Genomic DNA, 56,039 nt, shown 5'->3' on the forward strand with positions numbered 1-56,039 from the left:
TTTCCTGTGGGAGCGAGCTTGCTCGCGATAGCGGTGTAACACTTGATGTAAATGTCGAATGTGAGTCCGTCATCGCGAGCAAGCTCGCTCCCACAGGGGGCTGAGGTGCCCAAACAGGCAGGCATATTCATATGCTCTTTCGATCTAGTTAGCGTCCTGATTAGAAGAGGTCGCTGTGCTAGGATCCCCGCTCGAACACGGCCCGCTGGCCGTTCATAAGAAAGCTTTCGTGAGTAGCCATGGTCGACAAACTGACGCATCTGAAACAGCTGGAGGCGGAAAGCATCCACATCATCCGCGAGGTGGCCGCCGAGTTCGATAACCCGGTGATGCTGTACTCCATCGGTAAAGACTCCGCCGTGATGCTGCATCTGGCACGCAAGGCGTTCTTCCCGGGCAAGCTGCCGTTTCCGGTGATGCATGTCGACACTCGCTGGAAATTCAAGGAGATGTACAGCTTCCGCGACAAGATGGTCGCCGATCTGGGCCTCGACCTGATCACCCACGTCAACCCGGACGGCGTGGCGCAGGACATCAACCCGTTCACCCACGGCAGCGCCAAGCACACCGACATCATGAAGACCGAGGGCCTCAAGCAGGCACTCGACAAGTATGGTTTCGACGCAGCATTCGGCGGCGCCCGTCGCGATGAAGAGAAATCCCGCGCGAAAGAGCGTGTGTACTCGTTCCGCGACAGCAAGCACCGCTGGGATCCGAAAAACCAGCGTCCCGAGCTGTGGAACGTCTACAACGGCAAGGTCAACAAGGGCGAGTCGATCCGCGTCTTCCCGCTGTCGAACTGGACCGAGCTGGACATCTGGCAGTACATCTACCTTGAAGGCATCCCGATCGTTCCGCTGTACTTCGCCGCCGAGCGTGAAGTCATCGAGAAGAACGGCACGCTGATCATGATCGACGACGAGCGCATCCTCGAGCACCTGAGCGATGAAGACAAAGCGCGCATCGTCAAAAAGAAAGTGCGTTTCCGTACCCTTGGTTGCTACCCGTTGACGGGCGCGGTGGAGTCCGAGGCCGAAAGCCTCACGGACATCATTCAGGAAATGCTCCTGACGCGAACTTCCGAGCGCCAGGGCCGTGTCATCGACCACGATGGCGCCGGCTCGATGGAAGACAAAAAACGTCAGGGTTATTTCTAAGAAGCAGTTGCAAGCTTCAAGCGGCAAGCTGCAAGCGAATCAAAAGCGGGTTTCGAAATGGATTTCGAGAAACTGATTGTTTGGCAAAGAGCCAAAGCATTGGCAGTCAACCTCTACAAGGAAATGGCTGAGTGCAGTGATCTGGCCTTTAGAAGTCAGATCACTCGTTCAGGGCTTTCGATTCCCAGCAATATTGCCGAGGGAATGGAACGTTTCACTGCAGAAGAAAAATGTCGGTTTCTGTCGATAGCTAAGGCCTCCTGCGGGGAGCTGCGGACACAGATAATCATTGGCAGTGAAATTGGTTACATCAGAGAACCGTTGGCGGCACTTTGGATTTCAGAATCTCGCGAGCTTTCAAAAATGCTTAGCGGGTTGATCAATAAAATTTCTGACTAGCTGTACGCCGACAAGCTTGCCGCTTGAAGCTTACAGCTTGGAGCTTGAATGCAATGAGCCACCAATCTGATTTGATCAGCGAGGACATCCTCGCCTACCTGGGCCAGCACGAACGTAAAGAGCTGCTGCGCTTTCTGACCTGCGGTAACGTCGACGACGGCAAGAGCACCCTGATCGGGCGCCTGCTGCACGACTCCAAGATGATCTACGAAGATCACCTGGAAGCCATTACCCGCGACTCGAAAAAAGTCGGCACCACCGGTGAAGACATCGACCTGGCATTGCTGGTCGACGGCCTGCAGGCCGAGCGTGAGCAAGGCATCACCATCGATGTCGCGTACCGCTATTTCTCCACCGCCAAGCGCAAATTCATCATCGCCGACACCCCGGGCCATGAGCAGTACACCCGCAACATGGCCACCGGTGCCTCCACCTGTGACCTGGCGATCATCCTGGTCGACGCCCGTTACGGTGTGCAGACCCAGACTCGTCGCCACAGCTTCATCGCCTCGCTGCTGGGCATCAAGCACATCGTTGTTGCCATCAACAAGATGGACCTCAAGGACTTCGACCAGGGCGTGTTCGAGTCGATCAAGGCCGACTACCTGCAGTTCGCTGAAGGCCTGAAGCTCAAGCCGACCAGCATGCACTTCGTGCCGATGTCGGCTTTGAAGGGCGACAACGTGGTGAACAAGTCCGAGCGTTCGCCGTGGTACACCGGCCAGTCGCTGATGGAAATCCTCGAGACCGTGGAAGTGGCGGGCGATCGCAACTTCACCGACCTGCGTTTCCCGGTGCAGTACGTCAACCGTCCGAACCTGAACTTCCGTGGCTTCGCCGGTACGCTGGCCAGCGGCATCGTCAAGAAAGGCGACGAAGTCGTCGTGCTGCCGTCGGGCAAGAGCAGCCGGGTGAAGTCCATCGTCACCTTCGAAGGTGAACTGGAGCACGCGGGTCCTGGTCAGGCAGTCACGCTGACCATGGAAGACGAAATCGACATCTCCCGTGGCGATCTGTTGGTTCACGCCGACAACGTGCCGCCGGTGACCGACAGCTTCGAAGCGATGCTGGTATGGATGGCTGAAGAGCCGATGCTGCCGGGCAAGAAATACGACATCAAACGCGCCACCAGTTACGTGCCGGGCTCCATCGCCAGCATCGTCAACAAGGTCGACGTGAACACCCTGGAAGAGGGTCCGGCCAGCGCGTTGCAGCTGAACGAAATCGGCAAGGTCAAGATCGCGCTCGATGCGCCGATTGCCCTCGACGGTTACGACAGCAACCGCACCACCGGCGCCTTCATCATCATCGACCGCTTGACCAACGGCACCGTTGGCGCGGGCATGATCGTCGCCCAGCCTTTGGCCCATGGCACCAGCACGCACCACGGCAAACTGGCTCACGTCGCCACCGAAGAACGCGCACAGCGCTTCGGCCAGCAACCTGCCACCGTGTTGTTCAGCGGCTTGTCGGGCGCGGGCAAAAGCACCCTGGCGTATGCGGTTGAACGCAAGTTGTTCGACCTGGGTCGCGCGGTGTTCGTACTCGATGGCCAGAACCTGCGTCACGATCTGAACAAAGGTCTGCCACAGGATCGCGCCGGGCGTACCGAGAACTGGCGTCGTGCCGCCCACGTCGCGCGTCAGTTCAACGAGGCCGGTCTGCTGACCCTCGCTGCGTTCGTTGCCCCGAATGCCGAAGGCCGTGAACAAGCCCGGGAACTGATCGGCAAGGAGCGTCTGCTGACGGTCTACGTCCAGGCTTCGCCGACGGTCTGCGCCGAGCGTGATCCGCAAGGTTTGTACGCGGCGGCCGGGGATAACATCCCGGGCGAGTCCTTCCCGTACGACGTGCCGCTGGATGCCGACCTGGTGATCGACACCCAGTCCGTGTCGCTGGAGGAAAGCGTCAAGCAAGTGCTGGGTCTGCTGCGTGAGCGTGGGGCGATCTAAGGCAATAGCAGCGACAAGCTTCTAGCTTCAAGCTGCAAGGAAAAGCCCGCAGACAAGTGATTGTCTGCGGGCTTTTTTGTGTCTGTTCCGACGCTTTCGCGGGCAAGTCGGATCGCCGCACCGCCGCTCCCACAGTTTTTGGGTTGTTCATGCCATTTGTATACGACGCGAATCCTGTGGGAGCGGGCTTGCCCGCGAAGAGGCCGGTACAGGCACCTCAAGACTTCGCTGGATACTCGCGATGCATCTGTTCCAGCAACGCATCCTTGTCCTGCCACAACTGGTTGATCCAGCCCTGAAACTGCAGGCGGTATTCGCCGTCCTGGTCGTAGTTCTTGCCAATGAACTGCGGCGGAATCTTCAGCTCTTCAAGGTGCACCACGACGTCCGCAACATTCCCGCACAACAAATCCCAAAAACCAGGACGCCCGGCTGGGTAGTGGATGGTCACGTTGACCAGGGATTCAAGCTGCTCGCCCATCGCATCCAGCACAAAGGCAATGCCGCCTGCCTTGGGCTTGAGCAGGTACTTGAAGGGTGACTGTTGTTGCTTGTGCTTGCCCTCGGTGAAGCGTGTGCCTTCGACGAAGTTGAAAATACCCACCGGGTTGTCGCGGAATTTCGCACAGGTCTTGCGGGTGGTTTCCAGGTCCTTGCCTTTCTTCTCCGGGTGCTTCTCCAGATAGGCCTTGGAGTAGCGTTTCATGAATGGAAAGCCCAGTGCCCACCAGGCCAGACCGATCACCGGGACCCAGATCAGCTCCTGCTTGAGAAAGAACTTCAGCGGTTGAATGCGCCGGTTGAGCACATATTGCAGTACCAAGATGTCGACCCAGCTCTGGTGGTTGCTGGTGATCAGGTACGAGTGCTGATAGTCGAGACCTTGCAGGCCGCTGATGTGCCAGCGCGTGCGGCGCACCAGGTTCATCCAGCCTTTGTTGAGGCTGATCCAGGCTTCGTGGGTATGACTCATCAGCCAGCCCGCGAGGCGCTGGGTGAGGGCGAACGGCAGTACCTTGACGAGCGCCACGCAGAACAGGAACGAGCAGAGAAGAATCGTGTTCAGTGCCAACAGCAGCGAGGCGATCACGCCCCGCAGCGGAGCAGGTAGGAAGTCCAGCATTTACACATCCATAGGTCGGTTGGCAGCTTGAATCGCGGTCAACGCGATGGTGTAGACGATGTCATCGACCTGCGCGCCGCGCGGTAAATCATTCACCGGTTTGCGCAAGCCTTGCAGCATCGGCCCGAGGCTGACGCAGTCGGCGCTGCGCTGTACGGCCTTGTGCGTGGTGTTGCCGGTGTTGAGGTCGGGGAACACGTACACCGTGGCACGACCGGCCACCTGACTGTTCGGCGCCAATTGCCGGGCCACGCTTTCGTTGGCGGCGGCGTCGTACTGCAAGGGGCCGTCGATCAGCAGCGAGTGCTGTTGTTCATGGGCGAGCAGGGTCGCCTCGCGGACCTTCTCGACTTCTTCGCCGCTGGCCGACTCGCCGCTGGAGTAGCTGATCATCGCCACCCGTGGCGTGATGCCGAAGGCGGAGGCCGAATCAGCGCTTTGCAGGGCGATCTCGGCCAGTTCGCTGGCACTCGGGTGCGGGTTCATCACGCAGTCGCCGTAGACGAGCACCTCTTCCGGGAACAGCATGAAGAACACCGACGACACCAGGGTGCAGCCCGGCGCGGTTTTAATCAGCTGCAGGGCCGGGCGGATGGTGTTGGCGGTGGTGTTGATCACGCCCGACACGAGGCCGTCGACTTCATCCAGGGCCAGCATCATGGTGCCGATCACCACGGTGTCTTCCAGTTGTTGCTCGGCCATCGGCGCGTTAAGGCTTTTGCTTTTGCGTAGCGCGACCATGGGCTCGACATAGCGTTCGCGGATCAAGTCCGGATCGATGATTTCCAGGCCCGGTGGCAACTCGATGCCCTGGGCGCGGGCGACGGCTTGCACGTCCTCGGGCTTGGCCAGCAACACACAGCGAGCGATGCCTCGGGCCTGGCAGATCGCGGCGGCCTGCACGGTCAGCGGCTCGCTGCCTTCGGGCAGGACGATGCGCTTGTTGGCCGCCTGGGCGCGCTGGATCAATTGATAGCGGAAAACCGCTGGCGACAGGCGCATCTCCCGTGGCGTGCCGCAGCGCTGATGCAACCAGTTGGCGTCGAGATGACCGGCGATGAAATCGGTGATGATTTCTGCGCGCTCGCGGTCGTCGATGGGGATTTCCTTGTTCAGGCCATTGAGCAGGTTGGCGGTGTCATAGGAGCCGGTGCTCACCGACAGCACCGGCAACCCGGCCTGCAGGGCGCCGCGGCACAGGTCCATGATGCGTGGGTCGGGCAGGGTGTCGCTGGTCAGCAGCAGGCCGGCCAGCGGCACGCCGTTCAAAGCCGCGAGGCTGACGGCGAGGATGATGTCGTCGCGGTCGCCGGGGGTCACCACCAGCACGCCGGGCTTGAGCAGCTCCACGGTGTTGCGCATGGTGCGGGCGCAAATGATGATTTTGGTCATGCGCCGGGTTTCGTAATCACCGGCGTTGAGCACTTGCGCGCCCATCAGGTCGGCGACGTCGCGGGTGCGCGGGGCGTTCAGTTCCGGCTGGAACGGAATGCAGCCGAGCAAGCGGAAATCACCGCTGCGCAGCAACGGCGAATGTTCCTTCAGGCGCGTGGCGAAGGCCTCCATGCTTTCCTCGGTCTTGACCTTGTTGAGGATCACACCGAGGACTTTCGGGTCTTTCGGGCCGCCGAACAATTGCGCCTGCAATTCGACGCGGCCGGAGAGTTCAGTCAGCACTTCGTTTTCCGGCGCCGAGACCAGGATCACCTCGGCGTCGAGGCTCTTGGCCAGGTGCAGGTTGACCCGCGCGGCGTAACTGGCGCTGCGGGTCGGCACCATGCCTTCGACGATCAGCACGTCCTTGCCGATGGCCGCCTGCTGATAAAGGGCGATGATTTCTTCGAGCAGCTCATCGAGCTGACCATCGCCGAGCATACGCTCGACATGGGCCAGGCCCAGTGGCTGGGGCGGTTTCAAACCGTGGGTACGCGCCACCAGCTCGGTGGAACGTTCCGGGCCCGTGTCGCCTGGATGCGGCTGGGCAATCGGTTTGAAGAAACCGACCTTGAGCCCGGCCCGCTCAAGGGTACGCACCAGCCCGAGGCTGATGGAGGTCAGACCCACACCAAAATCGGTGGGCGCGATAAAAAAAGTTTGCATGCGGATTCTCTAAAGGTGCATGGCAATGGTGAAAGCCTATATCTGGCCAACTACCGAAATTCAGTCGCCAAGGTTATCGCTAACCGAGCCTTGTGCGCACCAACCGCAGGCAAAGGGTTGGCCTATTTTTTCCTGGCGCTGCGCAGGGTCCATGACCCAAGCGCGGGATTGCCAGGGCGGCTGGTGCCGCAGGTGCTGGGTGTGGCCGCAGGAAAGCTCGGCCACCCAGTGTCCGTCCTCGTCCTGGTGGAAGCCTGTGACCGTCGAATCCCGTCTGTCCGGGTTGTGTTCGCTTTCGGACGATTGCTTCGCTAAACTTGGCCTTTCAATCTTCTTATGCAAAAGGTCTCGCCCCATGCTGATCGCCGCCAATAAGGCTGTCTCCATCGACTATACCCTGACCAACGACGCTGGTGAGGTCATCGACAGCTCCGCCGGCGGCGCGCCGCTGGTCTACCTGCAAGGCGCAGGCAACATCATCCCGGGCCTGGAAAAGGCTCTGGAAGGCAAGGCTGTCGGCGACGAGCTGACTGTTGCCGTAGAACCTGAAGACGCTTACGGCGAATACGCTGCAGAACTGGTCAGCACCCTGAGCCGCAGCATGTTCGAAGGCGTCGACGAACTGGAAGTGGGCATGCAGTTCCACGCTTCCGCTCCGGACGGCCAGATGCAGATCGTGACCATCCGTGATCTGGACGGCGACGACGTGACCGTTGACGGCAACCACCCGTTGGCTGGTCAACGCTTGAATTTCCAGGTCAAGATCATCGACATCCGTGACGCCAGCCAGGAAGAAATCGCTCATGGCCACGTCCATGGCGAAGGTGGCCATCACCACTGATTTCTGCGCTAAGCTCAGATAACTGGAGAGGCGCCCTGTGGGCGCCTTTTTAGTCTGCGGCCGTCCCTGACGACACCGCCAAGTGGCTGTTTCGAGAAGAACACGGGAATCTGGAGTACGCCATGAGTGCTTTTCACGACCTTAAATTGACAGCCCTGGATGGACAGGAGCTACCTCTGGCGCCTTTCAAAGGCCAAGTCGTACTGGTGGTCAACGTCGCCTCCAAATGCGGCCTGACCCCGCAGTACGCGGCGCTGGAAAGCCTCTACCAGCAATTCAAGGCCAAGGGCTTCAGCGTCCTGGGCTTGCCGTGCAACCAGTTTGCGGGGCAGGAACCGGGCACCGAACAAGAGATCAAGGATTTCTGCAGCCTCAACTATGGCGTGACCTTTCCGTTGTCCAGCAAGCTGGAAGTCAACGGGCATGACCGTCATCAGTTGTACCGCTTGCTGGCGGGCGAGGGCGCGGAATTTCCCGGCGACATCACCTGGAACTTCGAGAAGTTCCTGCTGGGCAAGGACGGCCGTGTACTGGCTCGGTTCTCGCCACGTACGGCGCCGGATGATCCGACCATCGTTCATGCGATTGAAAAAGCGCTGAGCTGATTCCCCCCTGTAGGAGCGAGCCTGCTCGCGATGAACCTGAGAGCGCCGCGGTGTGTCTGGCTTGCTACGTTATCGTTGACGAACATCGCGAGCAGTCGAGCGTCGACCGGCTGCTCCTACAGTACTCCTGCCTTTTGACCCTTAATCACGCTGATCAATAATGCTGTTCAAGGCGTCAGACTCTCCATATTATCGCCGTCATAAAATTACTTCCCGTGGAGCGTCCCATGCCCGTCAAAGCCCTGTTCAAACCGTTCCACCTCGGCACCCTCGAACTGCCGACCCGCGTTGTCATGGCGCCGATGACCCGTTCCTTTTCCCCGGGCGGCGTGCCTAATTCCAAAGTGATCGAATACTACCGTCGTCGCGCCGCTGCGGGCGTTGGCCTGATCATCACCGAAGGCACCACCGTCGGTCACAAGGCATCCAACGGCTATCCGAACGTTCCGCATTTCTACGGTGAAGCGGCCCTGGCCGGCTGGAAGAAAGTCGTCGACGCCGTTCACGCCGAAGGCGGCAAGATCGTTCCGCAGCTGTGGCACGTGGGCAGCGTGCGCCGTATCGGCACCGAGCCAGACGCCAGCGTGCCGGGTTATGGCCCGTCGGAAAAAGTGAAGGAAGGTCAGGTCGTGGTGCACGGCATGAGCAGACAAGACATCCAGGACGTGATCGCCGCATTCGCCCAGGCCGCCAAGGATGCCCAGAGCATCGGCATGGACGGCGTGGAAATTCACGGCGCCCACGGTTACCTGGTGGACCAGTTCTTCTGGGAAGGCAGCAACCAGCGTACCGACGAATACGGCGGCAGCCTGGCCAATCGTTCGCGCTTCGCCATTGAATTGATTCAGGCCGTGCGTGCCGCGGTCGGTGAAGGTTTCCCGATCATCTTCCGTTTCTCCCAGTGGAAGCAGCAGGACTACACCGCACGTCTGGTGCAAACCCCGGAAGCCTTGGGCGAGTTCCTCAAGCCGTTGGCCGACGCGGGCGTGGATATTTTCCACTGCTCGACCCGCCGCTTCTGGGAGCCGGAGTTCGATGGTTCCGAGTTGAACCTGGCCGGCTGGACCCGCCAACTCACCGGCAAGCCAACCATCACCGTGGGCAGCGTCGGCCTGGATGGCGAGTTCCTGCAGTTCATGGTTAATACCGACAAGGTCGCGCAGCCCGCCAGCCTGGAGAGACTGCTGGAGCGCTTGAACAACGATGAGTTCGACCTGGTGGCGGTCGGTCGTGCCTTGCTGGTGGACCCGGACTGGGCGCAAAAAGTGCGCGACGGCCGTGAGGAAGACATTCTGCCGTTCAGCCGTGAGGCGTTGATGACGCTGGTTTAAGCGGCGTCTGCATCGACGCCATCGCCGGCTTGCCGGCGATGGCAATCTCAATGACACCAAGGATTCAAGGTACGGTGGGTGCATTCGGCACCACCATCTCCCCGGCACACGCCCCGCGCAACTGCCCCTCGAACTGTTCGATGATCGTCGCCCAGCCCTGGCGACTTGCATGCTGGCGCGCATTGAGCCGCACATTGCGCAAGGCTTCCCTTTCCTCCAGCAGCCATGCCGCTGCATCGCAAAACGCTTCTTCATCCCCCGGCATCGCCAGCACGCCGTTGTAGCCATGACGAATATGCTGGGCGGCTGCCGCCTGGTCGTAGGCCACCACGCCAAGCCCCGAAGCGAGTGCTTCAAGCACCACATTGCCGAAGGTTTCAGTCAGGCTCGGAAACAGAAACACGTCGCCCGAGGCATAGTGACAGGCCAGGGCTTCACCCCGTTGCGCGCCGCAGAAAATCGCCTCGGGCATTTCGTTTTCCAGTTCCTGGCGCTGCGGGCCATCGCCGACCACGATCAGTTTCAGCGTGCGCTGGGGATAACTCGCCTTGAGGGTATTGAAAGTGCGTTTGAGCAGGCCAAGGTTTTTTTCCGGGGCCAGGCGCCCGACATGAATGACGGCGATGTCTACCTCGGCCAGTCCCCATTGCTCGCGCAGGGCATTCAAGCGTTTGGTCGGGTGAAACAATTCGCTGTCGACCCCACGGGACAGCAACGCCAGCCGCTCGAAATGACGTCGCTCCAGTTCCAGGCGCTGGCTGACGCTGGGCACCAGGGTCATGGTCGAACGATTGTGGAACCAGCGCAGGTAGTGAGTCAGCAGGCGCGTGAGCAAACCAAGCCCGTACTGGTTGGAGTACTGCTGGAAATTGGTGTGGAAACCGCTGACCACGGAAATTCCCAGTCGCCGTGCCGCACGCAACGCAGAGAGGCCCAGCGGGCCCTCGGTGGCGATGTAGAGCACATCCGGGCGGTGACGCGTCCAGCGCCGCAGCAGTTTGTGCATCGACGACTGACCCCATTGCAGGCCGGGATAGCCCGGCAGTGGCCAGCCGCGGCACAGCAGCAATTCATCGTCGCTGCCCAACTGCTGGTCGCAGCCCTGACGCGGTCGCACCAGCTCCACTTGATGCCCGCGTGCGCGCAATCCATCGCACAAGCGACCCAGGGTATTGGCCACGCCGTTGATTTCCGGTGGGAAGGTTTCGGTGATCAGGGTGATATGCAGAGCTGTCGTCATGACCCCAGTGTCGGCTGGGGCCATGTCGTCAGTGTGACGTCAGGATGATGGATTTGTGACTTAGCGCTGGGTCACCAGGTTTTCCGCCCCACGTTCACGCACCCAAAACAACGTCGCGCCAGCCACGGCCGCCGGCATCATCAGGATGTTGACCACCGGGATCAGCAGCACCAGGTACACGCTGCCGCCGAAGCTCATGCTCTGCCAGCGCTTCTGTCGCAGCCAGGCGAGCATTTCGTTCCAGCCCAGCTTGTGGTTGTCCGCCGGGTAGTCGATGTACTGGATTGCCATCATCCACACCCCGAACAACAGCCACAGCGGCGCGGCGATGATGTTCACCACCGGGATGAACGAGAGGATGAACAGCCCGATTGCCCGGGGCAGAAAGTAGCCGAGCTTGCGCATTTCCCGGGCCAGGGTGCGCGGGATCATCGCAATCAGCTCGCCCCAGCTGAAGGCCGGGAAGTCATCGGTGCCGCGCACCACCACTTCGACTTTTTCCGCGAGGAAGCCATTGAACGGCGCGGCAATGACGTTGGCGAGCATGGTGAAGGTGAAGAACACCATCAGCACGACGAGCACCACGAACAGCGGCCAGAGGATGTAGCTGAGAAAACCCAGCCAGTCGGGCAGGGACGGCATCAAGGTGTCGACCCACAGGCTGAATTGATGGCCGGCCAGGTAGATCAATCCGACGAACAGCACCAGGTTGATTGCCAGCGGCAACAGCACAAACAAACGCAGGCTGGGGCTCAGCACCAGCTTGAGGCCTTCGCGCAGGTATTGCGGGCCGGACAGAACAGGGGCGGGCATAAGAGGCTCCGTGCAGAGGGAAAACGCGCCGACCTTACCGGCTTTGCTTCACAGGCGAAAGCGCGATGGTGGTATCGACATTCACTGTAACAAAGACGTCGATATCATCGGCGAGATGGCATAGAGACCACCTATGAGCTGGATTGTTAAACCGTATTTCCTTAATCTTCGCCCCCTCGATACGCTGCACCCAATCTTTTTACAGGACGGTCGGGTTCAAGCCTTCCCCAAGTGCTTTCAACCGTTCTTTTTTATTCCAGCCGGCAATCCGGCGTTCCGCGCCAGGGATTCCGGGCCGGTCAACAGGAGCAGGTCATGTCTGAAGTCCGTCATTCGCGAGTGATTATTCTCGGTTCCGGCCCTGCCGGTTACAGCGCCGCGGTCTATGCCGCCCGTGCCAACCTCAAGCCACTGCTGATCACCGGCATGCAGGCCGGCGGTCAATTGACCACCACCACCGAAGTCGACAACTGGCCGGGCGACGTCCACGGCCTGACCGGCCCGGCGCTGATGGAGCGGATGCGCGAGCACGCCGAGCGCTTTGAAACCGAGATCGTTTTCGATCACATCAATGCCGTGGACTTCGCTGCCAAGCCTTACACCCTGACCGGCGACAGCGCGACTTACACCTGCGACGCACTGATCATCGCCACCGGCGCCAGCGCTCGTTACCTGGGCCTGCCATCGGAAGAAACCTTCATGGGCAAAGGCGTTTCGGCCTGCGCGACCTGCGACGGTTTCTTCTACCGCAACAAGCCTGTGGCTGTGGTCGGCGGCGGCAACACCGCTGTTGAAGAAGCCCTGTACCTGGCCAACATCGCCAGCAAGGTCACCCTGATCCACCGTCGCGAGACCTTCCGCGCCGAGAAGATCCTGATCGACAAGCTGAATGCCCGTGTTGCCGAAGGCAAGATCGAGCTGAAGCTGAACGCGACCCTGGACGAAGTGCTGGGTGACAACATGGGCGTGACCGGTGCCCGCCTGAAGAACAACGACGGCAGCTTCGACGAAGTAAAAGTCGACGGCGTGTTCATCGCCATCGGCCACACCCCGAACACTTCGCTGTTCGAAGGCCAACTGACCCTGAAAGACGGTTATCTGGTTGTGCAGGGCGGCCGTGACGGCAACGCCACTGCGACCAACCTCGAAGGTATCTTCGCCGCCGGTGACGTGGCTGATCACGTGTACCGTCAGGCCATCACCTCCGCTGGCGCCGGTTGCATGGCGGCACTGGATGCCGAGCGTTACCTCGACAATCTGCAGAACGCTTGATTCTGCTTTCGTCGAAATGAAAAAACCGGCTTCGGCCGGTTTTTTTGTGCCTTCGAAAAATGCGATGACCTTGTAGGAGCGAGCCTGCTCGCGATTGCGGTGATTCAGTCGACATCAATCTTGAATGAAAAATCGCTATCGCGAGCAGGCTCGCTCCTACAGGGATTGTGCGTTCAAATCAGTTTTGCCAGGCACGCCTCAAGGATATCCAGGCCTTCCTCCAGTACCGCAGCCTCGATGGTCAACGGCGCCAGCAAGCGAATGATGTGCCGCGATTTTCCGCTGGGCATCAGTAGCAGGCCCGCATCCCGCGCCAGAGCCAGCAGTTGGGTCAATTGTGCCGGTGCGGGCGAGCCATCGGCGTTGATCAACTCGATACCCCGCATGGCGCCGACGCCGGTCAGGCGTCCCAGGTATGGCGTCAGGTTGTTCGCGCGCCAGGTTGCATGGCGGCCGACAATCGCTTCTTCCTGTTGGGTGCCCCAGGCATGCAGGTTGGCATCGGTCATTTCGTCCAGGGTTGCCAGTGCCGCTGCGCAGGCGATGGGGTTGCCGGAGTAAGTGCCACCGAGTCCGCCCTTGGGCAAGTTGTCCAGCAGCGACTTGCGCCCGACCACCGCACCCAGCGGCACACCGCCGGCGATGCTTTTGCCGAGCAGGATCAGGTCCGGCTCGATGCCCAGTCGCGAGAACGCGAAGCGCTGGCCGGTACGGCCGAAACCGGACTGGATTTCATCGGCAATCAGCACAATGCCCTTGTCGTCGCAGAACTTGCGCAGCGCCTGGGCGAACTCGACCTCCATGGCCAGGAAGCCCGCTTCGCCCTGCACCGGTTCGACGATAAAACAGGCGACGTCTTCGACATCAATCTCGACGCTGAACAGGCGCTCCATGGCTTTGAGGGCCTCGGCACAGGTGACGCCGTTGTCCTGGCTAGGGAAGGGCAGGTGAAACACCGGCCCCGGCAGCACGCCGACTTTCTGTTTGTACGGCGCGACTTTGCCATTGAGGTTGAGGGTGGCCAGTGTGCGACCGTGGAAAGCGCCGTCGAAGGCGATGACCGCGCTACGGCCGGTGGCGCCACGGACGATCTTCAGGGCGTTTTCCGCCGCTTCCGCGCCGCTGTTGGTGAGCATGCCGCTGACCGGGTAATCCACCGGGATGAACGTGCTCAGGCGATCCATCAGCTCGAGGTAAGGCACATGGGGAGCAGCGTTGAACGCGTAGTGGGTCAGTCGGGTGGCTTGTTCGCGAATGGCCTCGACGATGCGCGGATGGCAATGGCCGAGGTTGAGTACGCCGATGCCACCGACGAAGTCGATGTAGCGTTTTCCATCGGTGTCCCAGACCTCGGCGTTTTTGCCGTGGCTGAGCGTGACAGGGTGAACGATGTTGATCGACTGGCTGATGGTTTCGCTGCGCATGAATGACCGGCTCGGAAGAAGGAGGGCTTCTTTTTATCTAAGCCGTGAGCGGCGCTACGGGGCAAACGAAATAAAGTTGCCGGGTCAATCTTAAAAGTCGGGTTGTGTTTCTGATCAGTTCCGCGCCGTGAACGCAGAACCTGTAGGAGCGAGCCTGCTCGCGATGGTGGTGAACGATTACGCGTAAACCAGAGGCCCAGCAGTGCTCTTGAGTTTTTCGCGAGCAGGCTCGCTCCTACAATTTGAATCAGCGGCGGGTCAGCGGCGGCTGAGCGAACTTCACACCAGCCAGTCCATGGGCAATCAACGCCCGGATGTTGCCGTGATCGCTGCCTTCAGGCGTCGCCAGCACCGAACGGTAATGCTCGCCAAAAGCCAGCAGCGCTTCTTCATCGCTCAAGCCTTCGAGCAGCGCCAGACCCAATGTCTTGCACGAGCCTTCGTTCTGCCCGGCCGCGTTTTCGACTCCACCGTTGTTGAAGGCCTGGGGCTGGTAGTCGTAACCGGCGGCGATGAAGGCCAAAGTGTCGGCGAAGGCATGTTCGCCGGTCTTGAGGCTGGCGCGCAGGGTGTTCAAATCACTCATTGGGTTTTCCTTTGGCGAACGCCGCTTGCTGGTCGGCGCTGGCTTCTTGCTGATATTGGGCTTTCCATTCGGCGTACGGCATGCCGTAAACCACTTCGCGGGCTTCGTCGAGGCTGACCTCGATCTGGCGGTCGTCGGCCGCCGCCTTGTACCACTTGGACAGGCAGTTGCGGCAAAAACCCGAGAGGTTCATCAGGTCGATGTTCTGCACATCCTTGCGGCTGTCCAGGTGGGCCACCAGCCGGCGAAAGGCGGCGGCTTCGAGTTCCAGGCGTTGTTGATCGGTCATGGGGGCTCTCGCACGCTATGAGGCAAAGTTATTGAAAGGACGGGACTATAAAGGCGCGGGGTCGGCGTCGGTAAAGATGTTCACCGAGTTGCGTTCGGCAGTCCGGATGAACGACTGCGTCATCATTGCGATGTCCTGAATGATGAACAGTTTCTTATCCGGACTGTTGAGCAGGTCAGTGGAAATGTTAGTGCCATCCTGCATACCTGGCCATGTGCACCAGATGGACAGCACTTGCTCGCCGGAGTTTTTGATAGTGGCTTGCTCGAAATTGACTTTGTAACCCACCGACTCTGCACCGCCGAAGGTGTACTGGAAGATGTCCTTGATGGTCTCTACCGACTCAGTGGTTTTCAGGAAGTAGGCAACGATGATCCGGTCAACATTGAAACCGACCCACATTTTGGTTTTGGTATTTTTGTTGTGCAGACGATAGTTGGCACCAAAGATGTTGTTGATCGCAGATACCGCGACTTCAAGTTTTTGCCCATGCGAATCTTCGATGTTAGCCAGGGTTTTCGGCATGTTTTTGAGCAGCAGCGTTTCGGTCTTGCTGATCAGGTAGTGCAGGTTGGCCTCGCGCTCGCCAAAAATCAGTATCAGGCTGATGACCAGTGCGGTGGCTGCCAGTTGTGCCAGCGACAAGGACAACAGGATCCAGTCGCTGTGATCGGGAACACCGACAAAGGACAAAGACACATAAACCGCGGCCAACAGACACAGCGTCAACGCTGAAACAATGATCATTTTTATCCAGCGCGGCAGATAGATCAGCTTTTTCGAGTCAATCATTGATGATTCCTTTCTTGATGTGGCGCCCGCCATTAATGACGACGCTGGTTCCAGTGCTGTAGTTGGTGTTGAGCAAGAACATGACGGCGTCGATCAACGGTTGTGCGCCGGGCTCAAACTCGAGAAGGGCTTTCTTCAAGGTCCGCTGGGAGTATTCCTGAGTGCTGTTTTCCTTGAGGATGAGCAGGCCGGGAAGAATGGCGTTCACCCTGATCGTGGGGGCGTATTTCTCTGCGAAAGACAACACCATGTTTTGCAGTGCCGACTTGGTGGCCGCATATCCGATATGGCTCTTGCTACCCCGTGTTGAGGTTTCGTCGCAGATATGGATGATGTCGGATCTTTCCAGCCGCAGCAGATGCTCGCCAAGTTCCAGGTTCAAATGATAGGGCGCCTCGACATGAAGCTTGAACATGCTGTTCAGATTTTCCAGGCCATCGTCGAGCCACAGAGACGCGTTGTGGATCACCGCCCGCAAACTGTCGAAATTGGTTTTGATGTATGCGATCAGCGCCTCGCGATCGCTCTGGAGCTCAAGGTTTGCTTGGAACGGCAACATGTTCGGGTGCGGTGTCACTGGGTTTAAGGAGCGGCTGACGCAGATAACGGTATTGCCGGCCTCCGCCAGAGTAGTGGCAAGTTGGAGGCCGACGCGCTTGCTGGTACCGGTGACAAGTATTGGACTATTCATAGTTGTGCGATCAGCTTCAGTAGGTCTATGCACGGGCTAAATGCGTGCAGCATAACTGAAGTTTTCCCGCTAGCGGCCAGCTTCTCCCGCCCGTTGCGATCCCGATGTTATCGGTCTGTAGATCGATGAACGAAAGAAACGCTAGTGATCGCTGACCGAATTGACCGTCAATGAGGGTGATTGGGTTTTTTTATGCAGCCAGTCTGCAAGCGCATGGGTCGACAGGGGGATGAAGAAATACACCATCAACGGCGTCAGGCACAGGGTGCTGACGAACACGCGGGGCAGCAGCGCCATCTCGCTCATCAGCGGCCCCAGCACAAAGTTGAACAGCAGCGAGACCGGAAAGAACGCCAGCCAGATTGCCACGGCCTGTTTCCAGCGCGGCGGGCGTTGACCGACGGCACCGAACCAACCCTCGATGCCGCTGACCCGATGTTCTGTCGGGTGGGCGAACAGGTCGCTGCCACGTGCCAGCCAGGTAGTGCGCGAGGCCGAATGCTCCCAGGCGTGCAGGGTCTGTTCGTCGGCGAAGCGGAAAATGATCTGGAATTCGTCGTCCTCGGGCGGCGGAGCGAGCACACCGGAGCCGAGATAACCGGGAAAATCGGTGGCCAGTTGTTCGCCTTCGCGCAGCCAGGCAATCAGGTCCTGGTAACGTCCATTGGCAACGCGGCGTGCAACCATCAGCGTGACGGGAGGGGTAGACATTGTGTATCTCCGTGAGGCATTTGCGTCGCTCCGGATAGGAACTTCGCCAGGCACAGCGCCGGGGTGGTGGGCTGCGACTCGAAACAAGCAAGGATTATTCCTGATTCCGCCCGTGGCGTCTGCGACGTTTATCCGCTCATTCATTGCATCGATTTTTTACGGAAACTTTACGGGGCAGGGGCGTTAAAATAACGCTCGGACGATACAGAGATGTTTCAACAGGATGCCCATACTTACAGACGTTGCTTCAGGCTCCACGCAGGCCGTCGCTCTTGAACAGGAAGAACTCTTCCCTATTCGCGAGGTGGCGCGACTGACAGGTGTCAACCCGGTCACGCTTCGAGCCTGGGAACGACGATATGGCCTGATTGTTCCAACACGCACCGATAGCGGGCATCGACTCTATTCGATGTCCGATATCGAGCGTGTCCACAGCATCCTCGGCTGGATCGAGCGCGGGGTTGCCGTCAGCAAGATCGGCAAGATCCTGGCCAGGACCGAGCCGCTCCAGCCGTTGTCGCACATCATCCCCAACAGTCTTGTGGAAGCCGATTACGCGCAGTGGCGGCAGCAGGTGCTTGCTGCGGTCAACGGGTTTGACGACATTCGGCTGGAGCAGGTCTACGGTCAGATCTTTTCCAGTTACTCCCTGCCGGTGGTGTTTCAGGACATTCTGATGCCCATCTGGAAGCAGTTATTGCAACGCCAGGACCAGTTCGGTGGAACCAGCGAGTGGCTGTTCCTGGATGGCTTTCTGCGTTCCCGGGTGGTGCAGCGTTTGTTGTTGATTCGCGAAAAACAGCCGCGTCGCGTGGTCATCTGTGCCCTGGTTGGCCAGTGCCGGGAACTGGAACTGCTGGTCGCCGCCCTGTTCCTGAGTTCCGGGCCAGTGGCCGTTCGCGTGCTGAACATGGGCCAGCCATTCGAGGAACTGGCGCTGATGTGTGAAAGGATCAAACCCTTGGCGCTGGTGCTGTTTTCCAATCATGTGCCGGCTCCCGAGTTGCCGCGGCGCCTGAATCGCCTGGCCACGAGTCTGGAGTGCCGATTGTTGTTGGCCGGCGATGCTTGCGACCTGGTACAGGAAAGCCTGGCCGGGTCATCGATCGGTTGCCTGGGCAATGAAGGGGAGGTTATGAGCCAGCGTCTGAAGCAGTTCCTGGCGGGTACTCTGGATACTTGAGGTTCAGAGATGCAGCGCAGGATGAGTCAAACGATGCTGTTGCAGGATGAACTGGCGCAGGCGCTCGGTTTCGTCCGTATCGCTCTGGCTCAGTTGATAGGCGTAGAAGCCCTTTTCGTTTTCTTTCTCGAAGGTGCCGCGCAAGGCAATCCGCTCGTAGCCTGAGGGGCTGAACCACAAGGCGAAATGCTTCGGCGGTTTGGTCTTGTTGCGAGCTTCCAGCAAAACCCCTTTACACGACACTTCGTGTACCCACAGGGTGCCGGGTTGACCCTTGGCGTTTTCCAGGGCTACCGGTTCGTCCAGCACCAGGCGCCAAGGCCGGACCATCGGCCCGTCTTCATAGATGCTTGGCACGCCGAGACGCAAATGCAGCGCATGGAACTCGTCTTCCACCAGGTGCAGGGGGAAGGTCATTTGCTGGTTTTCGAAGCTGGCTTGAATGGTGACCTGCTCATGGGCCGCCAGGCGGGTGAGCAGGTCACGGATTTGCGAACCACCGTTGACGAGCAGGCTCGACGTCGCGTCCCGCACATTGAGTTGCGGGTTGTGTTGCATGGTCTGGATGAAATCCAGCTCATCCTGGGTCAGGAGCGCGTCGCGTTGCATGGCCAGCTCGAAAGATATAGTTACAAAGTCATTGGTGATTGTAGTTACTGACCATTAATTCTGAATTTCGTTTGCGCCGTTCGTCGCCTTGAGCGCGGCAAGCTCGGCCTGAAGTTCAGCCAACTGCCCCTCCAGCTGTGCCACGCGCTGTTGCGCCTTGACCTGCGCGGTGACGTCTTTCTGCACACCGACAAAATAGGTTTGCCCGTCCGCCGGATTTTTCACCGTTGAAAGGGACAATTCGTTCCAGAACGGTGTGCCGTCCTTGCGGTAGTTGCGCAGTATTTCCCGGCAGGATCCTTCACGGTTCAATGCATCGCGAATCAGCGGCAGGGCTTCCTGATCGCGGTCCCCCGACTGCAGGAAGCGACAATCCTGATAGAGGATTTCTTCACTGGAGTACCCCGTCAGGCGTTCGAACGCGGGGTTGACGTAAATGAGGATTTTGTCCTGATCGCCTTCCTTTTCGGCAATCACGATACCGTCATTGGAGGCATTGATCACCATTTGCAGCAGCTGTGCATTAATCATCGGAGTATCCTTTCCTGATTGATTGTCGATTGCATTCTAAAAGAACTATCACGACCGTGCTGTTAATATCCGGGTCTTTTACTCGGATTCAGGATCAGATTGATGAAAGTCGCCATCATTTCCGGCTCGGTGTACGGCACGGCCGAAGAAGTTGCCCGCCACGCCGCCAGCCTGTTGAAAGCCGCCGGTTTCGAAACCTGGCACAACCCCCGAGCGACCCTCGCCGACGTCCAGGCGTTTGGCCCCGAAGCCTTTCTGGCGGTGACCTCCACTACCGGCATGGGTGAGCTGCCGGACAACCTGCAACCGCTGTATTCGAGCATTCGTGACCAATTGCCAGCAGCCTGGCGCGGTTTGCCGGGCGCGGTGATCGGGTTGGGCGATGCGAGCTATGGCGATACTTTTTGTGGCGGCGGCGAGCAGATGCGCGAATTGTTCGGTGAACTGGGCATTCGCGAAGTACTGCCGATGCTGCGCCTGGATGCCAGTGAAAGCGTGACCCCTGAGACGGACGCCGAGCCTTGGCTGGCGGACCTGATCAGCGCACTGCGCGACTGAGCGTTGCCCCGGTACCAACGGCAGTCAGGGATCTGACAGTGCGCTGAAAGCTGCCTGTCAGACCTTTGCTGACGCCGGTCATTTGACATGGATCCAGGGCAGCAGGGCGGCTGACCCGCTGGGCCATCAAGCTGGCTGCCAACGCAACTACACGAACCTCAAGGGCTGACTAGACTCGGTAAACATAGGAAACACTCCATAATAAAAACATCGAGGCTTCTTGCCGTGACCGTCGCTCCCGTCCAATCGCCACCCAGTGTCAAAGACCAGGTCAGTGCTGCCGAGTGGCAGACCCGCGTCGATCTGGCGGCCTGTTATCGCCTGGTCGCCCAACATGGCTGGGATGACCTGATCTTCACCCATATCTCCGCCAAGGTGCCCGGCACCGAAGATTTCCTGATCAACCCGTTCGGGTTGATGTTTCACGAAATTACCGCGTCGAGCCTGGTCAAGGTAGATCAGGCCGGCAACAAGCTGATGGACAGTCCTTACGAGATCAATCCGGCGGGCTACACCATCCACAGCGCGGTGCATGAAGTTCGTCACGATGTCGTCTGCGTGCTCCATACCCACACGGCTTCGGGGGTGGCGGTGTCCGCACAGAAGCAGGGCGTTCTGCCGATAAGCCAACAGTCGTTGTTCGTGCTTTCCAGCCTGGCCTACCATGCCTACGAAGGCGTGGCGCTCAACCATGAAGAGAAAGTGCGTCTGCAGGCCGACCTCGGTGAAAACAATTTCCTGATGTTGCACAACCACGGTCTGCTGACCTGCGGCAGCACCATCGCCGATACGTTCCTGATGATGTTCACCTTTCAGCGTGCCTGCGACATTCAGGTCATGGCGCAAAACGGTGCCGCTGAACTGATCGCCATCGAACCGCAGATTCTGGCCGGCGCCAAAGCCATGATCGCGGGTGTCACCCGAAGTGCTCAAGGAATGGGCGGAGCGCTGGCCTGGCCGGCGCTGCTGCGCAAACTCGATAAACTGGACCCGGGTTATAAACTCTAATGGAACTCGCCGAGATCCCCCTGTGTGTCTGGCGCAAACGCAGCCAGACGTTCGTGTTCCGTGGCCAGAGCATCCGTTACTGGACAGCAGGACAGGGCGAGCCGCTGTTGCTCATTCACGGCTTTCCTTCCGCCAGTTGGGACTGGCATTACCTGTGGCAGCCATTGACCCAGCGTTTTCGCGTGATCGCTTGCGACATGCTGGGCTTCGGCGATTCGTCCAAACCGGTGAATCACGAATACAGCCTGCTGGAGCAAGCGGATCTGCAACAGGCACTGCTTGAACACCTGAATGTCGAACAGCCAGTGCACCTGCTCACCCACGATTATGGCGACAGCGTGGCCCAGGAACTGCTGGCCCGGCATTACGAATCGCGGTTGGAACTGGCCAGTTGCGTGTTTCTCAACGGCGGGCTGTTTCCGGAAACCCACCACCCGCTACTGATGCAAAAACTCTTGCTCAGTCCTTTGGGCTGGATGATTGGCCGCGCCTTCAGTCGTGAAGGCTTGGTGAGAAGCTTTCGGCAGATTTTCGGTCCGCAAACCCGTCCCAGTGAAAGCCAGATGGATGATTTCTGGAGTCTGGTCGAAAGCCAGCGTGGGCCACGGATCATGCACAAATTGATCGCCTACATCCCGGAGCGACGCGTCTGGCGCAACCGCTGGGTGAGCGCGATGCAACGCGGTGAAGTGCCGCTGCGAGTGATCGATGGCGGGGTCGATCCGGTCTCCGGCGTGCACATGGTCGAGCGTTACCGGGAGCTGATCCCGGATGCGGACACAGTGGTGTTGCCCGACATTGGCCACTACCCGCAGATCGAGGCCCCCGGCGAGGTGCTTAAGCACTACCTGGCGTTTCGCGATCAATTGCTCTTGCCGCCGCGCAAGGTGGCATGTTCCTGAACCTTAAAGTGAACTGTTGTGGCGAGGGGGCTTGTCGGATCGCCGCACCGCCCCGTTCGGCTGCGAAGCAGTCGTAAACCTGCTAAACGCGTTATACCTGAATCACTGCGCTGTATGGTTTGGGGCCGCTGCGCAGCCCAACGGGGGCAAGCCCCCTCGCCACAGGGTTTCGTGTCCATTTTCTCTATCAATCATCCCCCAGCCTTATCGCGCACCATTCAGCCTCCCCCGTGTTCATTGTGACCCGCTGCGCCGTGCCTGAAACTCGGACTCACTGTCCATTGGCCTGCTGGAGTCCCCCCATGAATGAGTCTGTGCGCTTCGAAGATAAAGTCGTGATCATCACCGGAGCCGGTGGCGGTCTGGGACGGACGCATGCACTTCTGTTCGCCAGGCAGGGCGCCAAGGTACTGGTCAACGATCTTGGCGGCTCGGCCCAGGGCGAAGGCGCCAATGCCTCGGCCGCTGACCGCGTGGTCGCGGAGATCCGCGAGGCTGGCGGCATTGCCGAAGCCAACCATGACTCGGTCACTGACGGTGACAAACTGGTCCAGCACGCCCTGGACGTCTTCGGTCGCGTCGACGTGGTGGTCAACAACGCCGGGATCCTGCGTGACAAGACCTTCCACAAAATGGATGACGCCGACTGGGACCTGGTTTACCGCGTCCACGTCGAAGGTGCCTACAAAGTCAGCCGTGCCGCCTGGCCGCACATGCGCGAGCAGAACTACGGCCGGGTGATTTTCACTGCGTCGACCTCGGGCATCTATGGCAACTTCGGCCAGTCCAACTACGGCATGGCCAAGCTCGGTCTCTACGGCCTGACGCGCACCCTGGCCATCGAAGGCCGCAAGAACAACATCCTGGTCAACGCCATCGCCCCCACCGGTGGCACGCGCATGACCGAAGGCCTGATCCCGCCGCAGGTCTTCGAGCAGCTCAAGCCGGAACTGGTCAGCCCGCTGGTGGTGTACCTGGCCAGCGAGAACTGCGAGGAAACCTCCGGTTTGTTTGAAGTCGGCGGCGGCTGGATGGGCAAGGTCCGCTGGGAGCGCAGCCTCGGCATCGGCTTCGATCCACGGGCCGGTTTCTCCCCGGAAGACGTGGCGGCGCACTGGCAGCAGATTTGCGACTTCGAAGGCGCGGCGCATCCGAAGGACAACATCGAAGCGCTGAAGGAAATGATGGGGAATTTGCAGAAGTATTCGCTCTGATAGCGCCGGCAAGGCCACATTGACTGACCTTGCCGGTTGTTGCATTGTCGGCTGCAAAGCCGTTTGCCAAGGGTCAGCCGGGGAAGTATTTGACAACCAACGCCTTCAAATTGGCGGCTGTCTGTGCATCCATTTTTCCATCGAAGTTTTCCGGGCGAAAATGCATCTGGAATGCCCGCACCAACTGTTGAAAGCCGCCGTCCGTTGACGCGCCCGAAACATCGTATCCATAGGATTTGAACAGCCCCAGCAATTCACTTCGGGCTGGAACCCCCGATCTGTTGTATTGGCGCAGATACTCGTCCCGAGTAGTTTCATCGAACCAGGCGCCGACACCTTTCAAGTAAAGCTCCCGCCAGGGAAACATCGGTCCCGGGTCACTTTTGCGGCCGATCGAAACATCGGAGTGGCCCAGAACTTGGGTCGGCGTGATATCCGGGTAACGCATGAGTATATTCAGCGCCAGTTGTTCAATCGCAGCAATCTGCTCAGGGTGATACGGCGGAAAGGTGAAGTCGCCTTTGTTGTCGGTCGCCAGGTTGACGACTTCAATGCCGATGGACGTGTCATTCAGATTGCTGCGGCTGCCCCACTGACTGACACCCGCGTGCCACGCACGATGAATTTCATCCACCAGGTTGAAAACTTCCTGCCCGGTATAGCCGGCTTTCAGGTAGCTGGGGTCCGTGATATCTGGAACCAGATAGTGCGCGCTGACATTCGGGCCGGTCAGGGCACTGACAGAGTTCGCAAAGTCTGCGGCCGTGTAGTGAAGAATCAGAAAGCGTATTCGACTGTTGAAACTTTTGGTTGAGCGATAGTGGTTGTAGATGATGGGTTTCATGGTTGCACTCGCAATAAGTAAGTTTGAAGCCGGACGAAGATAAAAGTCGTTCGCCGACTTGCTGTTCAACTTAATGACTCGAGTGCCTTTGGTGTTTACCTATGTTTGTAGGCGCTTTCTGAAAGAAATGTAGGAATGCGAAAGTTTGACTGTATGGTCAGGGGTTACCGACTGGCAGCCGTTACTCATCAAGAACCATCGCCCATAAAAAAGGCCGCTGCAAACGCAGCGGCCAAAGTAAGACGTTGGATCAGGAGCTACAAATCAACGTCAGTGAACACGGGGTGATGAACCGAATCTTCAATTCATCTGAAATCTTTCAGTCACGGTGCAGGCCGGTACAGGGTGCCTGCGGTGGTTTACCGTGACAGCCAGACAAGAATAAGCCCTTGGTGTCGTAGGAAAAATACCAATTACGGACATGCACTGTTGCAGCCCCGGCAACAGTCAGGATTCGGCTGCTCGTCGTCCGGGTGATGACCTGTACCAGTCATCCTTTAGAGGTACACCACGAATACCTCCTTGGTGCGCTTATCGGCCCCGATGCCCGGCAGTAGGGTGAGGCCTTCTGTCACTCACCGGGGAAGACGCATGACAAAAACAACAATGCGCGCCATCTTCACACCGCAGGCGCTGGCGGCTGCGGTGGCCTTGGGTTGCTGTGCCCAGGCGCAGGCCATTTCGTTCAACATCGGGGAAATCGAGGGGACATTCGACTCCTCGCTGTCGGTCGGCGCGAGCTGGGGCATGCGTGATGCGGATAGCGCGCTGGTGGGCACCGTCAACGGCGGTTCCGGCCAGTCTTCGACCGGCGACGACGGGCGATTGAATTTCAAGAAGGGTGAAACCTTCTCGAAGATCTTCAAGGGTATTCACGACCTCGAACTGAAGTACGGCGACACCGGTGGGTTTGTGCGTGGCAAGTACTGGTACGACTTTGAACTCAAGGATGAAAGCCGCCCATTCAAGGACATCAGCGATCACAACCGCAAAGAAGGCGCCAAGTCTTCAGGCGGACAAATCCTCGACGCTTTCGTCTATCACAACTACTCCCTCGCCGATTTGCCGGGCACGGTCCGCGCCGGCAAGCAGGTGGTCAGTTGGGGCGAGAGCACGTTCATCGGCAACTCGATCAACAGCATCAATCCGGTTGACGTGTCCGCGTTCCGTCGTCCTGGCGCCGAGATCAAGGAAGGCCTGATCCCGGTCAACATGCTGTTCGCCTCCCAGGGTCTGACGGATAAGTTGACCGTGGAAGGCTTCTATCAACTGGAATGGGACCAGACGGTCGTCGATAACTGCGGCACTTTCTTTGGTGTCGATGTGGTGGCGGACGGCTGCAACAAGGGCTACACCGTCGCCAACCCGGCCATCGCACCGCTGCAGCCGATTGCGGCTGCTTTTGGCCAGGGCTTCGAGGTCAGCAAGGAGGGGGTGATCGTTCCCCGTGGCGGCGACCGCGATGCCCGGGATTCCGGGCAGTGGGGTACGGCGTTGCGCTGGCTGGGGGACGACACCGAGTACGGCCTGTACTTCATGAACTACCACAGCCGTTCGCCGAATGTCGGGACCACCACCGCCGGCCTCAGTACGCTGGCAAGCATTCCGGGGATCGTTGCCGCCGCCAACCGCATCGCCCCCGGCAGCGGTTCGGGCCTGGCCCAAAGTGTGATGCTCGGTCGCGGCCAGTATTACCTCGAATACCCGGAGGACATCCGCCTCTACGGCGCGAGCTTCTCCACCACCTTATCCACCGGCACCGCGTGGAACGGGGAAATCAGCTACCGCCCCAACCTCCCGGTGCAGGTCAACACCAATGACCTGACCCTGGCCATGCTCAATCCGATCGCGGGTGGTGCGGCATCGCCCATCGCCACGTCCCCCGGGGCTGACAACAAGGGTTATCGCCGCAAGGAAGTGACGCAGATCCAGAGCACCCTGACGCACTTCATCGATCAGGTCGCCGGTGCGGATCGTCTGACCCTGGTGGGCGAGGCCGCAGTGGTTCGGGTCGGTGGTCTGGAGTCGCGCACCAAACTGCGCTACGGCCGCGACTCGGTGTATGGCCAATATGGTTTCGGCGGCGACACCGGCGGCTTCGTGACCTCGACTTCATGGGGTTATCGCGGCCGGGCCATCCTCGACTACAACAACCTCATCGCCGGGATCAACGTCAGGCCCAACCTCTCGTGGTCCCACGATGTCTCTGGCTATGGCCCCAACGGTCTGTTCAACGAAGGCGCCAAGGCGATCAGCCTCGGTGTCGATGCGGACTATCGCAACACCTACACCGCGAGCCTCAGTTACACCGACTTTTTCGGCGGGAACTACAACGTCCTCACCGACCGTGACTTCGTGGCGTTGAGCTTTGGTGTGAACTTCTGATCTGGCTGAAAAGGATGAATTCAATGCGCAAGATGATTCTGCAATTGGGCACCGTTCTGGCCCTGAGTCTGCTGGCCGCCAATGTGATGGCCGCGGTGTCGCCGGAAGAAGCCAGCAAGCTCGGCACCAGCCTTACACCGCTCGGTGCCGAGAAGACCGGCAATGCCGATGGCTCGATTCCGGCCTGGACCGGCGGCATCTCGAAAAACGCTGGCGCGGTGGATAGCAAAGGTTTCCTGGCCGACCCGTTCGCCAACGAAAAACCCTTGTTCGTGATCACCGCGGCGACCGTCGACAAGTACAAGGACAAGCTCTCCGACGGCCAGATCGCGATGTTCAAGCGCTATCCAGAGACTTACAGGATTCCGGTCTATCCCAGCCATCGCACCGTGGCGTTACCGGCAGAAATCTATGAGTCGGCCAAGCGCAGTGCACTGAACGTAACACCGATCAACGACGGTAACGGTCTGGCCAACTTCACCGGCAATCGCTACTACGCGTTCCCGATCCCGAAGAATGGCGTGGAAGTGATCTGGAACCATGTCACTCGTTACCACGGCGGCAATCTGCGCCGCACCATCACCCAGGCGACACCGCAGTCCAATGGCGACTTCACCGTGATCCGCTTCAAGGACGAGGTCGCCGTGCCGTCGTTGCTCAGCGATCTGAAACCGGGCAGCGACGATAACGTCCTCAACTACTTCAAGCAGGAAGTGACCGCGCCGGCGCGGCTGGCGGGCAACGTGTTGCTGGTCCACGAGACCCTCGACCAGGTCAAGGAGCCGCGCAAGGCCTGGATCTACAACGCAGGCCAGCGCCGGGTACGGCGTGCGCCACAGGTCGCTTATGACGGCGTCGGCACCTCATCCGACGGCCTGCGCACCACCGACAACTTCGACATGTTTTCCGGCGCGCCGGATCGCTACGACTGGAAACTGATCGGCAAGAAGGAGATGTACATCCCTTACAACAGCTACAAGCTCGACTCGCCAGACCTCAAGTACACCGATGTGATCAAGGCCGGGCACATCAATCAGGACCTGACTCGCTATGAGTTGCACCGGGTCTGGGAGGTTGTCGCCACGGTCAAGCCGAGCGAACGGCACGTGTACGCCAAGCGCCACATGTACATCGATGAAGACAGCTGGCAAGTGGCGCTGGCCGACCACTACGACGGGCGTGGCCAGCTCTGGCGTGTCGCCGAAGGGCATGCCCAGTTCTACTACGATCACCAGGTTCCGGCCTATACCGTCGAAGCGCTGTATGACCTGATCGCCGGCCGCTATATCGCCTTGGGAATGAAGAACGAAGAGAAGCGCAGCTTCGAATTCAACATCGATGCAAAAGCGGGGGACTACACGCCAGCAGCCTTGCGTAGCACGGGGGTTCGGTAGGTTTCCTACAGGCTCCTACACAAAAGGGTGACTTTGCGGTCACCTTTTTTATAGCGGTCGATCAGTGTGTTGAATACTTCTTCAACAAGCGCTCGGGAGGGGGCTAGGGTGGCGCCAGAATTATAAAAAAGGCGCACCACAATGACTGCAATGACGCACTGTCTGGACCGCCCTGGCTTTCTGCCCCGACTGTCGTCCCATCATTTGTCCCGCGAGCGGCTGATCGAGCCCATGCTGGTTTCGACCGCGCGGGTGAAGTTGCTTTGCGCACCGGCCGGTAGTGGCAAGAGCGCGTTGCTCACCGAATGCCTGCTACGGGCGCCGGAACACTTCCGGGTCTGTTGGCTGCCGCTGGCGGGGGCGTCCTTGAGCACAGTCGATTTTCTGTTGCGCCTGACGCAAGCGCTGGGCCTGCCCTCGACGGATGAGCCCGGGCTGCTGGCGCATCTGGCCCGATTACAGGCGCCGGTCTGGCTGTTTATCGATGATTACTGCCGGGCACCCAATCCGGAACTCGACCGGATGCTCGATCGCCTGTTGGCCGTCGCCAGCCCGGCACTGACCTGGTGGATGAGTTCCCGTCGACGACCACCCTGCAACTGGCCGCGGCTGCTGCTCGATGATGAGTTGTACGAGTGCGAGGGCCGGACGCTGGCGTTTAACGAGGCCGAGGTCGGGCAGTTGCTCGGTCATGTCGAGCCGACCCTGGCGGCACAAACCGCCAAAAGGGTGGTTCAGCGCAGCGGTGGCTGGTGCGCTGGCGTGCGGATCGCGTTGCTCAATGGTTGTCCGTGGTCGGGTGAGCAAGGGCGTTCGGCGACATTGCTCGATTATCTGCAACACGAGTTGTTCAACACCTTGCCGCCGGAGTTGGTCGAGGTCTGGAAGGTGCTGGTTCATCTGCCACGGTTCAACGCCAGCTTGTGCGAGCATCTTTTCGGTACGGGTGAGGGCGCGCAGTGGCTGCACGCGTTGCAGGACATGGGCTGCTTCATTGAACCATGGGAAGACTCCGTCGAGTGGTTGCGGGTCTTCGAACCACTGGCCAGGGAGATGCGTGAAGAACCGACCCCGGCCGGGCGATCCTGGCATCGCCGCGCGTGCCAATGGTTCAGCGCCGAAGAAGACTGGCAGGGGGCCTTCGAGCAGGCGTTGCTGGCGCAAGAGCATGAGGTCGCGGTCAGTCTGTTGCAACACTTCAGTTTTGAGCATCTATTCAAGCGTCAGAACGTCAGCTGGTTACTCAAGCTGCACGAGCAACTGGGTGAACAGTTGACCCTGGGCACGCCGCAACGGGTGGGGTTGATCACTGCAGCATTGCTGTTTGCCGGGCGTTTCGAGCAGGCGGCTGCCTGCATCGGGCAACTGTCCCGATTTGCCCCGCAACCGACGGCATCCTTGCAACGGCAACTGCTGGCGCGTTGGCAGGCGCAACAGGGTTGGTTGCTGCATTTGCAGGGGCGCCTGCCGGCGGCACGGGCTCATTTTATCGAGGCACTGGACGAACTGGCGGCGGAGGCGTGGCCCGCACGGTTGCTGTGTCTGTCCGGGTTGACCCAGCAAGCGCTGCTCAACGCCGACCTCGATGCCGCTCAGGCCTTCAATCGTGACGCACTGTGCTTGGCGCGGGCACAAGGTTCGTTGCTGTTTGAAGGCTTGCTTGAACTCGATCATGCACAGTTGCTGGAACAGCGTGGTGCACCGCGGCGAGCGGGGCAGTTGCTGGCCGACATCCATGAAATGCTCGGACGGCAGGCTGATCGACCGATGCCGTTGCTGGGACGAATCGCCTTGCGGCGTGGGCGGTTGGCCCTCTGCCAGGGCCAGGATGAATTGGCCGGTGAATGTTTCCAGGCGGGCCTTGATGACTGCCTGCACAGTCAGGACAAACACGTGTTGTACGGGTTTCTCGGGCAGGCGCAACTGGCGGCCAATGAACGTGATTACGCCCAAGCATTTGATCGTCTGCGCGAGGCCGAACGGTTGATGCAGCAACGGCAGATCCCCGACACTGTTTATCGCGGCGTGCTGCTGCAAATCAGCAGTCATTTCTGGCTGCAACAAGGGCGACCGGAGCTGGCGCGGGAGGCGCTGACCCGGGTCTTGCGTCATTACCGCGGGGCCCACGCGCGCCAGGCACCGCCGGCTACACTGCAACTGATTGCGCGTATCGAATACCAGTTGGTGTTGGCCGAGACTCAACTGCAACTGGTGCAACGTCCACTGGATCGACTCAAGGCGTTACTCGAGCACGCGCAACAACACGCCATGGTGGCGCTGGAAACGGAGCTGCAATTGGCCATCTGCGAAGTGGCGGACCTGACGGGTGAACCGGACATGGCCCACGCAGCACTGGAGGCCGGACTGGCGTTGGTCAAACGTTGTCAGGGGCAACAGGCATTGCGTGATTTGAACTTGCGTCAGCCGAGCCTGATCAGTCGTTTACAAGGCGAGGAGACGGTGACCGCGCTGGCCCTGGATGCCAGCCTGCTGAGTATTCGGGAACTGGAAGTGCTCGGCCTGATTGCCCAGGGCAGTTCCAATCAGCAAATTGCCGAGCAGTTGTTCATTTCGTTGCATACGGTGAAAACCCATGCCCGGCGCATTCACAGCAAGTTGGGTGTGGAACGGCGTACACAGGCAGTTGCCATGGCGAAGAAGTTGGGGTTGATAATGCAGGTCTGATAGTTGTTGGTTTTTAGTCGGGAAATTAATTAAAACATATTGTCGCGTGCATAAATAACTGTGTTGATTAGTATGGTCAGTGGCGCTGGCAAATAAGCAATTGGTTGCGATGTCAGTACATTGAACGACAGGTCGAGCAGGATGCTCGGCTCTTAACGTGACAGGAAGTCTGTATGAGTGACAGTTTTTTTTCTAACAGTAAGATTGTGCTATTGAAGCGTATTCGTGCGGATTTCGCCGTCGAGGTGCTGTTGACTGAACGCTTGGGGGGACTCGGGATCAACCCGTTCAAGACCTATCTGAATACGCTGGTTGATATTCTTGGCACTGACGTCAGCGAGTCCAGGACGTTATTCGATGAGACGCTGGAGTGGGTTGAGAAAGAGTCACTGCCTAATTATATTCAGGGTATCAATGGGGTCTTCAATCGGCCATATACTTTTGAGCGGGAACATCAGGTTGAAGGACTGGATCTGATAGAGTTTGAAAGAATAGTAATGGATACCGTCCGTTGGTTGATCGATGCGCCCTCAATCAATCTTTCAAAACGCTCGATCAAGGTTTCTGGTCTTGAACAGGTCCATGCAGCGTTAAAGTATCAGATCCCGGAAATCAATATTGATAACGTGTACTTGACCAGCTTTGTGACTGAGCCGGACGGGCGAAAGATACTTCAATCCAGAAGTCTGGCCGAAGATATCTTTGCTCATTTTCAACATGATGAAATTCCTTACTATCACGGCGAAGGACTGGGCGTTTATTCGGTCGCCTACAGTTCCCGGGAATCTGATGTGCATCCGCAACTCACGATCAAGGACATCAGCGACCTGGTGATCGAAATTGCTCCGGATTTCCTGATCTGAAACTCAGGGACTTTCGTAGCCCATTCTCCAACTGATGGCCCGTGTCGCAGCCAGTAACCGCTGCGCCGCCGGGCCGTTTTCATCGGCATGGAACAGCGAGGTCGGCCCGACCACGGTCAGTACTGCCGCGATCCTGCCCATGGCGTTGAACACCGGTGCCGACAGGGCATCCACTCCCGGCATCAACAATCCATGCACATGATGCAGGCCCCGATGGCGAATCTGTTCGCTCATCGTTGTATAGGCCTGATCATCCGCCAGGGCGTGGGCGGTAACGTTTTGCAGTTCCTGTTTACGCAGATCCACGGTTTCACGCGCAGGCAAGTAAGCGCCAAACACCAGTCCCGTCGAAGAACTGAGCAATGGCAACACCGAGCCCAGTTGTGTCACCACAGTCACTGCACGCACCGCCGGTTCGATATGCACCACGGTCGCGCCCTGATTGCCCCACACCGCCAGAAAACAGGTTTCGTTCAAGTCATCGCGCAGTTCAGCCAGGGGCAGGGCGGCGACTTTCAGCACGTCCATACTGTTGAGTGCCGCCAACCCTACGCGCAAGGCTTCGCGGCCCAGGCCGTAATGGTTGGTGGCGGCGTTCTGTTCGGCGAATCCGCTGGCGATCAAGGCCTGCAAATAGCGGTGAACCTTGCTCGCCGGCATCTGCACGTGTTCGGCCAGGCGCGACAGCGAAGTCGAGGGCGACAACTCGGCCAGAGCCTTGAGGATGTCGGTGCCAACCTCGGCCGAGCGGACTTTCTGTTTGCCGTTGCTGTCGCTGGTCTTTTCCATGGTGGTGCTGTGATCCCGGGACGAATGGGCGTCTTTATAGCTTGACGGTCAATACCAATCAAATTACGTTATGCGTAATTAGATTACGATAAAAACAACCCAGGCGTGCCTCGACCTCTGCAACAGAGCGAGCGGCCACTGCCGACTCCCTGTTCAGGAGGCTCCATGAACCCCGATTCAACGACGCCAGCGCTGGCCTACCAGTCAGGCTTCGGCAACGAATTCAGCAGCGAAGCGTTGCCCGGCGCACTGCCTGTCGGCCAGAACTCCCCGCAAAAAGCCCCGTACGGCCTTTACACCGAACTGTTCTCCGGCACGGCGTTCACCATGGCGCGCAGCGAGGCGCGGCGGACCTGGATGTACCGCATTCAACCGTCGGCCAATCACCCGGCATTCGTCAAACTGGACCGGCAACTGGCTGGCGGCCCGCTGGGTGAGGTGACTCCCAACCGCCTGCGCTGGAACCCGCTGGATATTCCCGCCGAGCCGACCGATTTCATCGACGGCCTGGTGAACATGGCCGCCAACTCGGGCGCAGAAAAACCGGCCGGGATCAGCATCTACAACTACCGCGCCAACCGTTCCATGGAGCGCGTGTTCTTCAATGCTGATGGCGAGATGTTGCTGGTGCCTGAACTGGGGCGCCTGCGCATTGCCACCGAACTGGGCGTGCTTGAACTGGAGCCTTTGGAAATTGCCGTACTGCCTCGCGGCCTTAAATTCCGCATCGAACTGCTCGACCCGCAAGCCCGCGGTTACGTCGCCGAAAACCATGGTGCGCCGCTGCGGCTGCCGGACCTGGGGCCGATTGGCAGCAATGGCCTGGCCAATCCGCGGGACTTCCTGACCCCGGTGGCGGCCTACGAAAACCTGCAACAACCCACCACGCTGGTGCAGAAGTTCCTCGGCGAGTTGTGGGCCTGCGAGCTCAATCATTCGCCGCTCAACGTGGTCGCCTGGCACGGTAACAACGTGCCGTACAAATATGACCTACGCCGCTTCAATACCATCGGCACTGTCAGTTTCGATCACCCCGATCCGTCGATCTTCACCGTGCTGACTTCGCCAACGAGCGTACACGGCCTGGCCAACCTCGACTTCGTGATCTTCCCGCCACGCTGGATGGTGGCCGAGAAAACCTTCCGTCCACCGTGGTTTCATCGCAACCTGATGAACGAGTACATGGGTTTGATCCAGGGCGAATATGACGCCAAGGCCGAAGGCTTTGTGCCCGGCGGTGCTTCGTTGCACAGCTGCATGAGCGCCCACGGTCCCGACGGAGAGACTTGCACCAAGGCGATCAACGCTGACCTCAAACCGGCGAAAATCGACAACACCATGGCGTTCATGTTCGAGACCAGCCAGGTGTTGCGCCCAAGCCGTTTCGCCCTCGACTGTCCGCAACTGCAAAACACTTACGACGCCTGTTGGGCCACGCTGCCCGCCACTTTCGACCCGACCCGGAGATAACCCATGACGCAGACTTCCATCACTCGCAGCTGGGTTGCATCCGCTAACGGCCACGCGGATTTCCCCCTGCAAAACCTGCCACTGGGCGTGTTCAGCGTCAATGGCTCGGCACCGCGCAGTGGCGTGGCCATTGGCGAACATGTCTTTGACCTGCAAGCGGCCCTTGAGGCCGGGTTGTTCGATGGCGCCGCGAAAGCGGCGGTCGAAGCCACCCGTGGCGGCCAGCTGAATGCGTTCTTCGAACTGGGCCGCGAGGCTCGCGTCGCGTTGCGCGAGCGTTTGCTGGAACTGTTTGCCGAGGGCAGCACCCTGCACGGCAAGATCGAAGCCCAGGGCGCAAAACTGCTGCCGTTGGCGGCGGATTGCGAGATGCACCTGCCGGCGAAAATCAACGATTACACCGATTTCTATGTCGGCATCGAGCATGCGCAGAACATCGGCAAACTGTTCCGTCCGGACAACCCGCTGCTGCCGAACTACAAGTACGTGCCAATCGGCTACCACGGTCGTGCGTCGACCATTCGCCCGTCCGGTACCGACGTACGCCGCCCGAAAGGCCAGACATTGCCGGCCGGACAGAGCGAACCGACCTTTGGCCCTTGCGCGCGCCTGGACTACGAACTGGAGCTGGGCATCTGGATCGGCCAGGGCAACGACATGGGCGACTCGATTGCCATTGGCGACGCCGCCGATCACATCGCCGGTTTCTGCCTGCTCAACGACTGGTCGGCACGGGACATCCAGGCCTGGGAATACCAGCCGCTGGGGCCGTTCCTGTCGAAAAGCTTCATCACCAGCATCTCGCCGTGGGTGGTCACCGCCGAAGCGCTGGAGCCGTTCCGTCGTGCCCAACCTGCGCGTCCCCAGGGCGATCCACAGCCACTGCCGTACCTGCTCGACAAACGCGATCAGGCCGCTGGCGCATTCGACATCGAACTGGAAGTGTTGCTGCTCACCGAGGCCATGCGCGAACAGAACCTGCCAGCCCATCGCCTGACTCTGAGCAACACCGGGCACATGTACTGGACCGTGGCGCAAATGGTTGCTCATCACAGCGTCAACGGTTGCCAATTGCAGGCCGGTGACCTGTTCGGCTCGGGCACCTTGTCGGGGCCGGAAAACGGTCAGTTCGGCAGCCTGCTGGAAATCTCCGAAGGCGGTAAAAAGCCGATCGAGCTGGCTTCGGGCGAAGTGCGTAAATTCCTTGAAGACGGTGATGAAATCATCCTGCGCGGCCGTTGCCGCCGCGACGGTTTTGCTTCCATCGGTTTCGGCGAATGCCGCGGTAAAGTGCTGCCGGCGCGTTAACAGGAGCGGGGCATGGAACTCTATACCTACTACCGTTCGACATCTTCGTACCGGGTGCGTATCGCGTTGGTGCTCAAGGGCCTGGATTATCAATCCTTGCCGGTCAACCTGATCGCACCGCAGGGTGGCGAGCATCGACAGCCGTCTTATCTGGGCATCAACCCGCAGGGCCGCGTACCGGCCTTGCGTACCGATGAAGGCGAGTTGCTGATCCAGTCTCCCGCGATCATCGAGTACCTGGAGGAACGTTATCCACAGGTGCCACTGCTGTCCAAAGACCTGGCTGCTCGTGCTCACGAGCGCGGCGTGGCGGCAGTGATCGGCTGCGATGTGCACCCGCTGCACAACGTCAGCGTGCTCAATCGGCTGCGCCAGTCGGGCCACGACGAACCGCAGGTGGTGGAGTGGATTGGCCACTGGATCAGCCAGGGGCTGGCCACGGTGGAGCAGTTGATCGGTGATGACGGTTATTGCTTCGGTCCCGAACCTGGGCTGGCGGACGTCTACCTGATCCCGCAGCTGTACGCGGCCGAGCGTTTCAACGTATCCCTTGAGGCTTATCCGCGAATCCGGCGAGTGGCGGCATTGGCGGCGACTCACCCGGCGTTCATCAAGGCGCATCCGGCGAATCAGCCAGATACGCCTTAAGTCAGAAGCAGGATCAAAAGATCGCTGCCTGCGGCATTTCCTACCCCGATCCTCGGAGCTGCCGCAGGCTGCGATCTTTTGCTTTTAATGGACGATGGAATTGGGCGGCAAATGCCCCAGTCGTTCCGTCAGGCGAATCCGCTGGATCGGGTCGTCGCTGAGCAGCAGCGCATGCTCCAGGTCAAAACGCTCGGCGTTCGGGCAGTCCAGCCGTTGGTACAGGCTGGCCCGGGCCAGATAGTCGGCGGCAGTGGCATTGCCCAGTTCCAGGACGCGCTCGGCGTCGATCAAGGCATTGATGAAATCTTCGTGGGACAGGTACAGCTGGCGCAGGTTGCGCGACAGCCGTTGCAGCATCTGCACCGGCTCGGCGGTTACCAGGTGCTCGGCGCTGAGCTTAATGTTCGGGCCATACTGGCGGTGCAGCAGTTCCCGACAATCGTTCGGATAAAGGCGACGGCCGCCGCAGGGGTCGAGCAAATGATCGGCGCCCGGCACCCGCAGCAGGAAATGCCCGGGGAAGTTGACCCCGACCATGGGAATCTCCAGGCCCTTGGCCAACTCCAGCGCAATCAGCCCCAACGTCAAGGGTTGCCCTCGTCGGCGCTCCAGTACCTTGTCAAGCAGTGCCACTTGCGGGCGCAAAGGTGTGAAGTCGTCCTGGGCGAAGCCAATATCATTCATGCGCCGCAGCAGTGGCTGGGCCAGTTCACTGACCGGCAGCATCGGCAAGCCGCCGCTGACTCGTTGTTGCAACTCCTGGAAATCGGCCATCAACGCTTGCGGCTGCACCTCGCTGTCGTGCTCGGCCGCAATCCACAGTGCCGCCTCGAACAGCGCGGGCGGTGAACGTTGCAGGCAGGCGAAGAACGATTGGCGCGGGGTCATCAAAATCTCCGGGCAATGCCTCGTTTTAGCCCCCTCTCCGGCATTCGTCCAGTGCTGCAAAAGGGCGACCACAGGTTATTTCCGAAAGCCTGCTTCGGGGCCGTGCTTATTCCGGTGCGCTTCTGCAATTTTTGGGCGCAAGCCTATACTGGCGTCTACAAGACGTGATTCGGGAGCCTTACGATGTTCGCTCTCATGCAAAGCACTCGCCTTGAATCGCTGCATCTGAGCGTCGACTCGGTCACCGGGTTGAAGGCGGTCATTGCCATTCATAACAGCCGGCTGGGGCCTGCCCTGGGTGGTTGCCGTTACCTTGCCTACCCCAACGACGAATCGGCGGTCGAGGATGCTGTGCGCCTGGCCCAAGGCATGAGCTACAAGGCTGCGCTGGCCGGTTTGGCCCAGGGCGGCGGCGTGGCGGTGATCGTGCGCCCGGCCCATGTGGAAAACCGTGCGGCGCTGTTCGAAGCCTTCGGACGCTGCATCGAACAGCTCGAGGGCCGTTACATCACTGCCATCGACAGTGGCACGTCAGTGGCGGACATGGATTGCATCGCCCAGCAGACCCAGCACGTCACCAGCACCACCTCGGCGGGCGACCCCGCGCCACACGCGGCGATGGGGGTGTTCACCGGCATCCGCAGTACCGCCATGGCCCGGCTCGGCAGCGACAACCTCGAAGGCCTGCGCGTGGCCATCCAGGGCCTGGGTAATGTCGGGTATGCATTGGCCGAACAGCTGCACGCCGCCGGTGCCGAACTGCTGGTCAGCGACATCGATCACGGCAAGGTGCAACTGGCCATGGAGCAACTCGGCGCGCACCCGATTGCCAACGAAGCACTGCTCAGCACACCTTGCGACATCCTCGCGCCCTGCGGCCTGGGCGGTGTACTCAACAGCCATACCGTGACGCAGTTGCGCTGCTCGGCGGTGGCCGGTTCGGCGAACAATCAGCTGACGCATCTGGATGTCGCCGACCAACTGGAACGCCGCGGCATTCTGTATGCGCCGGATTACGTGATCAACGCCGGTGGGCTGATTTACGTGTCGCTCAAGCACCGCGGCGAAGAACTGTCGACCATCACCGCACACCTGTCGAAAATAAGCTCGCGCCTGACCGAAGTGTTCGCCCACGCCCAAGCGGAAAAACGTTCCCCTGCACGGGTGGCCGACGAGTTGGCGGAGAAAGTGTTGTACCGCTGAATCGGGCATGCGTTATCCACAGGCATGAAAAAGGCCCTGGGTCATTCGACTCAGGGCCTGTTCAATTCGGACTTTGCCTACTTGGCGGCTTTGGGGGCCTTGGCAGGCTTGGCCGGGGTGATCTGCTCTGCGGCCTCAACGACCTCGGTCGCTGCAACAGGTTGTGCGACTTCCACCGGTGCGCTGAGCAGTTCGGACAGGGCGTCCGGCTGGCTCTTGAACGCCTTGGCGAACACATCGCGATTCTTCGCCATGTAGATCCCGGCTTCTTCCACTTGCTGCTCGGTCAGGGACGGAACGGCTTTTTGCAACACTTCAGCCAGCAGTTCGGCCAGTTCGAGCATTTTGTCATGACGGTCAGCTTCGGCTTTATCCATGAACAAGCGCTCCAGATCTCGGCTGCTGCGGTATACCACTTCGACGGCCATTCACCACCTCACATGCCTTCACATTGGTTGTCGATTTCGACTACTGTATCTATATACAGCTAAAGGATAAGCGAAACCCTGTCTTTTGGGTAGTGGCTTTTTAATGTAGACCGGATTCGAGATTTGTCAGGCGAGGCGCTGCACAGGTGCGACCAAACGCCACCGCGCGTAATCCAGAGCGGCTCGCCATCATGGGCTGGCCTTTTTTCTGCATGCAGGAAAACCGTCACGTCCAACCCGCATCATCCGGTCGAATCGACCTAAGGAAGCAGCATAGTGAAAATCAACTGGGCCGAAAAACTGCGGCAGAACGTGCATGAACTGGCCGAGTCCCTGGGCAATCTGTTTGTCGAAACCTTTCACTACATGGCGCTGTTCGCCATTGGTGCGGTGACCGCGTGGGCGGCGGTGATGGAATTTCTCGGGATGATCGAAGAAGGGCACATCAAGATCGATGACATCTTGCTGCTGTTCATCTACCTGGAACTGGGGGCGATGGTCGGGATTTACTTCAAGACCAACCACATGCCCGTGCGCTTCCTGATCTACGTGGCGATCACCGCGCTGACGCGGCTGCTGATTTCCAACGTTTCGCACCACAACCCGCCGGACCTGGGGATCATCTACCTGTGCGGCGGGATTCTGCTGTTGGCGTTTGCGATTCTGGTGGTGCGTTACGCTTCGTCGCAATTTCCTTCGGTGAAGATCGAGAACCCACACCGCAAGACAGGTGCGGGCTCCAGTGAACATCCGGAAGTAGAAAAGGGCGAGCTCTAAAGCCCCATGGCGGGTCGGGGACGGCCATTGGCTGATGGTGGCGGCAGGCTGCGCGTGCCGTCATCGGTCATGGATTCGAGGATGGCCACGGCGCTGTGGCCCTGCTCGATGGCAATGCCGAACTGAATGCTTTGCACCAGTCGTTTCAGGCGCTCGGGGTCATTGCGTTGTTCGGCGCTGATCATGCGCTTTGCGACTACGTGTCCACTGTTGGACAGGGTCAGCATGATGCTGCCATCCAGGCCCTGAATGCTCAGGTTGATCTGGTAATCCGCTGCAAAGGCATCGGTAATGAGCTGGAAAGGGTTGTCCATGATGCGTCACCGCCTGATTGAACGTGCAGTTGTTGACCAGCCGTGATCGGGTTGGTTCGCAATGCCAGACCACCGGCCATCTCGCCATCATTGTTCCAGCAGGGAAGTAGCAAGGCCCATGCCGGAAAATTGTTGGACAAAAAACCGGTAACAAAAAGGCGGGCACTGAGGCCCGCCTGGTTTTTGTCTGCCTTTTGCCTGCCCGTTTCAGGGCAATAACGGCTGGCGTGCAACCTAAACGGTCAACACTCCACCCAGTTCACCGCCAGGCCGCCCCGCGATGTCTCTTTGTACTTGTCGTGCATGTCGGCCCCGGTATCGCGCATGGTGCGGATCACCCGGTCCAGGGAAATGAAGTGTTTGCCGTCGCCGCGCAGGGCCATTTGCGTGGCGTTGATGGCCTTCACGGCAGCGATCGCGTTGCGCTCGATACACGGCACTTGCACCAGTCCGCCAACCGGGTCGCAGGTGAGGCCGAGGTTGTGTTCCAGACCGATTTCGGCGGCGTTTTCCAGTTGCTCCGGGGTGGCGCCAAGCACCTCTGCCAGGCCGGCGGCGGCCATGGCGCAGGCGGAGCCGACTTCACCCTGGCAGCCGACTTCGGCTCCGGAGATCGAGGCGTTTTTCTTGCACAGGATGCCGACCGCAGCGGCGCCCAGGAAAAATGCGACCACGTCATCGTCAGACGCATCGGCATTGAATTTCATGTAGTAGTGCAGCACCGCCGGAATGATCCCCGCCGCACCGTTGGTCGGTGCCGTGACCATACGCCCGCCGGCGGCGTTTTCTTCGTTCACGGCAAGGGCGTACAGGTTGACCCATTCCATTGCCGACAAGGTGGACGTAATGACGTTCGGCTTGCCGATTTCCTGCAGGCTGCGATGCAGTTTCGCCGCTCGACGCGGAACATTCAGACCGCCGGGCAAGATGCCTTCGTGGCGCAAGCCCTGCTCGACGCATTCGCGCATCACCGACCAGATATGCAACAGGCCCTGGCGAATATCTGCGTCACTGCGCCATGCCCGTTCGTTGGCCATCATCAGTTCGCTCACCCGCAGCCCGTGCTGGTTGCAGAGCTTGAGCAGTTCGGCGGCGCTGGAGAAATCGTAAGGCAGCACCACATCCCCGGTCGGTGCGATCCCGGATTCGGCTTCGGCCGCTTCGATGATGAAACCGCCACCCACCGAGTAATAGGTTTGCTCGAACAGTTCGCCGGTTTCACCCAAGGCTGTCAGGGACATGGCATTGGGGTGGTAGGGCAGGCTCTCGTTTAGCAGCAGGAGATCGCGTTGCCAGTCGAAGGCAATTTCCACAGCGCCTGCCAGACACAATTTGCCGGTTTTGCGCAGGGTGTGAATGCGGTTGTCGATGCTGGTGGGATCGATGCGGTCGGGCCATTCGCCCATAAGGCCCATGACGCAGGCGCGGTCCGTTGCGTGGCCGACACCGGTCGCCGACAGAGAACCGTAAAGGCGAATTTCCACGCGTCGCACGTCAGCCAGAAGACCGTGATCGACCAGCGCTTGGGCAAAGGTTGCGGCAGCGCGCATCGGACCGACGGTATGGGAACTGGACGGGCCGATGCCGACTTTGAAGAGATCGAAAACACTGATAGCCATGCTAAAGCCTGCACATTCAATGGAAGGGAAATCGCTGCCATTTCTGTAGGACAAGCGCAATTTGGGCGATACTGCCTGTCACGATCCTGCGTGACCAACGAAAATTCCTAAGACATCCTTTAGCAGGGCTAAACGATGAGCCGTCAATTACACGCCCAGACGTATGTCTGGCTGAACGTGTTTGCCTGTGCCGCACGGCACCTGTCGTTCACGCGATGCGCCGAAGAGCTGCACATCACACCGGGAGCGGTCAGCCAGCAGATCCGCCAGCTGGAAGAGCGCCTGGGCTTTCGCCTGTTTCACCGCCGCGCCCGCGGAGTTGAGCTGAGCGCAGAGGGCCAGCGCCTGGCCATTACCGTTAACGAGGCCTTTGGCAGCATCGACGCGGAATTGCGGCGACTGGACGCGGGCATGATCAGCGGGATTCTGCGGGTGCGTTCGATTCCGTCGTTCCTGAGCAAATGGCTGACGCCGCGCCTGCCGCGTTTGCAGCAGCGTTTTCCGGACATTCAGTTGCGCCTGGTGGCCGAGGACAGCAGCGTGCCGTTGCATGAAGGCGACTTCGACCTGGCGATCGACCTGAACGACGGCAGCTACCCGGGCCTGCTATCCACAGCCTTGCTGGATGAACAGATTTTTCCGGTGTGCGCGCCGAGCCTGTTGCGTGGTCGTCCTCCGCTGCACGGTCCGGCAGACCTGATGCACTTTCCCTTGCTGCACGACATCACCGCCTGGCGCGGCAGCTATGAGTACGCGGAATGGGAGTTTTACCTCAATGCCATCGGCTTCGAGGGGGCGGATGTGCGACGCGGGCATACGTTCAATCGCAATCACCTGACGATCGAAGCGGCCATCGCCGGGATGGGCGTGGCGATTGCGCGACGAACGTTGCTCAATGATGAGTTGGAGCGTGGTGCCTTGATCGTGCCGTTTGGCCTGGCGGTGCCCAATCACAAGCGTTACATGCTGCTTTACGCACCGGGGGCGTTGAGCCATCCGGGTGTGCGCGCGGTGCACGATTGGTTGGTGGAGGAGGCGGGTGCTTTTCGCAGCATGCACCCGTTGGGGGAGCGGCAAATGTGAGGAATTTTGGCGGGTAAGCAGGGTGACCCAACTCCCGACAGTAACAGCGCTTTTGCTCGTTGTCCGGCTTTTTTTGCGTATGAATATTTATCTTTTTTCAGGGGTTGAATTGTTCAGCGTACAGACCGATTGTGTAAGTAAGAGGTCACGGTGATGACGCCCAAGGGCTTAGCTGACCGGCCTCTCGCGAGCTAGCTGAAATAAGGGATGAACTATGCAAATCCAAGTCAATAGCGATAACCATATTCAAGGCAGTAAACGACTGGAGGAGTGGGTACGTACGACCATTGAGAGCACGCTCGAACGCTACGAAGAGGACCTGACACGAGTCGAGGTTCACCTGCGGGACGAGAACGGCGATAAGCCCGGTCCCCACGACATGCGCTGCCAACTGGAGGCGCGGCCAAAAGGCCATCAGCCGGTTTCCGTCACCCATAAGGCCTCCACCATGGAGCAGGCGATCGACGGAGCGGCCACCAAACTTGAACATGCGCTGGAGCATATGTTCGGCAAATTACGCGGCAAACGAGCTAATGTGGTGCCCATCGAGAGTGACGCCCATGCCGACCAGCTGCTGGAAGAAGAGTTTCTTGAGAACGAACAGGCAGCGCTTAACGGCTGACACCTGATTCACTTTTTTACCTTCCCATGAAAACGGGCCTGCATTGCAGGCCCGTTTTGTTTTCGGTGGCTTTTGGATTCCATGGCCATTGGCTGGCTCCGGGGGCAGCCAGGTTTGCGGTGCAGCCAACGGGCGAAATAGGGGCTACACCCGATCCTTTTGCATATGAGAATATTTATCATTAGTATTGCGGCCTTGCCGGCCCCCTGACGCTGTCGTGGCCTCACCGGTTTTCAGATCGAAACATGAACGATGATCACTCTGCCCCCCGATTCCCACGATATCGAGTGCGATGAACAGCGCGGCGACCGTGCGCATTTTCTCCAGGTGTTTCTCTCCCAGCGTTCGCAAATGGAAGCACTGGTGAGTCGGCGTGTCGGTTGCCGGGCGACGGCGGCTGACCTGGTACAGGATTTGTTCCTGCGTTTCTGGCGGCGGCCGCTGGTGCAAGTCGAGGAACTCAGCACCTACCTGCTGCGCTGCGCCGGCAACATCGCCATCGACCATTTGCGCAGTGAAGGCACGCGAGTCCGGGCCAGCGAAGGCTTGATGGTCGAGCCGCCGGACAGTCATGGCAGCGGGCCACAAGCGGCGCTGGAGGCGGGCAACGATTTGCGTCACGTCGAAGCCGCGTTGCGCGCCTTGCCGGAGCGTACGCGGCAGATCTTTTTGCTCAATCGCATTCACGGCCGCAAGTACGCCGAGATCGCCAAGGCCATGGGCTTGTCCCAAAGTTCCGTGGAAAAACATATGATGCGCGCCCTCGAAGCCTGCAAGGCCAGCCTTCGGGAACCCGAATCGCGTACGCCAGGGAAAGCATCGTGAACCACCTCGAACGCGTCACCCCGACGCCCGCGCAGGAGCGGGCCGCGCTGGCCTGGCTGAGTCTGTTGCATGACCAGCCCAGCAGCGGTGACCAGGCGACGTTCAGCCAGTGGTTGCAAGCCGACCCCGCCCATGCCGAGGCCTATGCCCGGGCGCAGGTCTTGTGGGAGTTGAGCGAAGGGCCGGCGCGCGCGCTCGCCAATGAAGACGCTTTTGCCTTGCAGGGGTATCTCAACGCCATGGACAAGTCGCGGCGCAGCACGGTCGGGCGCTGGTCCGGTGTGCTGGCGATGGCCGCGTGCCTGCTGTTGATGATCAGTGTCGGCACAGGCTGGCAGCCGATGCGCTGGATTGATGACCTGGGGGCGGATTACGTCTCGGCACAGGGGGAAATCCGCACCGTCACCCTGGCCGATCAGTCGCAGGTGACACTGGATGCCGACAGCGCTATCGCCGTAGATTTCAGTCGTGGTGAGCGGCATGTGCAACTGCGTCGCGGCGCCGGTTTTTTCAGCGTGACGCATACGGGGGAACCCTTTGTGGTGGACGCCGAGAAAGGCCAGGCGCGGGTCCTGGGTACGCAGTTCGAGGTCCGTTTGCAGCCCCACGGCGTGCAGGTCACGGTGCTGTCAGGACGGGTTGGCGTGACGGCGCAGCAGAACGCCGAACAGCAAATTCTCACCGCCGGCCAGCAAGTGGCCTATGGCGAAGGCTCGGCGGAAAAACTCCACGCGGTGGACAGCGAAGCGCAGTTGGCATGGCGCCAGGGCTGGCTCAATTACTACAAGGCGACGTTGGCCGATGTGGTGCAGGATTTGGCGCGCTATTACCCCGGTCGGATTGTGATACTGAACGATGGACTGGCGACGCGCCGGGTCAGTGGCAGCTTTCCGAGCAGGAACCCGCAGGCAGTGTTGAGTTCGTTGCAGGGCGTGTTGGGGTTTGAGCAGCATCAGGTGTTGGGGCACCTGATTATTTTGCGTTAAAGCTGCTGGCCTCTTCGCGAGCAGGCTCGCTCCCACAGGGAAATGCATTCCAAATGTGGGAGCGAGCCTGCTCATGAAGTCGGTGGGTCAAACGCCACTTTTCTTTCAATAAAAATATTTTCAAATTTCTGCTGAGGTAAACCCGATTGCCATCCGTGTAGTGACTGAAACTGCGAGTCATTCGCATCCGTTGCGGTTCTACACAGGTCATGAGTCATGAAGTCCAGGGCAAAGTCGGGTTCGGTCAAACAATGGTTGGGTGTGTCTGCGTTGAGCTTTTCGGCATTGGCGTTGTTGCCGCTGAGCGTGGCGCTGGCCGCGGAGGCGGGCAGCAGTCAGCCCCGTGGGCAATTCAATTTCGCGCTGGCCGCCAAACCGTTGCCCCAGGCCCTGAGTGATTTCAGCCGGATGACCGGCATCAGCGTCGTCTACACCGACGAAGCGCCGTACGGCGTCAATGCGCCGGCCATCAACGGCCAGATGAGCGCCGAACAGGCCCTGCAACGTCTGCTCACCGGTTCGGGTTTGACCTTCCGTCGCACCGACGGCCACACCTTCGCACTGGAACCGCGGCCAACCGACGGCGCATTGAATCTCGGCGCGACCACCATCACCTCGTCGATGGATGAATCCATGAGCTACCAGCCGCCACCGACCTCTTCGGTGATGCGCTCTTCGGCCCCGATTCAGGAAATCCCGCAGACCATCAACGTCGTCCCGGCCCAGGTCATTCGCGACCAGGCGCCGCGCAATCTCGATGACGCCCTGGCCAATGTCAGCGGCATCACCCAGGCCAACACCTTGGGCAGCACCCAGGACTCAGTGATGGTCCGTGGCTTTGGCGACAACCGTAACGGCTCGATCATGCGCGACGGCATGCCGATCGTGCAGGGCCGTGGCCTCAACGCCAGTGTCGACCGGGTCGAAGTGCTCAAGGGCCCGGCCTCGTTGCTCTATGGCATCCAGGATCCGGGGGGCGTGGTCAATATGGTCAGCAAGAAGCCCGAGCTTGAGCAATACAACGCACTGACCGCGCGCGGTTCGAGCTATGGCGACGGCAAGAACGGCAGCGGCGGCGGTCTCGACAGCACCGGTGCCCTCGGCGATTCCGGGTTGGCCTACCGCATGGTGCTGGACTACGAAGACGAAGATTACTGGCGCAACTTCGGTGTGCATCGCGAGAGCCTGATCGCGCCGTCGCTGGCCTGGTACGGCGAAAGCACCAGCCTGCTGTTCTCCTATGAGCACCGCGAATTCCTCACGCCGTTCGACCGTGGCACGCTGATTGATCCACGGACCAACCATCCGCTGGACATCTCGCGCAACGAGCGCCTCGACGAGCCGTTCAACAACATGGAAGGGCGCTCGGACCTCTATCACTTCGAGGCCGATCACGAACTCAACGACAACTGGAAAGCTCATTTCGGCTACAGCTGGAACCGCGAAACCTACGATGCCAGCCAGGTGCGCGTGACCGCCATCGACACCAAAAAGGGCATCCTGACCCGCAGCATGGACGGCACCCGGAATGCGATCAGCACCGACCGTTTCACCACCGCTAGCCTCGAAGGCAATGTGAACGTACTCGGCATGCAGCATGACCTGCTGTTCGGCATCGACGACGAATACCGCAAGATCTTCCGCGAAGACCTGATCCGCCAGAAAAGCCGCACCCAGTTCAGCTACGTGAACCCGATCTATGGTCAGGAAGTGCCGGGCACCACCGTCAGTGCGCCCGACAGTGCGCAGACCGATGAACTGCGTAGCGATTCGGTCTTCCTGCAAGACTCCATCCACCTCACCGATCAGTGGACTCTGGTGGCCGGCGCGCGTTTCCAGGCGTATGACCAGTACGCCGGCAAAGGCGTGCCGTTCCACGCCAACACCGACAGCAACGGGCAGAAATGGGTGCCGCGCGCAGGCCTTGTGTACAAGTACACCGATGCATTGTCGTTCTATGGCAGCTACACCGAGTCGTTCAAGCCAAACTCCACCATCGCGCCCTTGAGTGGCAGCAGTACTGTGCTTGACGGCGGCATCGCACCGGAAGAAGCCAAGTCCTGGGAGCTGGGTGCCAAGCTTGATCTGCCGGGCCGCGTCACCGGCAACATTGCACTGTTCGACATCAAGAAACGCAATGTGCTGGTGGCCAACGCCGAAGGCCCGACCACGATTTACAGTGCCGCCGGCGAAGTGCGCTCCCGTGGCCTGGAAGTGGACTTGAGCGGTCAACTCAGCGATCGCTGGAGCATGATCGGCAGCTACGCCTACACCGATGCCGAGGTCACCGAAGACCCTGTTTACCAAGGCAATCAACTGCAAAACGTGGCGAAGAACAGCGGCTCGTTGTCGGCCGTCTATGACTTCGGCAGCGTCATTGGCGGTGATCAACTGCGAGTCGGCGCCGGGGCGCGTTATGTGGGTGAGCGCGCGGGCAACGCGGTGAACGATTTCGACCTGCCGAGCTACACCGTGGCCGATGCGTTCGCCACCTACGACACCAGGGTCGAAGGGCAGACGGTCAAGTTTCAGCTCAACGTGAAGAACCTGTTCGACCGCACTTACTACACCTCGGCGGCGAGTCGGTTCTTTGTTTCCATGGGGGATTCGCGGCAGATTTCGCTGTCCAGCACGCTGGAGTTCTGACGACCGACCGCGTCATCGTTCATCGCGAGCCTGCTCGCGAAGGCGGCAATTGTGGCGCCGAAGATCCCGGGCCTAACGCAAAAACGCCTGCCGATACTCACCGGGCGTCCCGCCGAGTGACTGGCGAAACCGGTTGGTGAAATGGCTGGCACTGGAAAAACCGCAAGCCAGCGCAATCTCCCCCAGTGGCTGCGAGGTCGTGCGCAGCAACTCCCGCGCCCGCTCAAGGCGCCGAGCCAGCACGTACTGGTGGGGTGGCAAGCCGAAGCTTTCGCGGAACATCCGCGCGAAGTGGTATTCCGACAACGCGCACAACGCCGCCAACTGACCGAGGCTGATGGCCTCGTCCAGATGGCTGTCGATGAACTCCACCAGATGCCGGCGCTGATGCGCGGCCAGCCCGCCTTTAAGGCGCAAACCCTGACGCACGTTGACCTGGCTGAGCAGGGCATGGCTGAGCAATTCGTGAGCCAGGCTGCTGGTGAGCAGGCGCTCGCCCGGCTCGTCCCAGTTCAAGGTGATCAACTGCCGAAAGCGCAGCGCCTGCTGCGGATCATCGAGAAAGGTCTGCTCGCGCAGCTGCATTTCCCGTGGTTCGCGATCGAGCAGGGTGACGCAGCCGAGGGCAAACTGTTCGGGGCTGAAATACAGGTGTGCCAGGCGAATATCGCCGTTGATCACCCAGCCTGACTGGTGATCGGCCGGGAGGATGCACAGTTTGTCCGGGCCGCCCTTGTTGGTGGGCTGGTCGCGGCGAAAGGTGCCGGTGCCGCCGGCGAGGTAACAGGACAAGGTGTGATGACTCGGCGCTTCGTATTCCTGGGCGTCGTGGTGATTGCTCCACAAGGCTGCAGACAAGCCGTCACCGAGCTCGGCACTGTGCTCGAGGCGAGCATTCGGCGAGCGGTTGAGGGCTTGAAAGACTTGCAGGTTGTCCAGTGCGGCCATATGGGTTCTCTCCAACGCCTTGCATCCTACTCCGTAGACGTGCGCCTGCCAGCCTGTCGCCAGACAAAAGCGCAAGTTTATGCAAGTGCGCCCAGGCGTTGCGCCGGACACTGGGCTCCTATCGAGGAGCCTTAGTCATGAACCTTTCTTTGTACCTGCTGACCGTGCTGATCTGGGGTACCACCTGGATTGCCTTGAAATGGCAACTGGGCGTGGTGGCCATTCCCGTGTCGATCGTCTATCGCTTCGGCCTCGCCGCGCTGGTGCTGTTCGTGATCCTGCTGCTCAGCCGACGCCTGCAAGTGATGAACCGTCGCGGGCACCTGATCTGCCTGGCTCAAGGTTTGTGTCTGTTCTGCGTCAACTTCATGTGCTTCCTCACGGCGAGCCAGTGGATCCCCAGCGGTCTGGTGGCGGTGGTGTTTTCCACCGCCACCTTGTGGAATGCCCTCAATGCGCGGGTGTTTTTCGGTCAGAAAATCGCCCGCAATGTGCTGATGGGCGGTGCGTTGGGCCTGCTGGGGCTGGGACTGCTGTTCTGGCCGGAGCTGGCCGGGCATACCGCGAGTCCGGAAACCTTGCTCGGTCTCGGCCTGGCCCTGTGCGGCACCTTGTGTTTCTCGGCGGGCAACATGCTTTCGAGCCTGCAGCAGAAGGCCGGTCTCAAGCCACTGACCACCAATGCCTGGGGCATGGCTTACGGGGCGGCGATGCTCTCGGTGTGGTGCCTGGTCAAAGGCATTCCCTTCGACATGGAGATGAGCGCGCGTTACATCGGGTCACTGTTGTACCTGGTGATTCCGGGATCGGTGATCGGTTTCACCGCATACCTGACCCTGGTCGGACGCATGGGGCCTGAACGGGCTGCGTACTGCACGGTGCTGTTTCCGGTGGTGGCGCTCAACGTGTCAGCGTTCGCCGAGGGTTACCAATGGACGGTGCCGGCGTTGTTGGGGCTGGTGTTGGTGATGTTGGGTAACGTACTGGTGTTTCGCAAGCCAAAACCACGCTTGGTACAGGGAAGTAGCAAGCTCGCTTGAAACGATGCTCATTGAGCACTGAAGTCCTCAGTGCTCGACTTTTATCACAATATAAATCAGCAGCGGAAGTATGAAGTCGACAATGTGTCGGGTCCAGTCTTTGTAACTCCAGGCTTGTGATTGGTCCATGTTGAACCATTCCACTCCGATAACTTGAAAGCCGACATAGTAAAGCGAGAGTGCAATGAATAATCCAATGATCGCGGGCTTTTTGGCTTCGTGAAATTCTTCAGCGCTGCTATTCATGTTTTTATAAAGATAACAGGTTCCGATCATGAAGAAGAGCGTATAGATAAGTTCAAGTGTAATGATGAACCAGTAGATTCGGTGATGGAATATGTGCGAGGTAATGGCCCTGTAGCTGTACCTCCCGTCGTCATCAGTGGTCTCCATGCTCAGGATGTGACTGATGTTTTCGTAGTTGGTTGTATAGTCTGTAAAGTTGCTGTACATCACCAGCAATCCAAAAAAGCTAATGAATAACATTAGTGTGGCTTTACTGAAGCGTATGACTTTATTTGTCGTGAGTGGGTTCAAGGTGATGGTCTCCTTTGTTGTTCCCGTTGTTGCTGGAAAAGTAAGGAGAGTCTAGCGCGTGGTTTTATTGAATGTTTATTGACTGAATTGCAGGGTGTGTATCCAGACAGCTTTTTACAGGTTGAGAGTGATATTGTTTTTGTTCTTTGTATTAAAGGGCAGGCGCTTATAACGCCTGCCCTTTTTTTAACCCTTCCAGACTTGCGGGTTGACCAGGTCCTGCGGTCGTTCCCCCAACAGCGCACTGCGCAAGTTGGCCAGGGCACGGTTGGCCATGGCATCGCGGGTCTCATGGGTGGCCGAGCCGATGTGCGGCAAGGTCACGGCGTTTTTCAGCTGGAACAGTGGCGACTCGACCAGCGGTTCTTTTTCGTATACGTCCAGCCCGGCACCACGAATGCGGTTGTTTTGCAGCGCCTCGATCAGCGCCGGTTCATCCACCACCGGACCACGGGAAATGTTTACCAGAATGGCACTCGGCTTCATCAGCGCCAGTTCGCGATGGCTGATCAGGTGTTTGGTCTTCTCGCTGAGCGGCACCACCAGGCACACGAAATCGGCCTCGGCCAGCAATTGATCGAGGCTGCGGTACTGTGCGCCGAGTTCCTGTTCCAGCTCGGTCTTGCGGCTGTTGCCGCTGTAGATGACCGGCATGTTGAACCCCAGGCGACCGCGTCGGGCGATGGCCGCACCGATATTGCCCATGCCGACAATGCCCAGGGTCTTGCCATGCACATCGCAACCGAACAGCTGCGCACCGACAGTGGCCTGCCATTGCCCGGCCTTGGTCCAGTCGTCAAGTTCGGCGACGCGACGGGCGCTGCTCATCAACAGGGCAAACGCCAGGTCGGCGGTGCTTTCGGTGAGCACATCCGGCGTGTTGGTCAGCATGATCCCGCGTTCGTTGAAGTAGGCCAGGTCATAGTTGTCGTAGCCCACCGAGACACTGGACACCACTTCCAGGCTGGCGGCGTTCTCCAGTTGCGCACGACCGAGTTTGCGGCCTACACCAATCAAGCCATGGGCATGGGGCAGGGCTTCGTTGAACTGGGCGTTGATGTCGCCGTTTTTCGGATTCGGCACGATGACGTCGAAGTCTTGTTGCAGGCGTTCAACCATTTGTGGAGTGACGCGGCTGAATGCCAGGACAGTCTTTTTCATAGGGGGGGCTCGTCGGGCGGTGAAGAATGATGAGCACGCTAACATTCTTCACGGGATTTGTGCGAGTCGCTCAGCGGTCGTTGCAAGCTTGCAGCTTGTGCTGCTCCATCCAGTTATACTGCGGCACTTCTTATACTGTGGCATGCGGCCCACTCACCGGGCCCGACATTTCATGCACCACCCGGAGCTTTCATGACATCCCCGAAACAACCGCCGGTAGCCGACGCCTTGAGCGACGCACAGGCAGAGCTGCCAGACAGCGTCGACTCCAGCGCCGACAGCGAATCCAAAGCCGAGATCCCGACCTTCAAATTCCCGTTCAAGCCGGGTGAGCTGGCGGCCGCCAAGGGTTCCAACCAGCCGTGGTACAAGAACGGCGCCAAGAACGGCCACACCAAGACACCGGGCATGGCACCGCCGGGGACTCGTCGGTCGATGGGCAAGCGCTAGGCCTTCATGCTGCGGTGCTTGACCTGGCCCCATCGCGAGCGAGCTTGCTCGCGATGGGGCCATTACAAGTGACGAATCCTTCGGATCAAACCGCCCGCAACGAAATAAACGAGTAATTCGCCGACGTATCCGCCGCCAATTGCGCACCTGCGGCCAACACTTGCTCGGCAATGCCATCGCCGGACACATGAAACAGCCATTCGCTGCCCCACTCTGGCAACGTTTGCCCGGCCAGGTCGTCAATGAGCGCGGCGAACTCCGCCATATCCGGAAGATAGGCGGTAAACCCGTCGCCCTTCAGCGCCGTCGTACGAATCCCCAGCAACGCACAAATCGCATCCTTCATCAGAATGTCATCACGATCCGCCTGACGGGAGCGCTGGATCAACTCCGACAATTCCCGGTCGACCAACTCACCACCGACAATCAGGTCCGGTCCTTTTTCCCACGACTCAGGCGGACATTCCTTCACGGCGGTGTTCAGAGGTATGTGCGGATTGATTTCCATCGGATAGATACGGCACACCAGCGGCCGGCGTTCGTAGATGCGGCAGAGGTTGTCTTCGTCAAGATTCCGGCAGGGGCCGACATTGTAGGCGGCGAAGGTGATGGCCACGTACACCTCGGATTCACCGCTGCGCACCGCCGCCGAACGGCGTTCGGCGTGTTCGCGTTGGTGCATCGGCAGACCCAGGCCATTGCCCAGATACGCTTCCACCAGCACGATCACCTGACCGCCATCGGCTGCCCACATCCGGGCTTCGCCCAGGGTCAGGGGCACATGGTGGTCGTTGCAGCATTTGCCGCAGCCTACACAGGAAAAGGTTGTATTCATTGAGCGTTCATTCGCATCACAGGGCATGAAACGGCGACAGAATGCCGCCGCAAAGGTCGCGATCGAAGCAAGTTATGCGCCACTCAGTTTGCCTTGCCGGCCGGGCGGATGGAGTCCCATTCGGTGACGTACGCGGTTTTGCTCTTTTTGTTGTACAGGCACAACTCGGTGCCTTGTGCGCCTTTCATGTGCTTTTGCGGGTACTGACCCTGGAGCAGGAGCGCGGTATAGCCGACCCGGTCATCGAACTGCGCGGCGGTGCCGACCGGTTTGCTGTCCTTCAGGCCACTGGCTTTGGTGCAGTTGGTGAGTACGGCTTTATCGTAGGTGGCCCAGGCGTTGGGGCTGGAGGCGTGGGCCTGGGTGGCGAGGGCAGTGAGGCAGAGAATAGTCAGGGTTGCTGCTTTCATGGTTCAGGCATCCTTGGTGCTGTGACCGAAAGGTGAGTATGCCTGAAGGTTTTGAGGTGGTTGTGCCGGCCCCATCGCGAGCAAGCTCGCTCCCACATTTGGAATGCAATCCCCTGTGGGAGCGAGCTTGCTCGCAATGGCGGTTTGTCAGAGCGGAACCGGTTCCCGGCGGACGGCGCGCATCCCGACGCTTTCATACAAGCGCCGCGCCCGAAGGTTGTCTTCACGTACCTTCAGGTCCACGAAACCTTCACGTCGCTGCTGGAACACCTTGAACGCCTGTAACAGCAGTGCACGCCCCAACCCCCGGCCCTGAAACCGCGGATGCACCACCAGATTCTTGATATAGGCACTGGTCCAGCACTGACACACGCCCACCACTTCTCCGGCATCCAGGGCAATCAAACACAGGGCCGGATCATATTCCGGATCGGTTTCGAACTGCCGTTGCCACATCTCCAGCGCAGCTACGCGACCACCACCGTCGAGATAACCGAACTCCATCAACCGGTGTACGGCGGCACCCAGTTCGGGGCGGTACTCGCTCAATTGCAGGCCAGCAGGCCAATCGGGGGACGGCGCGACGACAGAGAGGTCGCGCCGCATCAGCCAACAGAATTCTTCGGTCAACATTCAATAACCCTGTTCGGCGACAGCCTTGGCCGCGGTGATCAGGCACTGGGTCAATTCCGGCGAAGAGAATTTGGTCAGCACCGCGTTCGCCCCCGCCAGTCGTGCTTTCTCGGCGTTCATCGCACTGTCCAGCGAGGTGTGCAGCAGTACATAAAGATGCGCGAAATCCGGGGTTTCCCGCAGGGTGCGGGTGAAGGCGTAGCCGTCCATCTCCGACATTTCGATGTCCGAGACGATCAGGTTGATCTGCTGCGCGGTGCCTTGCAGGTCCAGCAGGCAGTCGATGGCTTCCTTGGCGCTGCGGGCGGTATGGCATTGCAGGCCAAGGTTACGCAGGGTGTGCACCGATTGTTGCAAGGCGACCTGGCTGTCATCGACCACCAGGATGCGTGCGTTGCCGAGCAGCTCGGCGTCTTCCATGCTCAGTTCGGTCGGCGCCATTTCGATTTGTGCCGGGGCGATGCCGTGGATGACTTTTTCGATGTCCAGCACTTGCACCAGGGTGCCATCGACCGACGTCACGCCGGTGATATAGGCACGCAAACCACCAGAGCCGAAGGGCGGCGGGTGGATGTCGGTGGTCAGGCAATGGACGATCTTGCTCACGGCCTGCACGTGCAGGCCCTGCTTGGAACGGCTGACGTCGGTGACGATCAGGCAGCCGCCGTTCGGGTCTTCCAGCGGACGCTCGCCAATGGCACGGCTGAGGTCGATCACCGACAGCGAGGCACCGCGCAGGGTGGCGATGCCTTTTACGTGAGGGTGCGACTCCGGCAGCCTGGTCAGCGGCGGGCAGGGAATGATTTCACTGACCTTGAGCAGGTTGATCGCCATCAGCTTGCCGCTGCGCAAGGTAAACAGCAGAAGCGAAAGTGAGTCTGCGCGGGCTTTGGTGGAGGACATAGGAACCTTCTCTGGAAAAAGGTGACGGGCAATCCCGGGATCGCCAATGACTTCGATGCCGGGTTATCGACTTGTCGGGGGCAGGCTTTAGGGTGAATTCCCATCTTGGACCAAACGGTGGACCTTTGTGGCGAGGGAGCTTGCTTGTGGCGAGGGGGCTTGTCGGATCGCCGCACCGCCCCGTTGGGTCGCGAAGCGGCCCTTGGCTTTCCACTGTCAAACCGAGTCGCCGGATTTACGACCGCTTCGCGGCCGAACGGGGGCAAGCCCCCTCGCCACAAAGACTCCACTCACCCTATAGCGACGCTATTTCATCCCCAACCGCTTGGCCATCCGCCCCAGGTTCGCCCGATCCAAGCCTAGCTCACGGGCCGCGCTTGCCCAGTTGTTGTTGTGCCGCTCCAGGCAGGCACCGATCAATTGGCGCTGATAATGCTCGGTGGCCTCGCGTAAATCGCCGGTCACCGCTTGCGTGATGGTGGCGACGGGTTGCTCGGCGGCGGCTTCAACGCTGGCGTTGGGCAAGTCGAAATCGGCTGCGCTCAAGCTGAGAATCTTCGGCCGTTCCTTGCAATTGCCCAAGGCCTTCAAGGCGCTACGGCCGATCAAGTGTTCAAGCTCGCGCACATTGCCGGGCCAGTCGTAGGCCAATAGTGCGGCCTGGGCGTCGCTGTTCAGGCGCAGGCTGTTGAGGCCCATGCGTGAGCGGTTCTGCTCCAGGAAGTAACCGCTAAGCAGCAGCACATCACGCCCGCGATCGCGCAGGGCCGGTACCAGCAGCGGATAAACGCTGAGGCGATGGTAGAAGTCGGCGCGGTAACGGCCGCTGCGCACTTCTTCGGCGAGGTCACGGTTGGTCGCCGCGATCAGGCGCACGTCGACCTGATGCTCCTGGTCCGAACCCAGTCGCTGCAGTTGACCGCTCTGCAACACCCGCAGCAACTTGGCCTGCACGGTCAGCGACAACTCACCGACTTCATCGAGGAACAGCGTGCCGCCGTTGGCCAGTTCGAATTTGCCGCGGCGGTCGTTCATCGCCCCGGTAAAGGCGCCGCGGACATGGCCGAACAACTCGCTTTCCACCAATGTGTCGGGCAGCGCGGCGCAGTTGAGGCTGATGATCGGCTTGTCGGCGCGGGGCGAGGCCGCGTGAATTGCCTGGGCCACCAACTCCTTGCCGACCCCGGTTTCGCCAGTGATCAACACGGTCAGGTCGCTGCCGCCCACCAGGCTGATTTCTTCGACCAGACGCTTGTGGGCCTTGCTCTGGCCAATCATCTCGCGATTCTGCTGGCCGCTGGCCTGGCGGTAGACCTCGGCGCGTTGATGTTCATCTTCGACCCGGTTGTTCAAGCGTTCGATGCGCTCGGCGGCGTTGACCGTGGCCGCCGCGAGGCTGGCGAAGGCTTGCAGGGCATCCAGTTCGATCGGTTCGAAGCGCTCTGGGTCTAGGGCGTCGAGGGTCAGCAGACCCCAGGGGCGCTCGTCGATGAACAACGGGCAACCCATGCAGTCGTGGACTTCCAGATGATCATCGAGGCCATCGACCAGACCGTCATAGGGGTCCGGCAAGTCGCTGTCGGCAGCGAAACGGGTCGGGCCGGGGCCGCTGAGCAGCGCTTCGAAACGCGGGTGCTCGCTGACCTTGAAGCGCCGACCGAGGGTGTCGGTACTCAAGCCGTCGACGGCCAGCGGCACCAGCCATTCACCATCAAGGCGCAGCAGGGCGGCGGCGTCGCACGGGAGCAGGGCGCGCATGGCTTCCAGCAGGCGGCGATAACGTTCGCCCTCGGGCAATTCGCGGGACAGGTCGGAGACCAGGGGCAGCAGGGCAGTGAGCAGGGATTTTGCAGTCATAGTGACTCCGTGTAGTCGGTATGACTATAAGGCAGGTCGTGTCGAAATGACTATTGAGTTATTAACTTATTGATTTATAACGATTAAATAGTTGGCACGAAAGCTGATAAGCATAGGGTAATCCGTTAGCAATCCAAGAAGACCAGGAGTCACCTTA

General features: G+C 59.6%; 55 protein-coding genes and 1 pseudogene (1 of these 56 running past the window's edge). 29 read left to right on the plus strand and 27 right to left on the minus strand.

The window, feature by feature from the left end:
* Nucleotides 1-239 precede the first annotated feature (239 nt).
* From cysD to cysN, 3 genes are read left to right on the plus strand one after another with little or no spacing between them, the layout of a single operon-like run.
* Entirely contained in the window at nt 240-1,157 is a 918-nt protein-coding gene (gene cysD / locus KGA96_RS16230; protein WP_223513616.1) for a sulfate adenylyltransferase subunit CysD, read from the plus strand.
* Nucleotides 1,158-1,214: 57 nt separating this feature from the next.
* On the plus strand, nt 1,215-1,556 hold the full coding sequence (locus tag KGA96_RS16235) for a four helix bundle protein (RefSeq protein ID WP_223513619.1): 342 nt from the start codon (nt 1,215-1,217) through the stop codon (nt 1,554-1,556).
* A gap of 53 nt (nt 1,557-1,609) precedes the next feature.
* A complete protein-coding gene (cysN, locus tag KGA96_RS16240) occupies nt 1,610-3,508 on the plus strand; it encodes a sulfate adenylyltransferase subunit CysN (protein ID WP_046040073.1) in 1,899 nt (632 codons plus the stop codon).
* A 217-nt stretch (nt 3,509-3,725) separates the two neighbouring features.
* Here cysN and KGA96_RS16245 read toward each other — a convergent pair whose 3' ends face one another.
* The 3 genes from KGA96_RS16245 to KGA96_RS16255 are packed head-to-tail and all read right to left on the minus strand — an operon-like array spanning nt 3,726 to nt 7,118.
* Entirely contained in the window at nt 3,726-4,631 is a 906-nt protein-coding gene (locus KGA96_RS16245) for an acyltransferase (protein ID WP_046040074.1), read from the minus strand.
* On the minus strand, nt 4,632-6,731 hold the full coding sequence (gene pta, locus KGA96_RS16250) for a phosphate acetyltransferase (protein ID WP_046040075.1): 2,100 nt from the start codon (nt 6,729-6,731) through the stop codon (nt 4,632-4,634).
* A 60-nt stretch (nt 6,732-6,791) separates the two neighbouring features.
* Entirely contained in the window at nt 6,792-7,118 is a 327-nt protein-coding gene (locus tag KGA96_RS16255; protein WP_223513622.1) for a DUF3565 domain-containing protein, read from the minus strand.
* Here KGA96_RS16255 and KGA96_RS16260 point away from each other — a divergent pair.
* The 3 genes from KGA96_RS16260 to KGA96_RS16270 all read left to right on the plus strand — a co-directional run bounded on the left by KGA96_RS16260 (nt 7,087) and on the right by KGA96_RS16270 (nt 9,508).
* Nucleotides 7,087-7,572 (plus strand): peptidylprolyl isomerase, encoded by a 486-nt coding sequence (locus KGA96_RS16260; protein WP_007901600.1) that lies wholly within the window; start codon nt 7,087-7,089, stop codon nt 7,570-7,572. The genes KGA96_RS16255 and KGA96_RS16260 overlap by 32 nt on opposite strands.
* Before the next feature lie 122 nt (nt 7,573-7,694).
* Nucleotides 7,695-8,177 (plus strand): glutathione peroxidase, encoded by a 483-nt coding sequence (locus KGA96_RS16265; protein WP_223513625.1) that lies wholly within the window; start codon nt 7,695-7,697, stop codon nt 8,175-8,177.
* A gap of 227 nt (nt 8,178-8,404) precedes the next feature.
* Complete coding sequence (locus tag KGA96_RS16270; RefSeq protein ID WP_046040082.1) at nt 8,405-9,508, plus strand: NADH:flavin oxidoreductase; 1,104 nt, start codon at nt 8,405-8,407, stop codon at nt 9,506-9,508.
* A gap of 64 nt (nt 9,509-9,572) precedes the next feature.
* On the opposite strand, the gene KGA96_RS16275 is transcribed toward KGA96_RS16270, so the two are convergent.
* Complete coding sequence (locus KGA96_RS16275) at nt 9,573-10,772, minus strand: glycosyltransferase family 4 protein (protein ID WP_223467480.1); 1,200 nt, start codon at nt 10,770-10,772, stop codon at nt 9,573-9,575.
* Nucleotides 10,773-10,808: 36 nt separating this feature from the next.
* The gene (gene cysZ / locus KGA96_RS16280) at nt 10,809-11,561 is read right to left on the minus strand and encodes a sulfate transporter CysZ (protein WP_223467478.1); all 753 of its coding nucleotides are present in this window, start codon (nt 11,559-11,561) and stop codon (nt 10,809-10,811) included.
* Between the two features lie 315 nt (nt 11,562-11,876).
* On the opposite strand from cysZ, the gene trxB reads away from it, so the two are divergent.
* Nucleotides 11,877-12,833: a thioredoxin-disulfide reductase gene (trxB, locus tag KGA96_RS16285; protein WP_046040086.1), complete on the plus strand. Its 957-nt coding sequence runs from the start codon at nt 11,877-11,879 to the stop codon at nt 12,831-12,833.
* Nucleotides 12,834-13,006: 173 nt separating this feature from the next.
* Here the strand turns inward: trxB and KGA96_RS16290 are convergent, their stop codons facing one another.
* From KGA96_RS16290 to KGA96_RS16315, 6 genes are all read right to left on the minus strand, one after another.
* Entirely contained in the window at nt 13,007-14,257 is a 1,251-nt protein-coding gene (locus KGA96_RS16290) for an aspartate aminotransferase family protein (RefSeq protein WP_046040088.1), read from the minus strand.
* A gap of 247 nt (nt 14,258-14,504) precedes the next feature.
* Nucleotides 14,505-14,843, minus strand: coding sequence for a HopJ type III effector protein (locus KGA96_RS16295; protein WP_223513628.1), 339 nt, complete (start codon nt 14,841-14,843; stop codon nt 14,505-14,507).
* Nucleotides 14,836-15,132: a DUF1244 domain-containing protein gene (locus KGA96_RS16300; protein ID WP_046040093.1), complete on the minus strand. Its 297-nt coding sequence runs from the start codon at nt 15,130-15,132 to the stop codon at nt 14,836-14,838. Before KGA96_RS16300 ends, KGA96_RS16295 begins: the two co-directional genes overlap by 8 nt.
* Nucleotides 15,133-15,177: 45 nt before the next feature.
* On the minus strand, nt 15,178-15,924 hold the full coding sequence (locus KGA96_RS16305; RefSeq protein WP_223467473.1) for a hypothetical protein: 747 nt from the start codon (nt 15,922-15,924) through the stop codon (nt 15,178-15,180).
* Nucleotides 15,917-16,615 (minus strand): dihydromonapterin reductase, encoded by a 699-nt coding sequence (gene folM, locus KGA96_RS16310; RefSeq protein WP_046040095.1) that lies wholly within the window; start codon nt 16,613-16,615, stop codon nt 15,917-15,919. The genes KGA96_RS16305 and folM overlap by 8 nt, the downstream gene beginning before the upstream one ends.
* A 141-nt stretch (nt 16,616-16,756) precedes the next feature.
* Nucleotides 16,757-17,326, minus strand: coding sequence for an antibiotic biosynthesis monooxygenase (locus KGA96_RS16315; protein WP_223513631.1), 570 nt, complete (start codon nt 17,324-17,326; stop codon nt 16,757-16,759).
* Between the two features lie 223 nt (nt 17,327-17,549).
* Here KGA96_RS16315 and KGA96_RS16320 point away from each other — a divergent pair, with 223 nt between their 5' ends.
* Complete coding sequence (locus KGA96_RS16320) at nt 17,550-18,509, plus strand: MerR family transcriptional regulator (RefSeq protein WP_046040098.1); 960 nt, start codon at nt 17,550-17,552, stop codon at nt 18,507-18,509.
* A 3-nt stretch (nt 18,510-18,512) separates the two neighbouring features.
* On the opposite strand, the gene KGA96_RS16325 is transcribed toward KGA96_RS16320, so the two are convergent.
* Both KGA96_RS16325 and KGA96_RS16330 read right to left on the minus strand, forming a co-directional pair.
* Nucleotides 18,513-19,118 carry a hypothetical protein gene (locus KGA96_RS16325; RefSeq protein WP_223467468.1) on the minus strand — a complete coding sequence of 202 codons (606 nt, stop codon included), beginning with the start codon at nt 19,116-19,118 and terminating at the stop codon, nt 18,513-18,515.
* 54 nt (nt 19,119-19,172) lie between these two features.
* Nucleotides 19,173-19,649 carry a PAS domain S-box protein gene (locus KGA96_RS16330; RefSeq protein WP_046040100.1) on the minus strand — a complete coding sequence of 159 codons (477 nt, stop codon included), beginning with the start codon at nt 19,647-19,649 and terminating at the stop codon, nt 19,173-19,175.
* Between the two features lie 102 nt (nt 19,650-19,751).
* On the opposite strand from KGA96_RS16330, the gene KGA96_RS16335 reads away from it, so the two are divergent.
* The 4 genes from KGA96_RS16335 (at nt 19,752) to KGA96_RS16350 (ending at nt 23,331) form a co-directional block, all read left to right on the plus strand.
* Nucleotides 19,752-20,207, plus strand: a complete 456-nt coding sequence (locus KGA96_RS16335; protein ID WP_046040103.1) for a flavodoxin — start codon at nt 19,752-19,754, stop codon at nt 20,205-20,207.
* Nucleotides 20,208-20,432: 225 nt separating this feature from the next.
* A complete protein-coding gene (locus tag KGA96_RS16340; protein ID WP_046040106.1) occupies nt 20,433-21,215 on the plus strand; it encodes a class II aldolase/adducin family protein in 783 nt (260 codons plus the stop codon).
* Nucleotides 21,215-22,117 (plus strand): alpha/beta fold hydrolase, encoded by a 903-nt coding sequence (locus KGA96_RS16345; RefSeq protein ID WP_046040109.1) that lies wholly within the window; start codon nt 21,215-21,217, stop codon nt 22,115-22,117. The genes KGA96_RS16340 and KGA96_RS16345 overlap by 1 nt, the downstream gene beginning before the upstream one ends.
* Before the next feature lie 302 nt (nt 22,118-22,419).
* Nucleotides 22,420-23,331, plus strand: a complete 912-nt coding sequence (locus KGA96_RS16350) for an SDR family oxidoreductase (RefSeq protein WP_223513635.1) — start codon at nt 22,420-22,422, stop codon at nt 23,329-23,331.
* A 73-nt stretch (nt 23,332-23,404) separates the two neighbouring features.
* On the opposite strand, the gene KGA96_RS16355 is transcribed toward KGA96_RS16350, so the two are convergent.
* Complete coding sequence (locus KGA96_RS16355; RefSeq protein ID WP_223467465.1) at nt 23,405-24,175, minus strand: N-acetylmuramoyl-L-alanine amidase; 771 nt, start codon at nt 24,173-24,175, stop codon at nt 23,405-23,407.
* A gap of 591 nt (nt 24,176-24,766) precedes the next feature.
* Between KGA96_RS16355 and KGA96_RS16360 the strand changes: the two genes are divergently transcribed.
* From KGA96_RS16360 to KGA96_RS16375, 4 genes are all read left to right on the plus strand, one after another.
* Nucleotides 24,767-26,560: a DUF1302 domain-containing protein gene (locus KGA96_RS16360; protein ID WP_223513638.1), complete on the plus strand. Its 1,794-nt coding sequence runs from the start codon at nt 24,767-24,769 to the stop codon at nt 26,558-26,560.
* Between the two features lie 23 nt (nt 26,561-26,583).
* On the plus strand, nt 26,584-27,954 hold the full coding sequence (locus KGA96_RS16365) for a DUF1329 domain-containing protein (protein ID WP_046040116.1): 1,371 nt from the start codon (nt 26,584-26,586) through the stop codon (nt 27,952-27,954).
* 141 nt (nt 27,955-28,095) lie between these two features.
* Entirely contained in the window at nt 28,096-30,639 is a 2,544-nt protein-coding gene (locus KGA96_RS16370; RefSeq protein ID WP_223513641.1) for a LuxR C-terminal-related transcriptional regulator, read from the plus strand.
* A 173-nt stretch (nt 30,640-30,812) separates the two neighbouring features.
* Nucleotides 30,813-31,502, plus strand: coding sequence for a hypothetical protein (locus tag KGA96_RS16375; protein WP_223513643.1), 690 nt, complete (start codon nt 30,813-30,815; stop codon nt 31,500-31,502).
* Nucleotides 31,503-31,505: 3 nt separating this feature from the next.
* Here KGA96_RS16375 and KGA96_RS16380 read toward each other — a convergent pair whose 3' ends face one another.
* A complete protein-coding gene (locus tag KGA96_RS16380; RefSeq protein ID WP_046040119.1) occupies nt 31,506-32,291 on the minus strand; it encodes an IclR family transcriptional regulator in 786 nt (261 codons plus the stop codon).
* 165 nt (nt 32,292-32,456) lie between these two features.
* Here KGA96_RS16380 and hmgA point away from each other — a divergent pair, with 165 nt between their 5' ends.
* From hmgA to maiA, 3 genes are read left to right on the plus strand one after another with little or no spacing between them, the layout of a single operon-like run.
* The gene (gene hmgA, locus KGA96_RS16385) at nt 32,457-33,761 is read left to right on the plus strand and encodes a homogentisate 1,2-dioxygenase (RefSeq protein ID WP_223467461.1); all 1,305 of its coding nucleotides are present in this window, start codon (nt 32,457-32,459) and stop codon (nt 33,759-33,761) included.
* 3 nt (nt 33,762-33,764) lie between these two features.
* Nucleotides 33,765-35,069, plus strand: coding sequence for a fumarylacetoacetase (gene fahA, locus KGA96_RS16390; RefSeq protein WP_223513645.1), 1,305 nt, complete (start codon nt 33,765-33,767; stop codon nt 35,067-35,069).
* Between the two features lie 12 nt (nt 35,070-35,081).
* Nucleotides 35,082-35,717, plus strand: coding sequence for a maleylacetoacetate isomerase (gene maiA / locus KGA96_RS16395; RefSeq protein ID WP_223467460.1), 636 nt, complete (start codon nt 35,082-35,084; stop codon nt 35,715-35,717).
* A gap of 84 nt (nt 35,718-35,801) precedes the next feature.
* On the opposite strand, the gene KGA96_RS16400 is transcribed toward maiA, so the two are convergent.
* Nucleotides 35,802-36,605 carry a SirB1 family protein gene (locus KGA96_RS16400; protein WP_046040124.1) on the minus strand — a complete coding sequence of 268 codons (804 nt, stop codon included), beginning with the start codon at nt 36,603-36,605 and terminating at the stop codon, nt 35,802-35,804.
* A gap of 183 nt (nt 36,606-36,788) precedes the next feature.
* Here KGA96_RS16400 and KGA96_RS16405 point away from each other — a divergent pair, with 183 nt between their 5' ends.
* Nucleotides 36,789-37,808: a Glu/Leu/Phe/Val dehydrogenase family protein gene (locus KGA96_RS16405; RefSeq protein ID WP_046040126.1), complete on the plus strand. Its 1,020-nt coding sequence runs from the start codon at nt 36,789-36,791 to the stop codon at nt 37,806-37,808.
* Nucleotides 37,809-37,996: 188 nt separating this feature from the next.
* Here KGA96_RS16405 and KGA96_RS16410 read toward each other — a convergent pair.
* A pseudogene (locus KGA96_RS16410) lies at nt 37,997-38,236 on the minus strand (YebG family protein); the annotation flags it as partial.
* A 276-nt stretch (nt 38,237-38,512) separates the two neighbouring features.
* Between KGA96_RS16410 and KGA96_RS16415 the strand changes: the two are divergent.
* Nucleotides 38,513-39,013, plus strand: a complete 501-nt coding sequence (locus tag KGA96_RS16415) for a phosphate-starvation-inducible protein PsiE (protein WP_046040131.1) — start codon at nt 38,513-38,515, stop codon at nt 39,011-39,013.
* Here KGA96_RS16415 and KGA96_RS16420 read toward each other — a convergent pair.
* Nucleotides 39,010-39,327, minus strand: a complete 318-nt coding sequence (locus tag KGA96_RS16420) for a DUF3509 domain-containing protein (RefSeq protein ID WP_046040134.1) — start codon at nt 39,325-39,327, stop codon at nt 39,010-39,012. The genes KGA96_RS16415 and KGA96_RS16420 overlap by 4 nt on opposite strands.
* Nucleotides 39,328-39,569: 242 nt before the next feature.
* Nucleotides 39,570-40,946, minus strand: a complete 1,377-nt coding sequence (locus tag KGA96_RS16425) for an L-serine ammonia-lyase (protein ID WP_223513647.1) — start codon at nt 40,944-40,946, stop codon at nt 39,570-39,572.
* Between the two features lie 135 nt (nt 40,947-41,081).
* Between KGA96_RS16425 and KGA96_RS16430 the strand changes: the two genes are divergently transcribed.
* From KGA96_RS16430 to KGA96_RS16450, 5 genes are all read left to right on the plus strand, one after another.
* On the plus strand, nt 41,082-42,029 hold the full coding sequence (locus tag KGA96_RS16430) for a LysR substrate-binding domain-containing protein (protein WP_046040138.1): 948 nt from the start codon (nt 41,082-41,084) through the stop codon (nt 42,027-42,029).
* A gap of 214 nt (nt 42,030-42,243) precedes the next feature.
* Nucleotides 42,244-42,651: an HPF/RaiA family ribosome-associated protein gene (locus KGA96_RS16435; protein ID WP_046040140.1), complete on the plus strand. Its 408-nt coding sequence runs from the start codon at nt 42,244-42,246 to the stop codon at nt 42,649-42,651.
* A gap of 252 nt (nt 42,652-42,903) precedes the next feature.
* Complete coding sequence (locus KGA96_RS16440; protein ID WP_046040141.1) at nt 42,904-43,476, plus strand: RNA polymerase sigma factor; 573 nt, start codon at nt 42,904-42,906, stop codon at nt 43,474-43,476.
* Complete coding sequence (locus tag KGA96_RS16445; protein WP_046040142.1) at nt 43,473-44,462, plus strand: FecR family protein; 990 nt, start codon at nt 43,473-43,475, stop codon at nt 44,460-44,462. The genes KGA96_RS16440 and KGA96_RS16445 overlap by 4 nt, the downstream gene beginning before the upstream one ends.
* Before the next feature lie 216 nt (nt 44,463-44,678).
* Nucleotides 44,679-47,108, plus strand: coding sequence for a TonB-dependent siderophore receptor (locus KGA96_RS16450; RefSeq protein ID WP_223513650.1), 2,430 nt, complete (start codon nt 44,679-44,681; stop codon nt 47,106-47,108).
* A gap of 72 nt (nt 47,109-47,180) precedes the next feature.
* Here the strand turns inward: KGA96_RS16450 and KGA96_RS16455 are convergent, their stop codons facing one another.
* The gene (locus tag KGA96_RS16455; RefSeq protein ID WP_223467451.1) at nt 47,181-48,056 is read right to left on the minus strand and encodes a helix-turn-helix domain-containing protein; all 876 of its coding nucleotides are present in this window, start codon (nt 48,054-48,056) and stop codon (nt 47,181-47,183) included.
* 137 nt (nt 48,057-48,193) lie between these two features.
* Here KGA96_RS16455 and KGA96_RS16460 point away from each other — a divergent pair, with 137 nt between their 5' ends.
* Nucleotides 48,194-49,096: a DMT family transporter gene (locus KGA96_RS16460; RefSeq protein ID WP_223467449.1), complete on the plus strand. Its 903-nt coding sequence runs from the start codon at nt 48,194-48,196 to the stop codon at nt 49,094-49,096.
* A gap of 27 nt (nt 49,097-49,123) precedes the next feature.
* On the opposite strand, the gene KGA96_RS16465 is transcribed toward KGA96_RS16460, so the two are convergent.
* Entirely contained in the window at nt 49,124-49,633 is a 510-nt protein-coding gene (locus tag KGA96_RS16465) for a DUF2165 domain-containing protein (protein ID WP_046040149.1), read from the minus strand.
* 186 nt (nt 49,634-49,819) lie between these two features.
* Nucleotides 49,820-50,794, minus strand: a complete 975-nt coding sequence (locus tag KGA96_RS16470) for a 2-hydroxyacid dehydrogenase (RefSeq protein WP_046040150.1) — start codon at nt 50,792-50,794, stop codon at nt 49,820-49,822.
* Between the two features lie 192 nt (nt 50,795-50,986).
* Between KGA96_RS16470 and KGA96_RS16475 the strand changes: the two genes are divergently transcribed.
* Nucleotides 50,987-51,244 (plus strand): hypothetical protein, encoded by a 258-nt coding sequence (locus KGA96_RS16475; protein WP_046040152.1) that lies wholly within the window; start codon nt 50,987-50,989, stop codon nt 51,242-51,244.
* An 85-nt stretch (nt 51,245-51,329) separates the two neighbouring features.
* Here KGA96_RS16475 and KGA96_RS16480 read toward each other — a convergent pair whose 3' ends face one another.
* The 5 genes from KGA96_RS16480 to norR form a co-directional block, all read right to left on the minus strand.
* Nucleotides 51,330-52,079, minus strand: a complete 750-nt coding sequence (locus KGA96_RS16480; RefSeq protein WP_046040154.1) for a YkgJ family cysteine cluster protein — start codon at nt 52,077-52,079, stop codon at nt 51,330-51,332.
* A gap of 83 nt (nt 52,080-52,162) precedes the next feature.
* Nucleotides 52,163-52,489 carry a hypothetical protein gene (locus tag KGA96_RS16485; protein ID WP_223513652.1) on the minus strand — a complete coding sequence of 109 codons (327 nt, stop codon included), beginning with the start codon at nt 52,487-52,489 and terminating at the stop codon, nt 52,163-52,165.
* Nucleotides 52,490-52,636: 147 nt separating this feature from the next.
* Complete coding sequence (locus KGA96_RS16490; protein WP_223513654.1) at nt 52,637-53,122, minus strand: GNAT family N-acetyltransferase; 486 nt, start codon at nt 53,120-53,122, stop codon at nt 52,637-52,639.
* A complete protein-coding gene (locus KGA96_RS16495) occupies nt 53,123-54,025 on the minus strand; it encodes a chemotaxis protein CheV (protein WP_046040162.1) in 903 nt (300 codons plus the stop codon).
* Between the two features lie 306 nt (nt 54,026-54,331).
* Nucleotides 54,332-55,882, minus strand: a complete 1,551-nt coding sequence (gene norR / locus KGA96_RS16500) for a nitric oxide reductase transcriptional regulator NorR (protein WP_046040163.1) — start codon at nt 55,880-55,882, stop codon at nt 54,332-54,334.
* Nucleotides 55,883-56,038: 156 nt separating this feature from the next.
* On the opposite strand from norR, the gene hmpA reads away from it, so the two are divergent.
* On the plus strand, nt 56,039 holds a 1-nt sliver of the coding sequence (hmpA, locus tag KGA96_RS16505) for an NO-inducible flavohemoprotein (RefSeq protein WP_046040165.1). The gene runs 1,181 nt beyond the window's last position; a 1-nt sliver of its 1,182-nt coding sequence is all that appears in the window; the start codon is cut by the window's right edge — 1 of its three bases falls inside, at nt 56,039; its stop codon lies off the right edge, out of view.

The organism is Pseudomonas sp. GL-R-26 (assembly GCF_019947365.1).
GTDB lineage: Bacteria > Pseudomonadota > Gammaproteobacteria > Pseudomonadales > Pseudomonadaceae > Aquipseudomonas.

Bases quoted from the DNA above. Each gene is read 5' to 3' on its own strand.
- cysD (WP_223513616.1), top strand. From the start codon at position 240: ATGGTCGACAAACTGACGCATCTGAAACAGCTGGAGGCGGAAAGCATC.
- KGA96_RS16235 (WP_223513619.1), top strand. From the start codon at position 1,215: ATGGATTTCGAGAAACTGATTGTTTGGCAAAGAGCCAAAGCATTGGCA.
- cysN (WP_046040073.1), top strand. From the start codon at position 1,610: ATGAGCCACCAATCTGATTTGATCAGCGAGGACATCCTCGCCTACCTG.
- KGA96_RS16245 (WP_046040074.1), bottom strand. From the start codon at position 4,631: ATGCTGGACTTCCTACCTGCTCCGCTGCGGGGCGTGATCGCCTCGCTG.
- pta (WP_046040075.1), bottom strand. From the start codon at position 6,731: ATGCAAACTTTTTTTATCGCGCCCACCGATTTTGGTGTGGGTCTGACC.
- KGA96_RS16260 (WP_007901600.1), top strand. From the start codon at position 7,087: ATGCTGATCGCCGCCAATAAGGCTGTCTCCATCGACTATACCCTGACC.
- KGA96_RS16255 (WP_223513622.1), bottom strand. From the start codon at position 7,118: ATGGAGACAGCCTTATTGGCGGCGATCAGCATGGGGCGAGACCTTTTG.
- KGA96_RS16265 (WP_223513625.1), top strand. From the start codon at position 7,695: ATGAGTGCTTTTCACGACCTTAAATTGACAGCCCTGGATGGACAGGAG.
- KGA96_RS16270 (WP_046040082.1), top strand. From the start codon at position 8,405: ATGCCCGTCAAAGCCCTGTTCAAACCGTTCCACCTCGGCACCCTCGAA.
- KGA96_RS16275 (WP_223467480.1), bottom strand. From the start codon at position 10,772: ATGGCCCCAGCCGACACTGGGGTCATGACGACAGCTCTGCATATCACC.
- cysZ (WP_223467478.1), bottom strand. From the start codon at position 11,561: ATGCCCGCCCCTGTTCTGTCCGGCCCGCAATACCTGCGCGAAGGCCTC.
- trxB (WP_046040086.1), top strand. From the start codon at position 11,877: ATGTCTGAAGTCCGTCATTCGCGAGTGATTATTCTCGGTTCCGGCCCT.
- KGA96_RS16290 (WP_046040088.1), bottom strand. From the start codon at position 14,257: ATGCGCAGCGAAACCATCAGCCAGTCGATCAACATCGTTCACCCTGTC.
- KGA96_RS16295 (WP_223513628.1), bottom strand. From the start codon at position 14,843: ATGAGTGATTTGAACACCCTGCGCGCCAGCCTCAAGACCGGCGAACAT.
- KGA96_RS16300 (WP_046040093.1), bottom strand. From the start codon at position 15,132: ATGACCGATCAACAACGCCTGGAACTCGAAGCCGCCGCCTTTCGCCGG.
- KGA96_RS16305 (WP_223467473.1), bottom strand. From the start codon at position 15,924: ATGATTGACTCGAAAAAGCTGATCTATCTGCCGCGCTGGATAAAAATG.
- folM (WP_046040095.1), bottom strand. From the start codon at position 16,615: ATGAATAGTCCAATACTTGTCACCGGTACCAGCAAGCGCGTCGGCCTC.
- KGA96_RS16315 (WP_223513631.1), bottom strand. From the start codon at position 17,326: ATGTCTACCCCTCCCGTCACGCTGATGGTTGCACGCCGCGTTGCCAAT.
- KGA96_RS16320 (WP_046040098.1), top strand. From the start codon at position 17,550: ATGCCCATACTTACAGACGTTGCTTCAGGCTCCACGCAGGCCGTCGCT.
- KGA96_RS16325 (WP_223467468.1), bottom strand. From the start codon at position 19,118: ATGCAACGCGACGCGCTCCTGACCCAGGATGAGCTGGATTTCATCCAG.
- KGA96_RS16330 (WP_046040100.1), bottom strand. From the start codon at position 19,649: ATGATTAATGCACAGCTGCTGCAAATGGTGATCAATGCCTCCAATGAC.
- KGA96_RS16335 (WP_046040103.1), top strand. From the start codon at position 19,752: ATGAAAGTCGCCATCATTTCCGGCTCGGTGTACGGCACGGCCGAAGAA.
- KGA96_RS16345 (WP_046040109.1), top strand. From the start codon at position 21,215: ATGGAACTCGCCGAGATCCCCCTGTGTGTCTGGCGCAAACGCAGCCAG.
- KGA96_RS16350 (WP_223513635.1), top strand. From the start codon at position 22,420: ATGAATGAGTCTGTGCGCTTCGAAGATAAAGTCGTGATCATCACCGGA.
- KGA96_RS16355 (WP_223467465.1), bottom strand. From the start codon at position 24,175: ATGAAACCCATCATCTACAACCACTATCGCTCAACCAAAAGTTTCAAC.
- KGA96_RS16360 (WP_223513638.1), top strand. From the start codon at position 24,767: ATGACAAAAACAACAATGCGCGCCATCTTCACACCGCAGGCGCTGGCG.
- KGA96_RS16365 (WP_046040116.1), top strand. From the start codon at position 26,584: ATGCGCAAGATGATTCTGCAATTGGGCACCGTTCTGGCCCTGAGTCTG.
- KGA96_RS16370 (WP_223513641.1), top strand. From the start codon at position 28,096: ATGACTGCAATGACGCACTGTCTGGACCGCCCTGGCTTTCTGCCCCGA.
- KGA96_RS16375 (WP_223513643.1), top strand. From the start codon at position 30,813: ATGAGTGACAGTTTTTTTTCTAACAGTAAGATTGTGCTATTGAAGCGT.
- KGA96_RS16380 (WP_046040119.1), bottom strand. From the start codon at position 32,291: ATGGAAAAGACCAGCGACAGCAACGGCAAACAGAAAGTCCGCTCGGCC.
- hmgA (WP_223467461.1), top strand. From the start codon at position 32,457: ATGAACCCCGATTCAACGACGCCAGCGCTGGCCTACCAGTCAGGCTTC.
- fahA (WP_223513645.1), top strand. From the start codon at position 33,765: ATGACGCAGACTTCCATCACTCGCAGCTGGGTTGCATCCGCTAACGGC.
- maiA (WP_223467460.1), top strand. From the start codon at position 35,082: ATGGAACTCTATACCTACTACCGTTCGACATCTTCGTACCGGGTGCGT.
- KGA96_RS16400 (WP_046040124.1), bottom strand. From the start codon at position 36,605: ATGACCCCGCGCCAATCGTTCTTCGCCTGCCTGCAACGTTCACCGCCC.
- KGA96_RS16405 (WP_046040126.1), top strand. From the start codon at position 36,789: ATGTTCGCTCTCATGCAAAGCACTCGCCTTGAATCGCTGCATCTGAGC.
- KGA96_RS16420 (WP_046040134.1), bottom strand. From the start codon at position 39,327: ATGGACAACCCTTTCCAGCTCATTACCGATGCCTTTGCAGCGGATTAC.
- KGA96_RS16425 (WP_223513647.1), bottom strand. From the start codon at position 40,946: ATGGCTATCAGTGTTTTCGATCTCTTCAAAGTCGGCATCGGCCCGTCC.
- KGA96_RS16430 (WP_046040138.1), top strand. From the start codon at position 41,082: ATGAGCCGTCAATTACACGCCCAGACGTATGTCTGGCTGAACGTGTTT.
- KGA96_RS16435 (WP_046040140.1), top strand. From the start codon at position 42,244: ATGCAAATCCAAGTCAATAGCGATAACCATATTCAAGGCAGTAAACGA.
- KGA96_RS16440 (WP_046040141.1), top strand. From the start codon at position 42,904: ATGATCACTCTGCCCCCCGATTCCCACGATATCGAGTGCGATGAACAG.
- KGA96_RS16450 (WP_223513650.1), top strand. From the start codon at position 44,679: ATGAAGTCCAGGGCAAAGTCGGGTTCGGTCAAACAATGGTTGGGTGTG.
- KGA96_RS16455 (WP_223467451.1), bottom strand. From the start codon at position 48,056: ATGGCCGCACTGGACAACCTGCAAGTCTTTCAAGCCCTCAACCGCTCG.
- KGA96_RS16460 (WP_223467449.1), top strand. From the start codon at position 48,194: ATGAACCTTTCTTTGTACCTGCTGACCGTGCTGATCTGGGGTACCACC.
- KGA96_RS16470 (WP_046040150.1), bottom strand. From the start codon at position 50,794: ATGAAAAAGACTGTCCTGGCATTCAGCCGCGTCACTCCACAAATGGTT.
- KGA96_RS16475 (WP_046040152.1), top strand. From the start codon at position 50,987: ATGACATCCCCGAAACAACCGCCGGTAGCCGACGCCTTGAGCGACGCA.
- KGA96_RS16480 (WP_046040154.1), bottom strand. From the start codon at position 52,079: ATGAATACAACCTTTTCCTGTGTAGGCTGCGGCAAATGCTGCAACGAC.
- KGA96_RS16485 (WP_223513652.1), bottom strand. From the start codon at position 52,489: ATGAAAGCAGCAACCCTGACTATTCTCTGCCTCACTGCCCTCGCCACC.
- KGA96_RS16490 (WP_223513654.1), bottom strand. From the start codon at position 53,122: ATGTTGACCGAAGAATTCTGTTGGCTGATGCGGCGCGACCTCTCTGTC.
- KGA96_RS16495 (WP_046040162.1), bottom strand. From the start codon at position 54,025: ATGTCCTCCACCAAAGCCCGCGCAGACTCACTTTCGCTTCTGCTGTTT.
- norR (WP_046040163.1), bottom strand. From the start codon at position 55,882: ATGACTGCAAAATCCCTGCTCACTGCCCTGCTGCCCCTGGTCTCCGAC.